46 protein-coding genes, 3 tRNA genes and 1 pseudogene (1 of these 50 running past the window's edge) are annotated in these 57,671 nt (G+C 58.7%); 34 read left to right on the top strand and 16 right to left on the bottom strand.

What is annotated here, in order from left to right; all coding sequences use genetic code 11:
* The 3 genes in view from E8K88_RS08415 to E8K88_RS08405 are tightly spaced (at most 21 nt apart) and all read left to right on the top strand, a layout consistent with a single transcriptional unit that may run on beyond the window.
* A protein-coding gene (locus E8K88_RS08415; RefSeq protein ID WP_136406217.1) for a hypothetical protein crosses the window boundary here: on the top strand, nt 1-56 show its 3' end. The gene continues 199 nt to the left of window position 1, outside the view; only the last 56 of its 255 coding nucleotides appear in the window; its start codon lies beyond the left edge, outside the window; it ends in the stop codon at nt 54-56.
* A gap of 21 nt (nt 57-77) precedes the next feature.
* Nucleotides 78-1,322, top strand: a complete 1,245-nt coding sequence (gene ribD / locus E8K88_RS08410) for a bifunctional diaminohydroxyphosphoribosylaminopyrimidine deaminase/5-amino-6-(5-phosphoribosylamino)uracil reductase RibD (protein WP_240754424.1) — start codon at nt 78-80, stop codon at nt 1,320-1,322.
* Nucleotides 1,319-2,092, top strand: a complete 774-nt coding sequence (locus E8K88_RS08405; RefSeq protein ID WP_136406216.1) for a sulfite exporter TauE/SafE family protein — start codon at nt 1,319-1,321, stop codon at nt 2,090-2,092. The genes ribD and E8K88_RS08405 overlap by 4 nt, the downstream gene beginning before the upstream one ends.
* 324 nt (nt 2,093-2,416) lie before the next feature.
* Here the strand turns inward: E8K88_RS08405 and E8K88_RS08400 are convergent, their stop codons facing one another.
* The 5 genes from E8K88_RS08400 to E8K88_RS08380 form a co-directional block, all read right to left on the bottom strand.
* Nucleotides 2,417-3,118: an SPOR domain-containing protein gene (locus E8K88_RS08400; protein ID WP_136406215.1), complete on the bottom strand. Its 702-nt coding sequence runs from the start codon at nt 3,116-3,118 to the stop codon at nt 2,417-2,419.
* Between the two features lie 25 nt (nt 3,119-3,143).
* Complete coding sequence (gene argS / locus E8K88_RS08395) at nt 3,144-4,817, bottom strand: arginine--tRNA ligase (RefSeq protein WP_136406214.1); 1,674 nt, start codon at nt 4,815-4,817, stop codon at nt 3,144-3,146.
* 200 nt (nt 4,818-5,017) lie between these two features.
* A complete protein-coding gene (locus E8K88_RS08390) occupies nt 5,018-5,323 on the bottom strand; it encodes an NIPSNAP family protein (protein ID WP_136406213.1) in 306 nt (101 codons plus the stop codon).
* A gap of 95 nt (nt 5,324-5,418) precedes the next feature.
* Nucleotides 5,419-6,699 carry a glutamate-5-semialdehyde dehydrogenase gene (locus E8K88_RS08385; RefSeq protein ID WP_136406212.1) on the bottom strand — a complete coding sequence of 427 codons (1,281 nt, stop codon included), beginning with the start codon at nt 6,697-6,699 and terminating at the stop codon, nt 5,419-5,421.
* A gap of 60 nt (nt 6,700-6,759) precedes the next feature.
* Nucleotides 6,760-7,341 carry a DJ-1/PfpI family protein gene (locus tag E8K88_RS08380; RefSeq protein WP_136406211.1) on the bottom strand — a complete coding sequence of 194 codons (582 nt, stop codon included), beginning with the start codon at nt 7,339-7,341 and terminating at the stop codon, nt 6,760-6,762.
* A gap of 366 nt (nt 7,342-7,707) precedes the next feature.
* Here E8K88_RS08380 and E8K88_RS08375 point away from each other — a divergent pair, with 366 nt between their 5' ends.
* Both E8K88_RS08375 and E8K88_RS08370 read left to right on the top strand, forming a co-directional pair.
* On the top strand, nt 7,708-8,688 hold the full coding sequence (locus tag E8K88_RS08375) for a tripartite tricarboxylate transporter substrate-binding protein (RefSeq protein ID WP_136406210.1): 981 nt from the start codon (nt 7,708-7,710) through the stop codon (nt 8,686-8,688).
* A gap of 236 nt (nt 8,689-8,924) precedes the next feature.
* Nucleotides 8,925-10,256 carry a sulfatase family protein gene (locus E8K88_RS08370; RefSeq protein WP_136406209.1) on the top strand — a complete coding sequence of 444 codons (1,332 nt, stop codon included), beginning with the start codon at nt 8,925-8,927 and terminating at the stop codon, nt 10,254-10,256.
* Nucleotides 10,257-10,387: 131 nt separating this feature from the next.
* On the opposite strand, the gene E8K88_RS08365 is transcribed toward E8K88_RS08370, so the two are convergent.
* Nucleotides 10,388-11,572 carry a glycosyltransferase family protein gene (locus tag E8K88_RS08365; protein WP_240754413.1) on the bottom strand — a complete coding sequence of 395 codons (1,185 nt, stop codon included), beginning with the start codon at nt 11,570-11,572 and terminating at the stop codon, nt 10,388-10,390.
* Between the two features lie 202 nt (nt 11,573-11,774).
* Complete coding sequence (locus E8K88_RS08360; RefSeq protein ID WP_136406208.1) at nt 11,775-12,008, bottom strand: hypothetical protein; 234 nt, start codon at nt 12,006-12,008, stop codon at nt 11,775-11,777.
* 266 nt (nt 12,009-12,274) lie between these two features.
* Here E8K88_RS08360 and E8K88_RS08355 point away from each other — a divergent pair, with 266 nt between their 5' ends.
* From E8K88_RS08355 to rsfS, 7 genes are all read left to right on the top strand, one after another.
* Nucleotides 12,275-13,270: an ABC transporter substrate-binding protein gene (locus E8K88_RS08355; RefSeq protein ID WP_136406207.1), complete on the top strand. Its 996-nt coding sequence runs from the start codon at nt 12,275-12,277 to the stop codon at nt 13,268-13,270.
* 26 nt (nt 13,271-13,296) lie between these two features.
* A complete protein-coding gene (locus E8K88_RS08350; protein ID WP_240754412.1) occupies nt 13,297-15,087 on the top strand; it encodes an ABC transporter permease in 1,791 nt (596 codons plus the stop codon).
* Entirely contained in the window at nt 15,075-16,220 is a 1,146-nt protein-coding gene (locus E8K88_RS08345; RefSeq protein WP_136406206.1) for an ABC transporter ATP-binding protein, read from the top strand. The genes E8K88_RS08350 and E8K88_RS08345 overlap by 13 nt, the downstream gene beginning before the upstream one ends.
* A gap of 240 nt (nt 16,221-16,460) precedes the next feature.
* Nucleotides 16,461-17,180 carry a YebC/PmpR family DNA-binding transcriptional regulator gene (locus E8K88_RS08340; RefSeq protein ID WP_136406205.1) on the top strand — a complete coding sequence of 240 codons (720 nt, stop codon included), beginning with the start codon at nt 16,461-16,463 and terminating at the stop codon, nt 17,178-17,180.
* Nucleotides 17,181-17,400: 220 nt separating this feature from the next.
* On the top strand, nt 17,401-18,684 hold the full coding sequence (purD, locus tag E8K88_RS08335; RefSeq protein WP_136406204.1) for a phosphoribosylamine--glycine ligase: 1,284 nt from the start codon (nt 17,401-17,403) through the stop codon (nt 18,682-18,684).
* 354 nt (nt 18,685-19,038) lie between these two features.
* Nucleotides 19,039-19,983 (top strand): oxygen-dependent coproporphyrinogen oxidase, encoded by a 945-nt coding sequence (gene hemF, locus E8K88_RS08330; RefSeq protein WP_136406203.1) that lies wholly within the window; start codon nt 19,039-19,041, stop codon nt 19,981-19,983.
* A gap of 195 nt (nt 19,984-20,178) precedes the next feature.
* Nucleotides 20,179-20,952 (top strand): ribosome silencing factor, encoded by a 774-nt coding sequence (rsfS, locus tag E8K88_RS08325; protein ID WP_136406202.1) that lies wholly within the window; start codon nt 20,179-20,181, stop codon nt 20,950-20,952.
* Between the two features lie 145 nt (nt 20,953-21,097).
* Here rsfS and E8K88_RS08320 read toward each other — a convergent pair whose 3' ends face one another.
* Complete coding sequence (locus tag E8K88_RS08320; RefSeq protein ID WP_136406201.1) at nt 21,098-21,910, bottom strand: IclR family transcriptional regulator; 813 nt, start codon at nt 21,908-21,910, stop codon at nt 21,098-21,100.
* Between the two features lie 164 nt (nt 21,911-22,074).
* Between E8K88_RS08320 and E8K88_RS08315 the strand changes: the two genes are divergently transcribed.
* The 8 genes from E8K88_RS08315 to E8K88_RS08280 are packed head-to-tail and all read left to right on the top strand — an operon-like array spanning nt 22,075 to nt 29,459.
* Nucleotides 22,075-23,349: a 3-isopropylmalate dehydratase large subunit gene (locus tag E8K88_RS08315; RefSeq protein ID WP_136406200.1), complete on the top strand. Its 1,275-nt coding sequence runs from the start codon at nt 22,075-22,077 to the stop codon at nt 23,347-23,349.
* A complete protein-coding gene (locus E8K88_RS08310; RefSeq protein ID WP_136406199.1) occupies nt 23,346-23,876 on the top strand; it encodes a 3-isopropylmalate dehydratase small subunit in 531 nt (176 codons plus the stop codon). Before E8K88_RS08315 ends, E8K88_RS08310 begins: the two co-directional genes overlap by 4 nt.
* An 11-nt stretch (nt 23,877-23,887) precedes the next feature.
* Nucleotides 23,888-24,751 carry a branched-chain amino acid ABC transporter permease gene (locus tag E8K88_RS08305; RefSeq protein WP_136406198.1) on the top strand — a complete coding sequence of 288 codons (864 nt, stop codon included), beginning with the start codon at nt 23,888-23,890 and terminating at the stop codon, nt 24,749-24,751.
* 10 nt (nt 24,752-24,761) lie between these two features.
* Nucleotides 24,762-25,727, top strand: coding sequence for a branched-chain amino acid ABC transporter permease (locus E8K88_RS08300; protein WP_136406197.1), 966 nt, complete (start codon nt 24,762-24,764; stop codon nt 25,725-25,727).
* A complete protein-coding gene (locus E8K88_RS08295; RefSeq protein ID WP_136406196.1) occupies nt 25,727-26,572 on the top strand; it encodes an ABC transporter ATP-binding protein in 846 nt (281 codons plus the stop codon). The genes E8K88_RS08300 and E8K88_RS08295 overlap by 1 nt, the downstream gene beginning before the upstream one ends.
* Nucleotides 26,556-27,305 carry an ABC transporter ATP-binding protein gene (locus E8K88_RS08290; protein ID WP_136406195.1) on the top strand — a complete coding sequence of 250 codons (750 nt, stop codon included), beginning with the start codon at nt 26,556-26,558 and terminating at the stop codon, nt 27,303-27,305. Before E8K88_RS08295 ends, E8K88_RS08290 begins: the two co-directional genes overlap by 17 nt.
* A 53-nt stretch (nt 27,306-27,358) precedes the next feature.
* A complete protein-coding gene (locus E8K88_RS08285; protein WP_136406194.1) occupies nt 27,359-28,567 on the top strand; it encodes an ABC transporter substrate-binding protein in 1,209 nt (402 codons plus the stop codon).
* A gap of 16 nt (nt 28,568-28,583) precedes the next feature.
* Entirely contained in the window at nt 28,584-29,459 is an 876-nt protein-coding gene (locus tag E8K88_RS08280) for an isocitrate lyase/PEP mutase family protein (protein WP_136406193.1), read from the top strand.
* 112 nt (nt 29,460-29,571) lie between these two features.
* Here E8K88_RS08280 and E8K88_RS08275 read toward each other — a convergent pair whose 3' ends face one another.
* The 3 genes from E8K88_RS08275 to rfbA form a co-directional block, all read right to left on the bottom strand.
* Nucleotides 29,572-30,282: an rRNA pseudouridine synthase gene (locus E8K88_RS08275; RefSeq protein WP_136406192.1), complete on the bottom strand. Its 711-nt coding sequence runs from the start codon at nt 30,280-30,282 to the stop codon at nt 29,572-29,574.
* A 102-nt stretch (nt 30,283-30,384) separates the two neighbouring features.
* Nucleotides 30,385-30,933 (bottom strand): dTDP-4-dehydrorhamnose 3,5-epimerase, encoded by a 549-nt coding sequence (rfbC, locus tag E8K88_RS08270; protein ID WP_136406191.1) that lies wholly within the window; start codon nt 30,931-30,933, stop codon nt 30,385-30,387.
* 14 nt (nt 30,934-30,947) lie between these two features.
* A complete protein-coding gene (gene rfbA, locus E8K88_RS08265) occupies nt 30,948-31,835 on the bottom strand; it encodes a glucose-1-phosphate thymidylyltransferase RfbA (protein ID WP_136406190.1) in 888 nt (295 codons plus the stop codon).
* A 226-nt stretch (nt 31,836-32,061) separates the two neighbouring features.
* Between rfbA and E8K88_RS08260 the strand changes: the two genes are divergently transcribed.
* The gene (locus tag E8K88_RS08260) at nt 32,062-32,691 is read left to right on the top strand and encodes a BON domain-containing protein (protein ID WP_240754410.1); all 630 of its coding nucleotides are present in this window, start codon (nt 32,062-32,064) and stop codon (nt 32,689-32,691) included.
* A gap of 82 nt (nt 32,692-32,773) precedes the next feature.
* On the opposite strand, the gene E8K88_RS08255 is transcribed toward E8K88_RS08260, so the two are convergent.
* A complete protein-coding gene (locus E8K88_RS08255) occupies nt 32,774-34,897 on the bottom strand; it encodes a sigma-54-dependent Fis family transcriptional regulator (RefSeq protein ID WP_136406188.1) in 2,124 nt (707 codons plus the stop codon).
* Between the two features lie 360 nt (nt 34,898-35,257).
* Here E8K88_RS08255 and E8K88_RS08250 point away from each other — a divergent pair, with 360 nt between their 5' ends.
* The gene (locus E8K88_RS08250) at nt 35,258-37,102 is read left to right on the top strand and encodes an NAD(P)/FAD-dependent oxidoreductase (RefSeq protein WP_136406187.1); all 1,845 of its coding nucleotides are present in this window, start codon (nt 35,258-35,260) and stop codon (nt 37,100-37,102) included.
* A 58-nt stretch (nt 37,103-37,160) separates the two neighbouring features.
* On the opposite strand, the gene E8K88_RS08245 is transcribed toward E8K88_RS08250, so the two are convergent.
* From E8K88_RS08245 to hemL, 3 genes are read right to left on the bottom strand one after another with little or no spacing between them, the layout of a single operon-like run.
* Nucleotides 37,161-38,009: an SAM-dependent methyltransferase gene (locus E8K88_RS08245; RefSeq protein WP_136406186.1), complete on the bottom strand. Its 849-nt coding sequence runs from the start codon at nt 38,007-38,009 to the stop codon at nt 37,161-37,163.
* Nucleotides 38,006-38,602 carry a Maf family protein gene (locus E8K88_RS08240; RefSeq protein ID WP_136406185.1) on the bottom strand — a complete coding sequence of 199 codons (597 nt, stop codon included), beginning with the start codon at nt 38,600-38,602 and terminating at the stop codon, nt 38,006-38,008. The genes E8K88_RS08245 and E8K88_RS08240 overlap by 4 nt, the downstream gene beginning before the upstream one ends.
* A gap of 32 nt (nt 38,603-38,634) precedes the next feature.
* Nucleotides 38,635-39,939 carry a glutamate-1-semialdehyde 2,1-aminomutase gene (gene hemL / locus E8K88_RS08235; RefSeq protein WP_136406184.1) on the bottom strand — a complete coding sequence of 435 codons (1,305 nt, stop codon included), beginning with the start codon at nt 39,937-39,939 and terminating at the stop codon, nt 38,635-38,637.
* Nucleotides 39,940-40,711: 772 nt separating this feature from the next.
* Between hemL and E8K88_RS08230 the strand changes: the two genes are divergently transcribed.
* From E8K88_RS08230 to ssb, 8 genes are all read left to right on the top strand, one after another.
* Complete coding sequence (locus E8K88_RS08230; RefSeq protein ID WP_136406183.1) at nt 40,712-41,098, top strand: response regulator; 387 nt, start codon at nt 40,712-40,714, stop codon at nt 41,096-41,098.
* A gap of 27 nt (nt 41,099-41,125) precedes the next feature.
* On the top strand, nt 41,126-41,503 hold the full coding sequence (locus E8K88_RS08225) for a response regulator transcription factor (RefSeq protein ID WP_136406182.1): 378 nt from the start codon (nt 41,126-41,128) through the stop codon (nt 41,501-41,503).
* On the top strand, nt 41,500-42,066 hold the full coding sequence (locus E8K88_RS08220; protein ID WP_136406181.1) for a chemotaxis protein CheW: 567 nt from the start codon (nt 41,500-41,502) through the stop codon (nt 42,064-42,066). The genes E8K88_RS08225 and E8K88_RS08220 overlap by 4 nt, the downstream gene beginning before the upstream one ends.
* Before the next feature lie 20 nt (nt 42,067-42,086).
* Nucleotides 42,087-44,309 carry a methyl-accepting chemotaxis protein gene (locus E8K88_RS08215; protein WP_136406180.1) on the top strand — a complete coding sequence of 741 codons (2,223 nt, stop codon included), beginning with the start codon at nt 42,087-42,089 and terminating at the stop codon, nt 44,307-44,309.
* 142 nt (nt 44,310-44,451) lie between these two features.
* Nucleotides 44,452-50,949, top strand: a complete 6,498-nt coding sequence (locus tag E8K88_RS08210; protein ID WP_240754409.1) for a hybrid sensor histidine kinase/response regulator — start codon at nt 44,452-44,454, stop codon at nt 50,947-50,949.
* A 2-nt stretch (nt 50,950-50,951) separates the two neighbouring features.
* Complete coding sequence (locus E8K88_RS08205) at nt 50,952-51,392, top strand: DUF1841 family protein (protein ID WP_136406179.1); 441 nt, start codon at nt 50,952-50,954, stop codon at nt 51,390-51,392.
* Between the two features lie 268 nt (nt 51,393-51,660).
* Nucleotides 51,661-52,887, top strand: coding sequence for an MFS transporter (locus E8K88_RS08200; protein WP_136406302.1), 1,227 nt, complete (start codon nt 51,661-51,663; stop codon nt 52,885-52,887).
* Between the two features lie 297 nt (nt 52,888-53,184).
* Nucleotides 53,185-53,700, top strand: coding sequence for a single-stranded DNA-binding protein (gene ssb, locus E8K88_RS08195; protein WP_136406178.1), 516 nt, complete (start codon nt 53,185-53,187; stop codon nt 53,698-53,700).
* 31 nt (nt 53,701-53,731) lie between these two features.
* Here ssb and E8K88_RS08190 read toward each other — a convergent pair whose 3' ends face one another.
* A complete protein-coding gene (locus E8K88_RS08190) occupies nt 53,732-57,091 on the bottom strand; it encodes a hybrid sensor histidine kinase/response regulator (protein ID WP_136406177.1) in 3,360 nt (1,119 codons plus the stop codon).
* 95 nt (nt 57,092-57,186) lie between these two features.
* Here E8K88_RS08190 and E8K88_RS08185 point away from each other — a divergent pair.
* The 4 genes and pseudogenes from E8K88_RS08185 to E8K88_RS18180 form a co-directional block, all read left to right on the top strand.
* Nucleotides 57,187-57,272, top strand: a tRNA-Tyr gene (locus E8K88_RS08185).
* A gap of 38 nt (nt 57,273-57,310) precedes the next feature.
* A tRNA-Gly gene (locus E8K88_RS08180) sits at nt 57,311-57,384 on the top strand.
* A gap of 61 nt (nt 57,385-57,445) precedes the next feature.
* Nucleotides 57,446-57,520, top strand: a tRNA-Thr gene (locus E8K88_RS08175).
* Between the two features lie 69 nt (nt 57,521-57,589).
* Nucleotides 57,590-57,671 (top strand): annotated as a pseudogene (locus tag E8K88_RS18180) (GTP-binding protein); the annotation flags it as partial.

Genomic DNA, 57,671 nt, shown 5'->3' with positions numbered 1-57,671 from the left:
CGTATGCGGCTGTCCAGCCCAACAAAGGCCGGTCGATGGCGGGTGTCCGCGGTTAAGACAGGGAGTCGCGTGTGTCGATGTTTGTACAGTCCTCTTCTGCCCCATCCGATTGGATGCAACGTTCCTTGGCACTGGCTGCGCGTGCCGTGGGTTTCACTAATCCCAATCCGGCCGTGGGCTGTGTGATTGTGAGTGCAGATGGCCAGCGTGTGCTCGGTGAAGGCCATACCCAGCCCGTTGGTGGTCCACACGCGGAGGTGATGGCGCTGCGTGATGCTGCAGCACAAGGCCATAGCGTTGCCGGTGCTACGGCTTACGTCACGCTCGAGCCCTGCGCGCACTATGGCCGCACACCGCCGTGTTGTGACGCCTTGGTCGCAGCAGGCTTGGGCCGCGTCGTCGCAGCGCTGGCTGACCCGAATCCCCAGGTCGCAGGGCAAGGCTTGGCGCGCTTGCAAGCGGCAGGCATCGCAGTGGAGGTCGGCGATGGTGCAGAGCAGGCGCGGCAATTGAATCTGGGCTTTTTACAGCGCATGGAAACTGGCCGGCCTTGGCTGCGCGCCAAAGTGGCTGCCTCTATCGATGGGTATACCGCCTTGCCTGATGGCCAAAGCCAATGGATTACCAGCCCGGCTGCGCGTGCGGATGGTCAGCGTTGGCGCGCTCGCGCTGATGTGGTGCTGACTGGCATTGGCACGGTGCTGGCCGATGACCCGCAACTCAATGTGCGTGATTGGCGCTCGCCCGATTCGGCCCTGCCACAACGCCAGCCGCATTTGGCGATTGTCGACAGCCAATTGCGTACGCCGCTGCATGCCAGGCTCTGGCAAGTGCCAGGTCGCCAAGTATGGATAGTCGCGCAGGCGCTGGCCGATGGCGATGACGCTGCTTGGGCACAAGCACAGCGCAATAAGCAGCAGGCGCTCGAAGCCCAAGGCGCACGGGTGCTGCGTGTGGCGCTGACGCCCAGCACTGCAGCTTCAGCGGCGTCTGGTTTGGATCTGCACGCAGCCATTGGTGCGTTGTCGGCGGCCATGCCGCTCAATGAAATCCATGTGGAGGCTGGCGCGAGCCTGAATGCCGGTTTATTACAAGCGGGTTTGGTGGATGAGTGGCTGCTGTATGTGGCGCCTGCGATGCTGGGTCTTGGCCGTGGCATGGCCACGTTGCCACAGCCACTGGACAGCCTCGCACAAGCCCCGCGTTACCGCTGGTTAGAGCCGCGCTTGGTGGGCCCAGACCTGTGTTTAAGAGCGCTGAGACAGGACATGTCTCACAACGATCACCACAACGATTACCACAGCGACGCGGCACAGTCATGAGCGGGTTTGAATGGCTGCCGCCAGATATCAGTGCGACGTTCTTTGTTATTTTGGTGCTAACCAGTTTTTGCACTTCGGCTCTGACGGGGGCATTTGGCCTGGGGGGCGGCATGCTGATGCTGGTCGTCCTGAGCATGGGCTTGCCGATGGCCACGGTGCTGCCCTTGCATGGCATTGTGCAATTGGGCTCCAACATCAGCCGCTCGTTGATCCAGCGTCGCTACATTGAGCGCAGCCTATTTCTGTGGTTTGCACTGGGCTCTATGCTGGGCGTGCTCACAGGCGGTGCTGTGGTGTTTTCGATTCCCGATGCATTGCTGAAAATGCTGCTGGCTGTATTCATTATGTGGACGGTGTTTGGCCGCAAACACCGCTTGTCGACGTTCAGCCGCCGCTGGCTGGTGGGCGGCGGCTTTTTGACGGGGCTGGCCAGTATGTTTGTGGGCGCTACAGGGCCCTTGGTGGCGGCTGTGCTGTCTGCTGGCAAGCTGCAAAAACATGCGCTGGTGGCCACACAAGCGGCCTCTATGGTTGCGCAGCACGGCTTGAAAGTGCTGCTATTTGGTGGCCTGGGTTTTGCCTATGGTGCCTGGGCTTTTTTGCTGGTGTTGATGATTGGCGCTGGGTATGTGGGCGTGTATGCCGGCAGCCAATTACTCGAGCGTTTGCCTGAGCGCTACTTTGAGATTGGCTTTAAAACCATCATGGCGGTTGCCTGCATGCAGTTGCTGTGGTCGGCGCTGCGCGATGCGGGCTTGTTCGTGTTTTAGAACCTGTTTAGGATCTTTTCGCAGTCGCGCAAGGCACAAAAAAACAGGCAACGCAGTAATGCGCTTTTTTGCGCCTTGCCCTTCGGGTTGAAGCCCAAAAGGCGCACTGCTTTGTTAAAAATCCTCGCCGGGCTGAGAGCCCGACTGCGGTTTTTGCCGCGCATTGCATTCTTTTGGGCTTCAACGCGGTCTGCGAAAAGATCCTAAACAGGTTCTTAGAACCTGCTCAAGTTGTTGCCCAATCAAAAAAGCGCCATGCTGTGTACAACATGGCGCTTTGGGAGAGACGGCACGGCAAGCTGACGGCCGGCTGTGGAGAGCTGCTTAACGCGCTTGGCGCACCACTGCAGAGTCAAAGCCTTGTTGGTCAAACTGGCGTTTGATATTGGCTGCATCCTCGCTCTTATTGAATGGGCCTACCCGCACGCGGTACACCGTTTGGCCTTGGGCGTCACGGCTGGTGATGCTGGCATCCCAGCCGTTCATTGCCAGACGGGCGCGTTGCGCGTCGGCGTCGCTGCGGGCGCGGTAGGCGCCGGCCTGGACAAAGTACTGGTAGGGATCGGCAGAGGTCGGCGGCGTGCTGGCCGTGGGCTCAGCAGCACCAGGGCGGTTGCCAACGCGCGCGGCCAATTCACCCAGCGGATCGGTGCTGCCAGGGGTCACAGGCGCGACCGCGACGACTTCCGACGGCGGCTCAGGAATCACCGGCGGCGACTGGTCTTGTGAGGCCGTGTCTGGCCCTAATGGGCGCTGTTGCGTTTGCGTGGTGGTTTGCGTGCCCGAGCGGTTGCCCGACAGTGCAGCATTGGGGTTCCACGCGTTATTGCGCTCTTGCTCTGTGGCATCAAGCGCCGATGGCCGCAGATTCGATGAGGTATTCAGAAAGGGCACCGGCATTTTCGAGACATACAAGGCCACGCCAATGGCCAGGATGCCGCCAATGGTCAGGCCAATCAGAATGCCGGCGAGCGTGCCGCCGCGCTGTTCGGATCCGGACTTGCGTCGGGTGGTTTTTTTTGCCATAGCTAGTGGGAGCTTGCGTTCAGGATTACATGCGCTCAGGGGCAGAGACGCCCAGCATTGCCAGACCGTTGCGCAACACTTGCGCGGTCGCAGCAATCAGCGCCAGACGGGCCAGTTTAACCGCTTCATTGTCGACCAGAATGCGTTCGGCATCGTAGTAACTGTGGTAACTGGCAGCTAAGTCGCGCAGGTAGAAGCTCACGTCGTGTGGGGCAAAGTCGCGCGCTGCGCCAGTCAGCATGTCCGGGTATTTGGCCAGGTTCACCAGCAGGGCCTGTGCTGCCGGGGTATCCAGTGCCGACAAATCCACGGTGCTCAGTGATTCCAGCGAGCCGCCCCAATCGCGCAAAATCTTGTTGATGCGCGCATGGGCGTATTGCACGTAATAGACCGGATTGTCGTTATTTTGCGACACAGCCAGGTCAACGTCGAAGGTGTATTCGGTATCAGGTTTGCGCGAGAGCAGGAAGAAACGCACCGCATCCTTGCTGGTCCACTCGATCAGGTCGCGCAAGGTCACATAGCTGCCAGCGCGCTTGCTGATTTTGACTTCTTCGCCGCCACGCACGACGCGCACCATGGTGTGCAGCACGTAGTCGGGGTAGCCGGTCGGAATGCCGACATCGGCCGCTTGCAAGCCAGCGCGCACGCGGGCGATGGTGCCGTGGTGGTCGGTGCCCTGGATATTGATGGCCTTGTGGTAGCCGCGCTCCCATTTGGCGATGTGGTAGGCCACATCGGGCACAAAATAGGTGAAGCCGCCTTCGGACTTGCGCATCACGCGGTCTTTGTCGTCGCCGTAGTCGGTGGATTTGAGCCACAGCGCGCCGTCCTGCTCATAGGTATGGCCCTGGTCGATCAGGCGCTGCACGGTTTGCTCAACGCGGCCGCTCTCATACAGGCTGGACTCCAGGTAGTACTGGTCAAACTTCAGATTGAAGGCTTGCAGGTCTTTGTCTTGCTCGTTGCGCAGGTAGGCGACGGCAAACTGGCGGATGTTGTCGTAGTCATTCACATCGCCATTGGCGGTGAACTCGCGGTCATCGGCTTTGACGGTTTTCTTCGCCAGAAAATCGTCGGCAATGTCCTGGATGTAGTCGCCGTTGTAGGCGGCTTCTGGCCAGCCGGCATCGCCCGGTTTGACGCCTTGCGCACGCAGCTGCGTGCTTTTGGTCAGGGTGTCGATTTGCACACCAGCGTCGTTGTAGTAGAACTCGCGGTGCACTTGCCAGCCTTGCGAGCCCAGCAAGTGGCAAATGGCATCGCCCAGCGCGGCTTGGCGGCCATGGCCAACGTGCAGCGGGCCGGTTGGGTTGGCCGAGACAAACTCGACCACCACGCGCTCATCGCGCTGGGGCTGCAGGCCGAACTCTTTGCCAGCGCCCAGCACTTCGCGCACCAGCTCTTGCTTGGCAGCGGGGGTCAAACGCAGGTTCAAAAAGCCGGGGCCAGCAATTTCAACGGCTTGCACCCATTGTTGGTAGACGGGCTGCGCTTGCAGCGCGGCCTTGATCTGCTCGCCCAGGGCGCGCGGATTTTGTTTCAGGGGCTTGGCCAATTGCATGGCGGCCGTGATGGCATAGTCGCCATGTTCTGGCTGGCGGGGCAGCTCAAATGCCGCTTTGTCGCCAGCGCCAGGGGAGATCTGGTCCAGCACAGCGGCCAGACCGTTCAGCAAGTCTTGTTTGATTTTCAGCATGGCGCCATTTTATGCCTTGCCATGGTGAAATGGCGCATTGCCTGATGCGGGCTGCTGATTCATTCCTGCCGCAGCAAATGGCGCCAGCCTGCAAGGAGATCGTAAACAGGCTCTAAAGGCTGTTGAAGCTGGGCTTTAGGACTCTGTCAAGTTCGTCACAAGCCCGCTGTGATGCTGTGGCCATGGCAGGCCAACGGCGTTTACGCAAACACCGGTCGTAAGAAACTGCGCTCGTAGCTGATGATGCAGCGTGTGCTTTTTGCATAGGCAAAAGCTGCCAGGCATTCGGCGTCTTGCATGGAGTCGATGCGGTATTGCTCATACAGCGCCAGGCTTGGGAAGCTGAACAACGCGTAGGCGACGTTGTTGGCGCCTTCGGAGGGCAGGAAATAGCCGTGGTGCTGGCCACCAAAGCGATTGACCAGCGGAATCCATAATTGGGCGTAATGCTCAAATTCGCCCAGTTTGTCGGCATCAATGATGTAGCGCAAATAGCAGGTGATCATGGGCGTTGGTAGTGGCTTCAATGGGGTGAAAAAAAGCACGCCTTGCAGTGTGAACCGCGCCAGGCGTGCTGATGGGCTGCGCGTTGGCAGTGCGTTTATTGGCGAATTTCGCCCTCGCCCAGCACGATGAATTTGAGCGAAGTCAGGCCTTCAACGCCAACAGGCCCACGCGCATGGAATTTGTCGGTGCTGATGCCGATCTCGGCGCCCAGACCAAACTCAAAGCCATCGGCGAAGCGCGTGCTGGCATTGACCATCACGCTGGCCGAATCGACCTCGCGCAAAAAGCGCTGCGCATGCTGGTGGTTGTTGGTGACGATCGCATCTGTGTGGTGGCTGCCGTATTGGTTGATGTGGGCAATGGCCTCGTCCAGTCCGGCAACGATTTTGATGCTGATGATCGGCGCCAGGTACTCGGTGCTCCAGTCGGCTTCGGTGGCAGACACGACATGGGCTTGCGGCGCTTGGCTGACCCAGGCGCGCGCCTCATCGGTGACGCGCATCTCCACCCCTTTGGCCGCGTAGATGGCGGCAATCTTGGGCAGGAACTGCTCGGCCACGCCGCGTGCGACCAGCAAGGTCTCGGTGGCGTTGCAAGGGCTGTACTTGTGCGTTTTGGCGTTGTCGGCAATCACCACCGCCTGTTCAATATTGCTTGGATCGTCGACATAGGTGTGGCAAATGCCATCCAAGTGCTTGATCACCGGCACTTTGGCCTCGGCGCTGATGCGCTCGATCAGGCCACGGCCGCCGCGTGGAATGATTACATCCACATACTCGGGCATGGTGATCAGCGCGCCTACAGCGGCGCGGTCGGTGGTCGGCACCAGTTGCACGCCGTCTTCAGGCAGCTGCGCATGCACCAGCGCCTGGCGCACTAAAGCTGCCAGCGCTTTGTTGGAGTCAATCGCTTCGGAGCCACCGCGCAAAATGCAGGCATTGCCGCTTTTAATGGCCAAACTCGCCGCTTCAATCGTGACGTTGGGGCGGCTTTCGTAAATCATGCCGAACACACCCAGTGGCACACGCATTTGGCCCACGCGAATACCCGATGGCTGCTGGCGCAGACCGATCACATCGCCAATGATGTCGGGCATGGCGGCCAGTTGTTCACAGCCCTGGGCTGCGGTTTCCAGAATGGTGTCTGTCAGTTTCAGGCGGTCGACCATCGGTTCGGTCAGGCCATTGGCGCGCGCGCGCTCCAAGTCCTTGGCGTTTTCAACCTGCAATGCCGGCGCTTGCTGGCGCAGCAAATCGGCCAAAAAGCGCAGTGCTAGGGCTTTTTCCTTGGCGCTGGCAATCGCCATGCGGGCGCTGGCACGGCGTGCTTGCACGCCCATGGCGTGCATGATCTCTTCAGTGGTGCGGGTGTTCATCCCAATATTGTGCCAAAGACTGGGCATTTGTGCCGCACCACGGCCAGCTTCAGCGCGTCTTTAATGGGTGATGCGTGTGCCCAGCAAGGCTAAGAACTGCGCCAACCACGCTGGGTGGGCAGGCCAGGCAGGGGCGCTGACCAGATTGCCATCGGTGTGGGCCTGGTCAACGGCAATATCGGCATAGGTGCCGCCAGCCAACTCCACTTCGACCTTGCAAGCCGGGTAGGCCGAGCAGGTGCGGCCCTTGAGCACGCCTGCGCCAGCGAGCAATTGCGCACCGTGGCATACCGCTGCGACTGGTTTATTGGCATCAAAGAAGTGGCGCACGGCAGCAATCACGGCGGGCTCGTTGCGCAAATACTCGGGGCCGCGGCCACCGGGAATCACCAGTGCGTCGTATTGCTCGGCCTTGACATCGGCAAAGCTGGCGTTGAGTGTGAAATTGTGGCCCGGCTTTTCGCTGTAAGTTTGCGCACCTTCGAAATCATGGATCGCGGTTTTGATGTGGTCGCCGGCTTTTTTGTTGGGACATACCGCATGCACGGTGTGGCCAACGGCCAGCAGCGCTTGAAACGGCACCATGGTTTCGTAGTCTTCACAGTAGTCGCCGCAGATCATCAGAATTTTTTTGCCTGTCATGGTCTCTCTCCTATGGTTGAAAACAAGGCCGCTTGCCTATGAACGAGAACGCAATAGGTACAGCATGGCTGTAGTGTGCGTCACCTGTGTGACGCAGTCTCGCAGACTAACCCGCTGCACACCGCTGCGCATCCCTGCTATAAGATCGTAAACACGTTCTAAGGATATAAATAAAAGTGCAAAGCGTGCTTGGATAATGGCCCGCATTGCGGCCGGGCCGTTGCGCGGTGCGCCAGGAGGGGCCGCAAACGGTGTCTGCTGGGCTTTTTGGGGAGCTGGTTGCGCATGTTGCGCGCTGGTAGATTGCATTCGCATCGGAGAAGACAGTTGATGTTCACATTGGGTAATACAAGATTTGGTGCAGCCATGCGTTGCCGCAGCCTCACTTGGAGTTTGACGGCGGCAGTGGCGTTGCTTGCAGCGCCCCTGTTGCAGGCGGCCGAGAGTGGCAAGGCCGGTATTGATTCGCCTGTCAGCATCATCGTGGGCTATCCGGCTGGCGGCGCGTCTGACCGGGCTGCGCGTTTGCTGGCCGATGCACTGAACGCCAAACTGGGCGTGCCGGTGATTGTGGAGAACAAGCCTGGTGCCGGCGGTCGCGTGGCGGCGCAGCAGTTCAAGTCCACGCCGGTAGATAAAAATGCCTTGATCCTGGCCAACCCGGCGGTGATGGTGGTGGCGCCGCTGGTGTTCAAGGACGTGGGCTACGACGTCGACAAGGATTTCATTCCGGTCTCCCATTTGACCAATTACGATTTTGCCGTGGCGGTCGCCCCGACACTGCCTGTGACCGACCTCCAAGGTTTGATGACTTGGCTCAAAGACAATCCTCAGCAAGCCAATGTCGGCGTACCAGCTACTGGCAGCCTGCCGCACTTTTTTGCACTGATGTTGGGCGACAAGGCCGGTGTGCAGTCCGAGGTGATTGGCTACAACGGCTCTGCGCCGTTGACCAGCGATTTGCTGGGCGGACAGATTCCGGTTGCTGTTGATACCGAAGATGCTTTATTGCCGCAATTTCTGGGCGGCAAACTGCGCATTCTGGCGACCTCCGGCAATGCACGCTCGGTCTGGGCCGAGCAGGTGCCGAGTTTCAAAGAGGCGGGGCTGGAGCTTGAAGCCTCAGGCTGGAACACCTTATACGCTCCGGCCAGCACGCCTACTGCGCGCATTGAGGCCTTGGCGCAAGCCGTCCACGAGGTGATGCAAGAGCCAGCATTGCGCCAGCGTTTTATCGATTCCAAAATCACGCCAGTGGGCAGCACGCAAGCCCAAACCCGCGAAACCTTGGCGGCGTTTGAGCAGCAGTGGGCGCCGGTAGTGAAAAACTCGGGCTACCAACCTTAGAGCCTGTTTACAAAAAAGCGCATTGTGGCGTTGCCCGTTTTGCTCATACGGGCGTATGCGCAAAACGAGCGCCTTGCACTGCCTCTTTTTTGTGCCTTGCGCGGCTGCGAAAAAATCGTAAACAGGTTCTTAAAAGCAGCCCATCTACCCAATTGCGGCCGGTATGCGCCAGCTTGCAGAAGTGGTTGGATTTGTTTGTACACTCGCGTTTTTAGTTGGAAGTGTGTCTCCTCAGTATGCAACAACCCAATATTATTTTTATCGTAGCTGACGACTTGGGCTTCGCAGATTTGGGCTGCTATGGCGGTCGCGAAGCCAGTTTTGGGGCTGTTTCACCGGTGCTTGATGGTTTGGCGAGCAATGGCCTGTTGTTCACGCAGGGCTACTCCAACTCCCCCGTGTGCTCACCCACGCGCTTTGCGCTGATGACCGGGCGCTACCAATACCGTTTGCGCGGTGCTGCTGAAGAGCCGATTCGCAGCGATGCGCGCGGCAGCGACAAGCTGGGCTTGCCGCCCAGCATCCCAACGCTGCCATCGCTGCTGCGCGGTGCTGGCTACCGTACGGCCCTGGTGGGCAAATGGCACTTGGGTTATCCACCACACTTCGGTCCCTTGCAGTCGGGCTATGACGAGTTTTATGGCGCGCTCTCGGGTGGTCTGGATTATTTCACGCATGCGGACTCACGCGGCAATCATGACTGGTGGGAGGGCGAGGAGGCCAAGCACGAGGACGGTTATTTGACCGATTTGCTATCGCGCCGCGCGGTGGACTACGTGCACCGCCAGGCACAGGCCAATGCGGCAGAAGGCCACAAGCCGTTTTTCCTCAGTTTGCACTACACCGCGCCGCACTGGCCTTGGGAGACACGTGACGATGCCAATCGCGCGCCGACCTTGAAGAACGATTTGTACGACCTATCGGGCGGTAGCGTGGATATTTACCGCAAGATGATCCACCACATGGACGAGGGCATTGGCCAATTGATGCAAGCCTTGGCTGAGCACGGTATGGTTGACAACACCTTGGTCGTGTTCACCAGTGACAACGGCGGCGAGCGCTATTCTGACAACTGGCCGCTGGTGGGCGGCAAGATGGATCTGACAGAGGGCGGCATCCGTGTGCCATGGATTGTGCATTGGCCTGCCATCGTGCCTGCTGGTGGCGTCAGCCGCCAGTTGTGCATGACGATGGACTGGTCGGCGACGATGCTCGATGTTGCCGGTGCAGTGCCTGCGGCGGACTTCCCGCTGGATGGTGCATCGATGGCGGCGGTGCTGCGCGATGCCGCGGTGGAGTTTGAGCGGCCCTTGTTTTGGCGCATGAACCACCGCGACCAACGTGCGTATCGCGTGGGCGAGTGGAAGTACCTCAAGGTCGACCAGCACGAGTACTTGTTCAACGTCGCGGTCGATGCGCGTGAGCGCGCCAACCATGCGCGCCATGAGCCCGAGCGTTTGGCGGCGATGCGCAGCAGCTGGGAGGCGTGGAATGCCAGCATGCCGGCGATTCCCGCCGATGCGACGGTTTCGCCCGTTTATTCGACCAAGGACATGCCGCAGCGTTAAATGCTGGGGCATTGGGAGCCTGCACACCCTCTTCAAGCTGAAGGGGAGGGGACATTAAAGCGCATTGCGGTACCGTCTTTTTTTGTCCCTGGCGCGACTGCGAAAGGATCGCCAACAGGCTCTGCGATCGTTCAGACGGCAGGGCTGGAGAGGAACTGGTCCCAGTCCATACCAAAGGCTTGTGTGGCCGTGTCTTGCTGCAGGACGCGAGCCAAAATCTCAGGCACTTCAAACAGGGCCTGGTTGTTGATCGCACGGGCTCGCGCTTGAAAGTGCGTGAGTTGCTGCTGCATGCTTGCGACTGCCTGGTGCAAGCCTTTGAAGGTCGTGCAGGTCAGGCCAACGCCTTGCTCTTGCACCCAGTGCACGTTGTAGCGCTCTTGCGGCATGGTGGCGCCGCTGTGCAGCAGGATCACCGGCAGGCCGCAGCACAGGGCTTCGCTGATGCTGCCTGGGCCGGGCTTGCCAATCATGAAGTCGCCCATGCGCATGAAGTGGGCGATATCGGCAGTAAAGCCTTGCACCCAACGCGGCGCTTGCAGCGGCAATGCATTCAGTTGTTCGGCCAATTGGGTGTTGTGGCCGCACAGAAAAATGGTTTGCAAATCGGGCATGCGCCTGGCAATTTTCAGCATCGTGCGGCCGCCATGGCCACCAAACAAAACCACGGCAGTGGGTCGCGTGGTGTCCAGACCCAGGCGCTGCATGGCTTGGGCGCGCGGTTCTTTGGGGGCTTCATAAAACTCCGGGCGAATCAGCATGCCCGAGGTCGGGTGCAAATGCTCGGCATCAATGCCTAGGCGTTGTGCTTGCTGCACCGCATGGGCCGTGCCGCAGACGGTGTGGATGCCCAGGCCTGGTTCAATCCAAAAACGGCCGTGGTCTAAGTCGGCCAAATCGGTTAACACCGTCACATAAGGGGCATGGCTGGCGCTGGCTCGCAAACCGTTGACCATGACGCGGTTGAAGTTGGGCACCAGTGAAACCACCATGTCGGGCGGATTGCCGCGCCAATGCGTGGTCAAACGCTGTGTCAGCCGGGTTTGACTCAGGCGAATGACTTGCTGCAGCAGCCGCAATTCGTGCGCCATGCCGCGTGTCCAGCCGCGCTCCAGGCGCTTGTTATAGAGGTCCTCGGGGTTCAGGCCGGTCAAGGCATGAAAACGCCCTTCAGGATCAAGCACCTCAAACAGGTTCATCAGGCGGATGGTCCAATTGCGCCGCTGCGCCAGCGCAATGGCTTCGAGTGCGAGTGCGCTGGCGCGGTGTCCGCCGCCTGCATTGCAGTAAACAAGATCAATGATGGGACTGACCACGGTGACTCCCCCAATTGGGCCGGTGAGCGGCCTTGATCGCGCAGACACAGAAACCTGTGCACAGGCAGTGCATGCTGTGTATCGGGCTGGTGAGCTGGCAAAGGCAGCGCAGCGCTGTGTTCAGCGCTGCGCAGAGATGATGTAGCAGGCTCTTAGATCGTGAATACGTTCTTAAAGCGTAAACACGTTCTAAGGGCGAGGGTCAGGCTTCGTCGCAGTCGTCGTCCTCATCCTCATCCTGTGCATGCGGCTGTGCGGCCAGCTCCTCGATCAACGCCAAACGGAAGATCGCCAGTCGTTTGGCAACGTCGCGTACTTCCTCTTCATCGAGCTCATCCAGATTGCTGACCAGCAGCTCTGGGTCGCCCTCCAAAATAACGGAAACAAAATGGTCTGCCAACGCCGCAGCGTGCTGTGTCGCGTGTGGGTGAGTCATACAAGTGTCCTCGTGGTAGATGGAACTCCATGCTAGGGTTTGAATATGACAGCACTGTGATGCACTCCGCCCGTGCCGGGCACGGAGATTCTGCAGAGCACCCCTATACCCAAAATGGCAATGTCATGAAAGTGTCACCGCTGCGTCTTAGGCTACGCGGCGCGCGGCCAGCCAGCTTGCCTGTCAGCGAATGCGACGGTCACAAGCGGTCGGCCTGCGTGGCCCGGATTCACGGTTTCTCAGCCTTTTTGTGTCCATTTTCCATCATGAAATTGCCCCCATTTTTGCGTGTGCCTGTGGCGCTGTGCGTCAGCACGCTGGTTTTTGGTGCTGGTGTTGCGAGCGCCCAGACGATCACCTTGTACACCAGCCAACCCAATAGCGATGCCCAGGCCACGGTCGATGCCTTCATGGCGCAAAACCCAGGCATCAAGGTCGAGTGGGTGCGCGATGGCACGACGCAATTGATGACTCGCCTGGAGGCTGAGCTGGCTGCCAAAGCCGTCAAGGCCGATGTGCTGCTGATTGCAGACACGGTGACTTTGGAGTCACTCAAACAGCGCGATTTGCTCCAGCCCCATTTGAGTGCTGAGCGACAGCACTACAGCGCCGATTTGTACGATCCAGCCGGTTACTACTACAGCACCAAACTGATCACCACCGGCATTGCCCACCACAGCGCCGCGCCCAGCAAGCCGCAAAGCTGGCAGGACCTCGTCACGCCTGCCTATAAAAATCTGGTTGCCGCACCCAGTCCTTTGTATTCCGGTGCGGCCATGTTGCACATGCAAACCTTGGTGAATATGCCAGAGTTTGGCTGGGGCTATTACGAGGCACTCAAAGCCAACCAGGCCCAGGTCCAGGGTGGCAATGGCGGCGTGCTCAAAGCCGTGGCCACGGGCACCAAGCCTTATGGCGTATTGGCCGACTACCTGGCGATTCGTGAGAAGGCCAAAGGCGCACCCGTGGAATTTGTTTTTCCGCAAGAAGGTGTGACCGTAGTGACCGAGCCGGTGGCGATTCTCAAAAGCAGCCAGCAGCCTGCCGCAGCGGCACGACTGGTCGATTTTCTGCTGTCTGAAGCGGGCCAACAATTGGTGTTGCAGCAAGGCTATATCCCGGCGCGCAATGGCAGTGCGATGCCCGAAGGCTTTCCTGCGCGTGACAGCATCAACATCTTGCCACTCAATGCCGCCCATGCATTGGCGCAGACCGAGGCCGACAAAGCCCGTTTCAGTCAAATTTTTGATGCCGCGCAATAAGCCATGGCGGTGTGAGGTAGCGCTCTTTGCCTGAACGTTTTTCTGCTGCGGCGAGCACCGGCGTACAGGCCGGTGCCGCCGCTTCTGCGCTTGCCGGCAAGCGCCGCCTGCCTGCCAGCCATGCCAAAGCTCTGCGCGCCGATCGCTCTGGCTGGCTCAGTGCTGCCTTGTTGGCATTGGCTGCGGTCGTCTGTTTGTGGCCCATGCTGCAACTGCTGTGGCTGGTGGTCACTGACGGCCTCAGTGCCCAGCCTTCAGCGATGGCGCAGGTCTTGACACAACGCGCCACCTGGTTGGCGGTTTGGCACAGCCTGGTCACCAGCGGCGGCGGCATGCTGATTTCGGTGCTGCTGGGCGGTGGCTTTGCGCTGGCCGTGACACTGACCAATGTGCGCGCCAAAGCCCTGTGGGTATTTGGTTTGATGCTGCCGATGATGATCCCTCCGCAGGTCACCGCCCTGGCCTGGTTGCAAATGACCGGACCATCGAGTGCTTTGTTGAACGCGCTGGGCCTCGCTCCACCACTGGGTAGCCCGCAGCCTTTGTACTCGGGCGCAGGCATTGCTTTGCTACTGGGGGTGCAGCATGCGGCACTGGTTTATTTGGCCGTGCGCAGCAGCTTGCTGGCGATTCCGTCGGACTTGGTCGAAGCCGCGCAGCAGGCAGGTGCTGGGCGCTGGCGCATGCTGTCTGATGTCGTCTGGCCCTTGGCCAAGCGAGGCCTGGCCGCAGGCGCGATGCTCGCATTTGTCTCTGGGCTTGGCAATTTCGGCATTCCGGCCTTGCTGGGCATCCCGGCCAGCTACTATGTGCTGCCGACCTTGATCTACCAAAAAATGGCCAGCCTTGGCGCCAGCATGCTGCCGCAAGTGGCCAGCCTGTCGGTGCTGACCGCGATGCTGGCCTTGTTGGGCGTGGGATTGCAGCGCGTGCTGCAGCAGCCCAATGGCTACCGCTTATTAGGCCATGCAGGCAAACCCCTGCAGTGGCGCCTGGGGGCATGGCGGCCGTGGTGTGAAGCCTTGCTGTTGGCCGTCTTGTTAGTGGTCCTGGTCGCACCACTGCTGGCTTTGCTGGCCGCGTCTTTGGTGCCTGCATTGGGCGTGCCACTGAGCTGGCACACGATGGGCTTGCAGGCCTATGCGCACATGCTGTTTGAGCAGCGCGTGACCTGGCGCGCTGGCGGCAATAGCCTGCTGTTGTCGAGCTTGGCGGCGCTGGTCTTGGTGGCCGTGTGTCTGCCATTGGCCTGGTTGATGGCGCGTCGCTCTTCGCGCGCCTTGCGCTGGCTGGAAAACCTGTTGGAGCTGCCCTATGCCGTGCCCGGCGTCGTGCTGGCAGTCGCCTGTATTTTGGCGTTTGCCCGGCCCTTTCCTTGGTGGGACTGGGGCTTGTATGGCAGTTTGTGGCTGATTTTTGTGGCGTATCTGGCGCGCTTTTGGATTGTCGCCTTGCGGCCCTTGCTCAGTGCGATGCAGGAGACAGATCCTGCGCTGGAAGAGGCCGCGCAACTGGCAGGCGCCAACCAGCGCCAGCGTTTGCTGCATGTTCTGGCGCCTTTGCTGGCACCGGCCTGTTGGGCTGCGGGCTTGCTGGTCTTTTTAACCGCGCTCAATGAGCTGACGGTGTCTGCCTTGCTGTGGAGTGCGGGTCATGAAACTTTGGGTGTGTTGATTTTTAACTTCAATGAAAGTGGCGAAACCGTGCTGGCTTCGGCCGTGTCTGTGTTGATTGTGGTGTTTGTGGTTGCGGCGATGCTGGCTTTGGCATGGCTGGGGCGCAAGCTGCCACGTGGAGCGATTCCATGGCGCAACTAAACCCCTATAAACCGCCAGTGCTTGGCGACAAGCCGCTGCTGCAACTCAAACAGCTGCGTCGCAGCTATGGCCACCAGGCGGTTGTCAAAGACCTGGATTTACAGGTCAGTCAGGGCCAATTTCTCGCTTTGCTCGGGCCTAGCGGCTGTGGCAAAACCACGACGCTGAGGATGGTTGCTGGCTTTGAGCAGCCCGATGCTGGCAGCATCCACCTCGACGGTGTTGTGCTGGCCAACGCCACGCACAGCGTGCCCGCGGAGCAGCGTGGCATGGGCATGGTGTTTCAGTCCTATGCGCTGTGGCCGCATATGACGGTAGGTGACAACGTGGGCTATGCGCTGAAATTGCGCGGAGTGAAGGGCCAGGATTATGGGCGTGCGATTGAGCAGGCGTTGGCGCAGGTGGAGCTGGCTGAAAAGCGCGACGCGATGCCGCACGAGTTGTCGGGCGGGCAAAAACAGCGTGTGGCCTTGGCGCGCTGTATTGCCGCCGAGCCGCGCGTGATCTTGCTTGATGAGCCGCTGGCCAATCTGGACCGCCATTTGCGCCACACGATGGAGGACGCGTTTCGCCGGTTGCACCGCCAAAGTGGCGCGACCTTGATTTATGTCACCCACGACCAGGCCGAGGCGATGGCGCTGGCCGACGAAGTCGCCGTGATGCACCAAGGACAGCTGGTGCAGCGCGGCACGCCGCAGCAGATCTACCGCCAGCCACGCACGCCTTGGCTGGCGCGTTTTATTGGCCAGGGCAGTGTGCTGAAGGCGGAGGCCTGTGGCGCACTGGCCAATATGGCGCGCACGGAAGGCCAGTGCATTGCCGATAGTGCCTTGTTGCACCAGGCGATTCGCTGGGCTTTGCCGGATTCGCGCAAAGCCCAGCGCCAGATCTTGGTGCGCCCCGAACATGTGCGCGTGCTGGAGCCGTCGCCGCACGCAGATGGACCAGCGCCCGATAGCCTGGCAGCATGCGTGGTCGATTGTGTCTTCAAGGGTGAGCGCTACCAGTTGATGCTCAGGTTGGCGCATGCGGCTGAGCCGCATTTGATGGTTTTTAGCCACAAACCGCATGCCATTGGTGCCCTTGTTGGGGTAGTGATTGAGCAGGCATGGACTTTGGTGTCTGGCGCATAATGCAGGCACTGAGAGAGTGGCGCTGCACTTGGCTTGGCGCAGTGAAAATGGCCCCAGCGGCCATGCCAGTTCAGGTGCTAACGCATAGTGCTGGTGAAAAGTAAACGAAAACAAATACTGAGACAAGCCTGAGTGGCAAGCCCTCGCACAGAGTTTGACCAAGTAAAATGTCAACTTTTGGGTTGTCATTGATGGGTGGGCTGGCGTTCGCTTTGGCCCGATCTGACAGAGAGGCATGGCATGGCAGGGCATAGCAAGTGGGCAAACATCCAGCACCGCAAAGGGCGCCAGGATGAGAAACGTGGACGCATCTGGACACGCTTGATTCGCGAAATCATCGTTGCTGCGCGTGCCGGAGGGGCTGATGCAAGTGCCAATCCACGTTTGCGTTTGGCCATTGACAAGGCCAAGGCGGCCAATATGCCGGCCGATAACATCAAGCGCAATATCGACAAAGCTACTGGCAACCTCGAAGGGGTGCAGTACGAAGAGATCCGCTACGAGGGCTATGGCATTGGTGGCGCTGCCATCATCGTCGACACCATGACCGACAACAACAAGCGCACGGTGGCGGAAGTGCGCCATGCGTTTAACAAGTACGGCGGTAATATGGGCACGGAAGGCTCCGTAGCGTTCCAGTTTCAGCGTGTGGGCCAATTCTTTTTTGCACCAGGCACTGATGAAGACCGAATAATGGAGGTCGCGCTCGAAGCCGGTGCCAACGACGTGGTGACCGACGAGGAAGGTGCGATTGAGGTCTTGTGTGACCCTGCTGATTTTGAAGCCGTCAAGCTGGCGCTGGAGGCCGCAGGTTTCAGCTCTGAGATGGCCGAGGTCACCATGCGTGCCGATGTCAGCATTGCTCTGGAGGGAGAGGATGCCGAGCGCATGCAAAAACTCTTGGACGCGCTCGAAGACCTGGATGATACGCAAGATATTTTTCATAACGCCCAACTTTAAGAACCTGTTTATGAACCTTTAGCAGACCGCGTTGGAAGTCCCAAGGCCAGACCATAAGGCGCATGACTGCGCCGCCTGTTGCCGCGCATACCCGCGTATGAGCGACAACAGACGCCTTGCACTGCCCTTTGATGCCTTGCGCAACTGCTAAAAGCCAGTCAACGGGTTCTAGCCAGATCCGACAACCAAACGCGCGTGAGCGCTCAATTGAATCCTACGTATGAGAGTCCTTGTGATTGGTGGCGGCGGCCGAGAACACGCACTGGCTTGGAAATTGGCCCAATCGCCGCGCGTGACAGAGTTGTTTGTTGCGCCCGGCAATGGTGGCACGGCCTTGAACCCCAAGTTCAAAAACGTCAACATCAGCGATGTGGTGGCATTGCGCGAGTGGGCGCAGCAAGAAAAAATCACCTTGACAGTAGTGGGTCCAGAAGCGCCTTTGGCCGCAGGTGTGGTCGATGAGTTCCGTGCCCATGGTTTGAAGATTTTTGGCCCAACGCAAAAAGCCGCGCAATTGGAGAGCTCCAAAGCCTTCTCTAAAAACTTCATGAAGCGCCACGGCATTCCGACTGCGGCCTTTGACACCTTCACCGACGTGGCTGCGGCCAAAGCGTACATCGACCAATTGGGCGCGCCGATTGTGGTGAAGGCTGATGGTCTGGCGGCTGGTAAAGGCGTGGTCGTGGCTGAAACCGTCGAGCAAGCGTACGAAGCGGTCGAAGACATGTTGCTGGACAACCGCTATGGCGCAGTCCATAACGCAGGCGAAGCGCGGGTTGTGATTGAAGAGTTCTTGGTTGGCGAAGAGGCCAGCTTCATTGTCATGTCGGATGGCAAAAATGTCGTTGCCATGGCCACCAGCCAGGACCACAAACGCTTGCGCGATGGCGATCAAGGCCCGAACACTGGCGGCATGGGCGCGTATTCGCCAGCGCCGGTGGTCACCGCCGATGTGCATGCACGGGCGATGCGCGAAATCATCTTGCCCACGGTGCGTGGCATGGAGCGCGATGGCATTTTGTTTACTGGTTTTTTGTATGCGGGCTTGATGATCGACGAGAACGGCCAGCCTAAAACGCTGGAATTCAATTGCCGCATGGGCGATCCTGAAACCCAGCCGATCATGATGCGCCTCAAAAGCGATTTGTACGAAGTGTTTGTCGCTGCCGTGGATGGCAAGCTCGACAAAGTCGAGCTTGAGTGGGACAGACGCGTCGCACTGGGCGTGGTGATGGCCGCTGGCGGCTACCCAGAAGCACCGCGCAAAGGCGATGCCATTCAAGGTCTGCCAGAGACCGAGCTGGACGACGCCATGGTATTCCATGCTGGCACCGTGCTGGAAGATGGCGTGGTCAAAACCAGCGGTGGTCGCGTGCTGTGCGTCACGGCGCTTGGCGACAACGTCAAGCAAGCCCAGCAGCGCGCGTACGAGGTGGCCAGCTGGATTCATTTCGAGGGCGAGCAATACCGCAAAGACATTGGCTACCGCGCCATTAAGAACTGAGTGCCAGGGTGCGGCAGCAGCGGGCGTTAACACCCGCTAAGCCAAGCACCAATGGACTGGTCAACCGCCGTGGTGTTCTTTGCGCCACGGCGGTTTTTTCTGGCTCTTGGAGCCTGTTCATCATCTCGACGCAGCCGCGTTGAAGCCCCAAAAAGTGCATTGTGGCGTTGCCCGTTTTGCGCATACAGAGGAATGAGCTGCAACAGGCGCCTTGCACAGCCTCTTTGTTGTGCCTTGCGCGACGGCGCGCTGAATGTTGAACAGGCTCTCAGTCTCTGTGCGCATATGCCCTTGATAGGCATGGCGTGTTTACAATCATCCCCATGTCCGACACCGTCTAACTGGCCACACTGCATGACAAAGACCCCCGCTACCCAAGCCGTCAGAGATTATTTACTGGGCCTGCAACAAACCATCATCCAAGCCCTGGATACCTGCGAGCAAGCGGCCGGTGGCACGCAGACCTGCCTGCAAGAGCCGTGGCACAAAGCCGCGCATGAGCCCCTGCAAGGCAATGGCATCACCTGCATTTTGGAAGGCGGTCAAGTGTTTGAGCGTGCCGGTTGCGGCTTCTCCCATGTACAAGGCGTGGCCTTGCCGCCATCGGCGACGCAAAAGCGCCCCGAGCTGGCGGGCGCTGCATTTGAGGCGCAGGGCGTTTCCCTGGTGTTCCACCCCCGCAACCCCTATGTGCCCACGGTGCATATGAATGTGCGCATGATCACCGCATTTCCTGTCAAAGGCCCGGCTGTCAGCTGGTTTGGCGGCGGTATGGATTTGACGCCCTACTACGGCTTTGAAGAAGATGCTGTGCATTTTCACCGTGTCTGCAGAGCCAGCGTGCAGCCGTTTGGCCCAGAGCGCTATGCGCGCTACAAGCAATGGTGCGACGAGTACTTCTTTTTAAAGCACCGCAATGAGCAGCGCGGTGTAGGTGGTATTTTCTACGACGATGTCTCGGAGCTGGGCTTTGACGGTGGTTTTGCGATGATGCAATCGGTGGGCTCGCATTTCCTAGAGGCTTACTTGCCGATTGTCGAGCGCCGCAAAGACATGCCCTACGGTCAGGCGCAGCGCGACTTTCAAAGTTACCGCCGCGGGCGCTATGTGGAGTTCAATCTGGTGTTTGACCGCGGCACGCATTTTGGCCTGCAGTCGGGCGGGCGCACCGAGTCGATCTTGTTGTCGATGCCGCCTCAAGCCAACTGGGCCTACCAAAAAACCTTTGCCCCAGGCACGCCAGAGGCCGCGTTGACCGAACAGTTTTTGATTCGCCGCGATTGGCTCGCTGCCCTGTAATGTGGTGGCCGGAGTGCATGTAGAAAAGGCGTGTCGCTAGACAGCATGGATAGGCTGATGCACACTTACGGTACACTGCGCGCATAAAGATGGGCTTCTGGCCTTGCTGCCAATGAGCGTGCTTGTTGGCCCGATTGCCCAACGCGAGGTGAGCCCGTCTGCTTTTAGCACCACTTTGCATTTATACAGCACCGCATGAAAACCATTAGCGAGTCCGGCGCCAAGCGCCAAGTCAGCACACTGCAAGCCGCCATTGTCGATGGCTTGGAGGACGTTAAAGGACAAAACATCCAGGTCTTTGACACGACCCATCTGTCTCCTTTGTTTGAGCGCGTGATCGTGGCTTCTGCCACTTCTTCGCGCCAAACCAAAGCGCTGGCAGCCAGCGTGCGCGACAAGGTCAGGGAAGCTGGTTTTGACAAACCGCGTACCGAAGGTGAAGAGAACGGTGAGTGGGTGGTGGTCGATTGCGGCGCCATCGTTGCGCACATCATGCAGCCGGCGATCCGTGAGTACTACCGCCTGGAAGAGATTTGGGGCGACAAGCCGGTCAAGGCGGCAATCAAAGCCGCCAAGATTCAGGCCGCCAAAGCCGCTAAAGCGGCCCAGGCTGAAGAGGGCGACACCCTGCCGCCAGCCAAGAAAACCGCAGCCAAAAAGACCACCGCTGCTGGCACAGCTGGCAAGCCTGTTGTGAAAAAAGCCGCAAGCAAGTCCGCTGCTGCTACAACGGCTGAGCCTAAAAAGCCTGCGGCCAAAAAAGTGGCCAGCAAAACGGCCGCTTCCAAAACCGCCGCCAGCGCAACTGCGGTGAAAAAATCTGCAGCCAAAACAGCGGCTAAAACCGCTGTGAAAAAAGTGACGGTCAATGCTGAGACGGTCAAAAAAGCCGCAGCCAAGAAGCCTGCTGCGACCAAAGCCGCGACCAAGTCCACTGCCCCTAAAGCGGCCGCGAAGAAAAAAGCCTAAAGGACTGCTTGCATGCTGCCTGAGCGCAGCGTGCATGAACAGGCGCTTAACCGCATGCCGCTCACTGAAATCCCAGTGAGCGGCATTTTTTTTACTGATGGCACCCATGGTGCGGCGAGGCAGTGCTGGGGCGCGATCGGGCGTATTAATTGTGCGGTCTGCGTGCGCTCTCTTTGCCAAACGATGCGGCATTGAGCTCATTGGTGAGCGTGGTGATTTGTTTACGCATCGCTTGGGCAATCTCTTCGCAGCGCGCCGGCTCAAGCCGGCTGGAGATGGCCGCGACGCTGATGGCCGCAACGGGGCAGTTCGCTGGAAAAGCCAGGCCGATAGCAGCCGCCCCTGGTGTAACCGCACTCTCTAGAAATGCATAGCCGCGCCGCTTGCTCTCGGCGACTGTTTGGCGCAGAAAATCGGGACTGAACGACGCGTATTTCTCGTAATGGTGGCTGTTGGCTTGAATCACTGCCTCGCATTCTGCTTCAGGCAAGGCGCAAAGAATGGCCAGCCCGCCAGCGCCTACGCCCAGCGGCCGTCTGATTCCCACATCCAAGGCCAAGGATTTAATCGGGTAGTCACCCAAGGCCCGGTTGGTGCAGACCGCTTCGAGGCCACTGCGCTCGCTTAAATACACCGTGTCTTGTGTGACGTCGGCCAGCTGGTGCAGCGCGCCATCGCACAGCTGGCTCAAGTGAAAGCGCGGCCTTGCGATCAGGCCCAGCTCGTGCAGCAAAGGCCCCAAATAATACTTTCGGGTGTGCGCATCGCGCGCCACCAGGCCCTCCAGCTCCAAGCGCTGCAGCATGCGAAAACAGGTCGATTGTGGCAGGCCGCTGATATCGGTCAACTCCTGTATACGCATGCCACTTCTGCCACGCGATGCCACGATGCGGAGCATCATCACGACCTTCTCAATGCTTTGAGTGCCCGTTCTTTTATTCTCATATTGTGGATTCATTATTTGGTCCAATCATTTTTGTTAAATGATGCCATAGTAAATCGTGTTCACATTGTGAATTAATTAAGGGATAACCAGCTGTTTGGTGGCGCGCATAGTCTTTAAATTTCTGTTGTCGACAATTTTGTATTCCCACATAGTGGATTATTGATAGAGAACTATAAATGCCTCACACCATTGCAGAAAAAATTCTGGCGCGCGCCGCCGGTTTGGACTCGGTCAGGCCAGGCGATGACATTCTGGTGCGCCCAGATTTTGTGATCGCTTACGACTTTCCAGGCTACACCGATGTCTTTTTCAAGGAAGCCAAGGAAGAGTTTGGGGTAGACAAGGTCAGCAGCCCCGAGCGCTTTGTATTGTTCATTGACCACATGGTGCCGGCGACCGCGCCCAAGGAAGAAGAGCTGCACCAGGTCACCAGAGCCTGGGGCGCAGCGCAAGGCGTGCCGGTGCACGAGCGCGAAGGCATTGGCCACCAAGTCTCTGCGGAGCTCGGCTATGCGACGCCGGGCGCGTTTGCCGTGCATTTTGATGGCCATGTCAGCCAATTGGGTGCCTTTGGCACACTGGCTTTTGGCGCGCGCAAAAGCGTGCTGGAGACCTTTGTCTCTGAGACCATGGCGCTGACCGTGCCGGCCACGGTGAAAATCGAGCTGACCGGCACCTTGCAGCCCGGCGTGATGGCGCGCGATGTGTTCCACCATATGGTGCGGGTGCTGGGGCCAGCCTCATGCCGATTCAAGGTGGTCGAGCTGTGCGGGCCGGTTATCGATGCGATGAGCATTGAGGGCCGCCAGACGATCTGCGGCCAGGCGATGTTTTTGGGCGCGACCACGATGGTGATTGCCCCGGATGCGAAAACGCTGCAATACACGCAAGGCCGCGCCAAGATTGCGCTGGAGCCGGTCTATGCCGATGCCGATGCGGTCTATGAGCGCGAGGTCCGCATTGATGTCAGCGATCTGACACCGGTTGTCGTGGTGCCGCCCAGCCCGGCCAATACGCGTGATCTGACGGACTACGTTGGCTTGCCAGTGCACACCGGCTATTTGGGCTCGTGCGCCAGCGGTCGGCTGGAGGATTTGCGTGCGGCCGCGCAAGTGCTGCGCGGCAAGCGCATCAAGCCAGGCTTTCAGCTGCATGTGGTGCCGACTTCGCAGGCCATCATGTCGCAAGCGGCCAAAGAGGGGCTGATCAGCACCTTGGTCGATGCTGGCGCTTTTATCAGCTCGTCCAGCTGCGATTACTGCTATGGGCGCATTGCGACGATGAGCGATGGCCAGCGCGCAGTCTCTACCGGCACGCTCAATACGCCAGGCCGCATGGGCAGCTCCGATTCCGAAATTTTTATCTGCAATGCCGCCGTGGTGGCCGCTTCTGCGCTGGAAGGCTGCATCGCCGATCCAAGACCGTATTTGCTCGAAGGGAGTGCCTTGTGAGTTTGCCCCATTTGCATGGCCGGGTGGCCTGGATTTTTGAAGAAGACAACTACGACATCGATTTGATTGTCGGCATCAAGAACATCAAACTCACCAACATAGATGAGTTGGCAGCTGTGACCATGTCCAGCTATGACAAGGACTTTGGCAGCGCCGTACAAAAGGGCGATCTCTTGGTGGGTGGCCATAACTTTGGCTATGGCCACCCGCATTACCCGGCGATGCGCGCGATGCGGCATCTGGGCATAGCTGGCGTGATTGCCGAGTCGTTCTCGCCGGGGTTTTTTCGCGGTGAAATCAGCATGGGTTTTCCGCTGGTGACCTGCCCTGGCATTCGCGCGGCAGTCTCGCGTTGGGACACGCTGAGCGTGGACTGGGAGCTGGGCCAGGTACGCAATGCAGCGAATGGCCAGGCCCTGCCGATGGAGGCGCTGTCTTCGGTCGAGCGTGCCACGCTGGCCGCTGGCGGCTTTATTCCCTACCTCAAAGCCCGTCTGGCCAAACAAGCGCCAGCGGGCCATGCCTGAGGGGAACACCGATGCTTCAAATGATTGTCAGCGGTATCGCGCTGGGGGCCATTTACGGCCTGATTGCCTTGGGCATTGTGATGGTGTTCAAGGCCACGGGGATTCTCAATTTTGCGCATGGTGAGGCGGCCATGTTGTCGGCTTTCATGGCCTATACGCTGATGGTGTCGGGTCTGCCGATCTGGGCGGTCGTGCTGCTGACCTTGCTGTTTGGTGCCGCCTTGGGCATGGTGATTGAGCGTTTTATCATTCGGCGCTTTATTGGCAAGGCGCTGCTGTCCTCGGCCATTTGCACGCTGGGCCTGTTTCTGGTCTTTGGCGACCTGGCGATCTGGATCTGGGGCAAGGACACGCAAGAGCTGCCCAGCCTGTTTCCCAACGCACCGATTGATATCGGCGGCGTCATTGTGTCGGGGCAAGACCTTGGGGTGGTGCTGGTCTGCGCGATTCTGGCGGCCGTGTTGTTTGGTTTTTTCCGCTTTACCCGGCTGGGCATTGCGATGCAGGCGACGATGGAAAATCCGGTCGCAGCCCGTCTGATGGGCATTCCCATCAAGCGCATTTATGCGCTGGCCTGGGGCATCTCGCATGTGATTGCGGCCATTGCAGGGCTGCTGATTGCGCCAATGACCTTTGTGCATTTCTCCATGATGCAGCATGCACTGCATTTTGCCTTCGCCGCGGCTGTGCTCGGCGGCATTGGCAGCATGCCTGGCGCATTGTTGGGCGGGGTCATCATTGGTGTGTCCTCGAATTTGACCGGTGCTTATGTGTCATCGGCCTGGAAGGATGCCGTGCCATTCATTGTGATGCTGGCCATCCTCATTTTGCGGCCACAAGGTTTGCTGGCGCGCAAACACATCAAGAAAGTGTGAGGGGCATGCGATGAAACGTATTTTCGACTCTAAACCCTGGCTGGCACCGCTGGTCTTTGTCTTGCTGCTGGTGCTGGCGCCGTTGTTCTCTGGTGGCTATGTGCTCTACATCGTCACGCTGGTGTTGATTTACACGCTGGCTTCGTTTGGCACGAATATTCTGACCGGTTATACCAACCTGATCTCGATGGCGGGGGCGGTGTTTTTTGGTGTGGGCGCGTATGGCTCTGCTATTTTGACCAGCCACGGCATGCCATTGGTGTTGGCGATCTTGATCGCGGCCTCGATCGCAACGGTGGTGGGCTTGCTGCTGGCCTTGCCGGTGCTGCGCTTGGAGGAGGTGTTTCTGGCCATTGCCACGCTGGGCTTTGTCATGGTGTCGATGGAGCTGGTCAAGTCCGGCGGTGACTTCACCGGTGGCGAAAACGGCATGGGGGTGAATGGGCCTACTTTGCTGGGCTTTGAGCTGGGTGAGCATGCCTTTCATTTGTTTGTCGCCGCCGTTTTGGGCGTGGCGCTGTGGTTTGCGCGCAATCTGTCGCAAAGCCGCTTTGGCAGAGGGTTTTTGGCCATCAAAGGCAGCGAGACTGCGGCGCGGGCCTTGGGCTTGAACACCACGTCGCTCAAGCTGGTGGCATTCGGTGTCTGTGCGTTCTACACCGGCTTGTCAGGCGCTTTGTATGCGCCGCTGGTGCGCTTTATTGACCCTTCGCTGTTCAACATCATGGTCTCGATCAGCTTTGTCTCGATGGTGATCGTTGGCGGCCTGGGCTCGATCATGGGCTCGGTATTGGGGGCGATTTTTGTGATCGGCGCGCCGCAGTTGCTGACCTATTTTGGCTTTGACCAGTTCCAGCGTGCGCTGTATGGCGTGGCGATGATTTTGGCGCTGATGTTCCTGCCCGATGGCTTGGCCAGTTTGCTCAAGCGCAAAACCGTCGCCGGTGCGGATGTGCCACACAAGGAGGGCCTCTGATGTCGGTAATCGAACAACACCAGTCTCCAGCGCTGTCGGCTGCTGCAGGCGCGGCGCCGCTGCTGTCGCTGTCAGGCGTGCGCATGGAGTTTGGCGGTATCGTCGCGGTCAATGATGTCAGCTTTGATGTGATGCCCGGCACCGTGCATGCGTTGATTGGCCCCAATGGCGCTGGCAAAACCACGACGCTCAATTGCATCAGCCGCTTTTATACGCCCCAGCAGGGCCGCATGTTGCTGCGCACGGCCAGCGGCGTGCACGATTTGCTCGCGCACAAGGCGCACCAGATTGCCCGCTTGGGCGTGGCCAGAACCTTCCAGAATTTGGAGCTGTTTTCTGACTTGACGGTGTTTGACAACGTGCTGATTGCGCGCTCGCAAGCGATGCAGGCGACGCTGGCCGAAGTGTTGTTGCGGCTGCCACGCCAGCGGCGTGAAGAGCGCCAAGAGCATGCGCGTACCGAGCAGATTTTGCAGACGCTGGGCCTGTCTGCCCATGCCCACAGCGTGGTGCGTGATTTGCCCTACGGCACGCAAAAACTGGTCGAGTTGGCACGGGCGATGGCTTTGGAGCCGACGCTGATGCTGCTCGACGAGCCAGCTGCGGGCATGAACAACCGTGAGATTGAGCAACTGGGCCAGACCCTCAAGCAATTGCAGCAAGCCACAGGTGCCACCTTGCTCTTGATCGAGCACAGCATGCCCTTGGTGATGACGATCTCCGACATGATTACCGTGATGCATAACGGCGCTTTTTTGGCGCAAGGCACGCCGCGCGAGATTGAGTCGCACCCGGCGGTGATTGAAGCTTATCTGGGCGGAGGCAAGAGTGGCAAACGGATTTGAACCTACAGCAACCGCGCCAGGCACGGCCTTGCTGACGGTGGACCAACTCAGTGCCGGCTACGGCAAGATCCGTGCCTTGCATGGCATCAGTCTGACCGTGCAGGCCGCGCAGATTGTCTGCGTGCTGGGGGCCAATGGCGCAGGTAAAACCACGCTGATGCGGGCGCTCTCGGGCTTGCTGCCAGTCAGTGAAGGCACCGCCTGCTTCGATGGCCAAAGCATTGCCAATGTGCCCACCGAAACCCTGGTGCGCCGTGGCATTGTGCATGTACCGCAAGGGCGCATGGTGTTTGCGCAGCTGAGCGTGCGCGAGAACCTGGTGCTGGGCGGTTTTACCCGGCCGGCCCGTGAAGTGCGCGAGCACATCGACCATGTGCTGGATTATTTTCCACGCCTCAAGGAACGCATCGGTTCGCGCGCTGGCACCCTCTCTGGCGGCGAGCAGCAAATGCTGGCGATTGCACGTGGCCTGCTGGCCAAGCCGCGCTTGCTGATGCTGGACGAGCCCTCGATGGGCGTGGCACCGATCATGAAGGACAGCATTTTTGCCGCCTTGCGCGAGATTCGTGACCGCGAACGCCTGACCTTGCTGATTGTCGAGCAGGACGCCGACATCGCCCTGGACATTGCCGATGAGGGCTATGTGATTGAGACCGGGCGCGTGGTCATGCAGGGCTTGGCCAGTGCATTGGCTGGCAATGAGGACATTCGCCGCGCGTATCTGGGCGGCTAAACCAGGCCGCAAGGTATTTTTTCGACCGACTATTGATCAACAGGAGACTCCCCATGAAACACCTTCACCGCCGCACGGTCTTGGCCAGTGCCTTGTGCGCCTTGGCGCTGACTACCATGCCCAGCTGGGCGTTTGAGAACAAGGCCCAAGGCATATCGGCCAATGAGATTGTGCTGGGCTCGTCCCAGCCGATGACAGGGACCTTGGCGTACATGGGCAAAGCGGTTGATGAAGGCATTCGCACCTACTTTGACATCGTTAATCAGCAAGGCGGTGTGCATGGCCGCACCATCAAGCTGATCACCTATGACGATGAGCTCAAACCTGCCAAATCGGTGGCCAACGCCAAGCTGCTGGTTGAGCGCGACAAGGTGCTGGGCATGATTGGCAATATTGGCCATGCGACCAATATCAGCGCGTATTCATACAGCTCAACCAAAGGCGTGCCGACGATTGGCGCGCTGAGCATTTCTGATCTGACCTCTTCGCCCCCGCGTGAGATGCTGTATGTGCTGCCTTCGCCGCAGTCGACTGAAACAGCGGCCTATATTGACTATGCGGTGCAGGAGCTGAAGGCGAAAAAAATCGCCATGCTCTACCAAAATGATGGCTGGGGCAAGCCGGCCTATGACATTGCGGTCAAGCAACTTGATAGCCATGGCATGCAATTGGTAGAGGCGCAAAGCTTTGAGCGCTTCGCCACCGATTTGACCTCACAGGTCTTCAAACTCAAAGAGTCCCAGCCCGATGTGGTGGTGGTCTACGCGCTGGGCCAGGAGGCGGTGCAGTTTTTCCGCGCTGCAGAAAAACTGGGCTGGACCCCGACGGTGTTTGGTGCCGGGGGCTTGAATGATCCCAAGTTTGTCGAGTTGCTGGGCAATACGCCATCGCAGTTGTATGTGGCCTCTTACTACGACGCGGTCGAAGGCGACAACCCGGCGATCCAGTCGTTTTTTGAACACTACAAAAAGCTCTACCCGAACTCTGCGCCTTCGTCGACTGCACTGATGGGCTACTCCGCTGCGGCGGTGGCGGTGGAAGCCTTGGAGCGTGCTGGCCCTGAGCCTTCGCGCGAAAAAGTCATTGCCGCTTTGAACGGCATGACAGAGTTTGACCAAAAAATTGGCCCAGCCATCACCTTCCAGGCGCTGGATGCAGGGCCATACTCACGCCGAGGCCAGACCGGCATTGCGCTGATGCAATTGAAAGACCAGAAGTTCACGCCCCTGGGCAGTGGCTACATCGATCCGGTGCAACGTTAAGACAAGGAGATTGGAGATGAATCCCATGCGCGAAGCTTTGCGCCAAAGAATCACCAGCGGCCAGACATTCTGGATGGCTGGCGCCCAAGATGCGCTGTCGGCGTTGCTGGTGGACCAGTCGGATTTTGATGGCATTTTTACGACCGGTTTCGGGATCTCGGCCTCCTTGTTAGGCCAGCCCGATATGGAGGTCTACACGCTCACTGAGAATGTGGCGGCCGTCAACCGAATTGCCAACGTGGTGCACAAACCGATTTTTGCCGATGCCGATACCGGCTATGGCAATGCCATCAATGTGGCGCGTACGGTGCGCGAGTTTGAAAAAGCAGGAGTGGCGGCGATTTCCATCGAAGACCAACTCAGCCCCAAACGCTGCCCTGCGGCTGCTGCGGTGATGCCCGTGGTGTCTTTGCAAGAGGGCGTGGCGCGCATCAAGGCCGCCGTCGATGCGCGGGTGGATCCAAACTTCCTGATTGTGGCGCGCACCGATGTGCTCGATCCGAATGAGGCGATTGACCGCGCAGGCCACTACGCCCAGGCTGGTGCCGATTTGATTCAGCCGATCTCGCGCACCTTCAAGGATTACGCGGGCTTGCTGCAATTGCGCGAAGCCTCAGGGCGGCGCCTGTCCTTGCAATTGATGCAAGGTTTGTGGATGTCCCAGCTCAGCCGCTCGCAAATCGAAGCCGTGGCTGCGTTTGCCACCTATCCGATTGTGACCTTGATGTCTACCGTCCATGCTTTGCAAGCCAACCTCCATGCCTTGGCGCAGCGCCGCAATGGCAGCGTCGACGAGTTGCCCAGTGCCCAGGCGACGATGGCGCAATTCAAAGACATCATTGGCTGGCAAGCCCTGGAAGAGCGACAGGCCTATTACGAAAACCTGGCTTGACGCTGGCCGCTGTACTTGATCACCATCTCCACGCCGTCGCGCAAGGCGTAGTTGCCACGCAGCGATTCCCTTTGGGCTTCAACGCGGCTGCGTCGAGATTTTGAACAGGTTATTAAAACTTTTCCTGGCTGGACAGGTAGCGCCATTGGCCTGCTGGCACTTTGCCGATCGAGACTCCACCAATGCGGATGCGTCGAAGGGCTTGGGCTTTCAGGCCCACGGCTTCGCACAACAGCGCAAACACGCCCGGCGGTGGGTTTTTCAACGCAAAGCGCAGGCGATTTTCACTCTGCCAGCTGGCTTTGACCGCTGGCAATTCCCAGCCTTGGTAGAGCATGCCGCGGCTGAGCGCGTTGAGGCCTTCATCGATCATCTCACCGCTGACGTCGACCAGGTATTCCTGCTCGATCCTGTCGGCGTCGCTCGTCAGCTTGCGCAAGATCCTCCAATCCTGCGTAAACACCATGAGGCCACTGGCTCCGGCTTGGAGGTCGCAGCCGGTGCTCTGGCGCAAGAAGTGGCCTTTGAGCGGGCGTTTGCTGAAACGGTGTTCTTGCGACAGGGTTTCTGCCTTGAGCGACGCCATGGCCATCTGGACCTGCATGCCAGCGGGCGCGTTGAACAAGAGGGTCACCGGTTCTGGCGCGGTGGCCTGCGCCAGAGGGTCCAGCGCGACCTGCTCGGTTGTGACCTTGAACTGCGGCGTATCGACCACTTCACCGTCCACGGTGACCCAGCCGCCTTCGATGAAAAGCTCAGCTTCCCGGCGGGAGCAGCCAACCAGCTCGACGAGGCGTTTGGACAAGCGTAAGGGTTCAGTCATGACAAGTGCGCCGAAGCAAAGGAGGGGGCCATTCTACCTGTGTGCCACCGGCTTATCTCGATGCCATTGCCGTGGCTCCAAAGGCGGCGTAGTCGCCTCGGCTTATTCAAAACACTCCGCAGTAGCAAACGCCTGGGCCTGGGCATCTTTGCCAGAAATGGTTGGCGCGCCGCTCAGCTCTGGCCATTCAATGGCCAATTGCGGATCGTTCCAGGCAATCGAGCGTTCATGCTCTGGCGCGTAGTAGTCGGTGGTTTTGTAGAGAAAATCCACGGTCTCGGACAGCGCTAAAAAACCATGCGCGAAGCCCGGTGGCACCCAGAACTGTTCAGCGCCCGTATCGGTCAGCAATGCGCCCACCCATTGGCCAAAGGTCGGCGAGCTGCGGCGCACATCGACGGCGACGTCAAATGCGCGCCCGCGTGCAACGCGCACCAGCTTGCCTTGTGGCTGCTGGATTTGGTAGTGCAGGCCGCGCAGCACGCCATAGCTGCTGCGGCTGTGGTTGTCTTGCACAAAATGCGTTCTATAGCCGAGTGCTTCGTCAAACACGCGCTGGTTGAAGCTTTCGCTGAAAAAACCGCGCTCATCGCCAAACACACGGGGTTTGAGCAGCAGCACTTCGGGGATGGTGGTGGCAATCACTTCCATGGGAATAGGTCCTTTTAGCGGGGGCTCAGCAGCAGTTTTTCGAGGTAGGCACCGTAGCCGCTTTTGCGCAGTGGCTCGGCCAGGCGCAGCAGCTGGGCGTCGTCGATCAGGCCACGGCGCCAGGCGATTTCTTCTGGACAGGCGATTTTCAGGCCCTGGCGCAGCTCCAAGGTGGCAATGAATTGTGAGGCTTGCAGCAGGCTTTCATGCGTGCCGGTATCCAGCCACGCATAACCCCGGCCCATCAGCTCCACACTCAACTCGCCTTGCTCCAGATACAGGCGGTTCAGGTCGGTGATTTCCAGCTCGCCACGCGGCGATGGTTGCAGCGTTTTGGCCAGCTCGACGACCTGGTCGTCGTAAAAATACAGGCCGGTGACCGCGTAATTGGATTTGGGCTTGGCGGGTTTTTCTTCCAAAGACAAGACCTTGCCCTGGGCATCGAACTCCGCCACGCCATAGCGCTCAGGGTCGTGCACGTGGTAGGCAAACACCGAGGCACCGCGCGTGCGGGCGTGGGCATCAGCGAGCTGGTGGGGCAGGTCGTGGCCGTAGAAGATGTTGTCGCCCAACACCAAGGCACTGGGCGCGCCGGCCAGGAAGGACTCACCAATCAGAAACGCTTGCGCCAGGCCGTCCGGAGAGGGCTGCTCGGCGTAGTGCAGGTTCAGGCCCCATTGGCTGCCGTCTCCCAGCAGGCTTTGAAAGCGCGGCAAATCCAGCGGTGTGCTGATGATCAAGATGTCCTCAATGCCCGCCAGCATCAAGGTCGTCAATGGGTAGTAAATCATCGGCTTGTCGTACACCGGCAGCAGTTGCTTGCTCAGTGCCAGGGTGGCTGGATGCAGGCGGGTGCCGGATCCGCCAGCCAAAATAATGCCCTTGCGCTTCATGGGAGTCATGGCGTCTATTGATAAGTTGAGATAAAGGGAACCCCATCGGGCGCCAGGACTCAGTTGTGCTAAATGCCGAGTTGGCCTCGCCTTTTGGATGGAATTGAGTATGGTATGTTATGGCAAATGCACTGCAGTTGGCATCAAAGTACCAAGATCGCTCTGACTGTAAGCCTGATGTAGATAGGGTAAAACAATGTTTTCAAAAAGACTCACAACGCTTATTTGTATCGCTGTGCTGAGCTCAGCGGGTCTGACGGCCTGTGTGCCTTTGGTGATGGGCGGCACTGCGGTGATGACCACCAACGTGGCTTTGGATCGGCGCACCGCTGGCGCGCAGGTCGATGACCAAGCCATTCAACTCAAAGCCCGCAACTCCCTCAATCAGGCTTTGAGTGAGCAAGCCCATGTCAGCATCAACAGCTACAACCGCCGCGTTTTGCTCACCGGCGAGGTGCCCAATGAGGCTGAGCGTCAAAAAGCAGCACAACTGACCAAGGAAGTTGAGAATGTGCGTGAAGTGTTCAACGAGCTGGTGATTGCGCCTGCGTCGACCTACTCAGAGCGCACGCAGGACACCTGGGTGACCAGCAAAGTGCGCACCGAGATTTTGCGCACCAGTGATTTGCCCTCCAAATCCATGCAAGTGACGACCGAGCGCGGCGTGGTGTATTTGCAGGGGCTGGTGACGCCGCGTGAGGCCCAGTTGGCCACTGACAGCGTGCGCTCCATTGGTGGCGTCGACAAAGTCGTGCGGATTTTTGAAATCATCTCCGAAGAAGAGCTGCAAAAAAGCCTGCAAGAGCGCGAGGCCCGCACGGCCGAAGGCCCGATTGGTGGCAATTTAGGTGGCCCGAATCTGTAAGATCGTAAATACGTTCAAGAGCCTGCTCTACAACCCGTTCCGAGCCGTGTATGTGCAGCCATCTGCCGCGTCCGTGGTTCGGCTAAGGCGGTGGTTGCCGCCCTTGCCAATGCACTTGGCGCGCACCCAGCAAGCGTTGAATGCGCCGGTGCACGGTCGAGCGATTGACCCCTAGCAGCCGCGCCACTTCCGATACATTGCCATCGCACTGGGCCAGCAAGCGCTCTAGGTCGTGTGCCGCTTGGTTTGCACTGCTTGCGGCGGTGGGCCATGGCATGTGCTGCGGCCCGCTGCTGCATGGCAGCGGTGGCCGCGCTGCATCAGTGGTCTCTTTCGCTGCGGGGTGGTTGCGAGGGGGCGCTTGGGCTTGCAGCGCATCAGGCAGATGCCACAACTCAATGCGCGCCAGTGCAGGGGTGGCGTAGCCGAGCTGCTGCGGCACTTCGCACAAGGCCACTGCATAGCGCAAGGCATTGTCCAGCTCGCGCAGGTTGCCCGGCCAATCATAGGCCAGCAGCGCGCTCAAGGCGCTTTCGCTGAGCTGGTAACAGGCCGGTGCGTGCTGCGCTGCGCCTGTGACAGGCGGCTTGCACAGATTGTCCAAGAGCCGCTCAAGCATTGCGGCCAGGTCGCTGCGCTCGCGCAGCGGCGGCAGACACAGCGTTGCGGCATTGAGGCGGTAGAGCAGGTCTTGGCGAAACTGGCCGGTTTGTACGCAGTCATGCAAGCTGCGGTGAGACGCCGAGATGATGCGCAGATTGAGCGGTTTGGGCGCGCGTGCGCCCAACGGGGTGATTTGCGATTCCGCCAGTACACGCAGCAATTTGGCTTGCAGGCCCAGCGGCATATCGCCAATTTCATCCAAAAACAAGCTGCCGCCGTCAGCGGCTTCAATCAAACCTTGGCGGCCTTTGCTGGCTCCACCCGTCCAGGTGCCTGGCAGGTAGCCAAACAGCTCGCTCTCTAGCAAGGCTTCGGGAATGGCTGCGCAGTTGATGGCGACAAAGGCGCCAGATCGGCCGCTGCAGTCGTGCAACGCGCGTGCCAAGTACTCTTTGCCCGCCCCGGTTTCGCCCTGGATCAGAACCGGCAGGTTGTGGTGTGCCAGTTTGGCGGCTTTGTGCAGTAAGGTGTGCATCGTGGCATCACCTGCGTGCAGTGGCTGCAAGGCGGCAGGCAAGGGCGCTTGGGCAGCTGTCGCAGCAGACGGCGACAGCTGTGCCGCTTTCAATGCGCTGCTGCGCGCTATGCTGCGCTGCGGCTCCATCGCATGGGCAAACACGATGCTGCCATCGCGGGCGCGCAGGATGCGTTCTTGCGCGGCACGGTTGCGGCGCAGCTCGGGCAGGTGGCGTGTATCGCAGTCAAAAAAATGCTCTAGTGGCTGCCCAATCAGGCTGTGGCGCTGGCGCCAATCGAGGCCGGCCATCGTGCTCAGGCTGCGCGCGCCGGCGTGCGTCATTGCACGGATACGCCCGCGTGCATCGATGCTGATGGCGGCATCGGGGTCGACATCAAGAAAATCCGGCGATTGGGCAAAGCGCAATACCCAGTCACTGCGCGATTGCGCCATTAAATTGGCCAGTTCGATTCGGCGTGCTGCTGCAATCACCAAATTCAAGGCCAGATTCTGGCTGGCGCGCTCTTTGGGCGCTTGCAGCAAGGACAAATCGAGCACCGCTGCCAGCTCGCCATGCAAGTCGTAAATGGGCGCGGCGGTGCAGGAGAGCTGCGAGTGGGTGTAGTCAAAATGGTCGCTCTGGTGCACGATCAGCGCATTGCCGCTGGCCAGGCAGGCGCCCACAGCCGAGGTGCCTGCGCGGTCTTCGCGCCATTCTGCACCCAGGTACAGGCCGGCTTGCCTTAAATCTTGCGCATCTATGTCATGGCCTAGAAAGTCCACCGCAATGCCGTGGCGATCGGCCAGCAGCAGCACGTAGTCCAGGCCTTTGAGCTGTTGGTAGAGGCGCTCCAGCCCGCTGCGGGCAATGCGAATGAGCGGCTCAGACTCTTCGCGGTGCACGCGCAACTGGCCTTCGGGGACGATATACGCCTCGCAGGTGTGCGCCGGATCGAGTTGGTAGTGGTCAATGCAGCGGCGCCAACTGCTGAGCACCGCCCGGTCGCGTCCATGCGCATGCGTTCGATAGCCTTGGCCAAAGGCTTCAATCTCCTGGATGTGGGCGGCATGGGACTGGGTGGGCATGGGCTGATCGTGGCGGTTGCGGATGCTGGATCAAGCGCCTTGTGGTGGTCACAGGGCGTGCTCAGCCCCATTGTGTTGGCAAAGTCCAGCAGGGGGAATAAGGATTACCCAAACGGCATGTTGCAGTGCGGCAGTGGGTGGTGCAACAGGTGTTGCACGGTGCGCAGCTGTGGCGTTAACTGCAATAGTTGTGGCGCCTTGCAGCGCCGTCATACGTTCGGCTGAACTGCTGGATAGTCCGTAGTGTGTTTTTATAAGTCATTGATAAATCATTGTTTATTTGGCTGGCCTTAGCTGTTTTTTTGTTGGCACAGGGTTTGCAAACAGCCATGGCCATGATGACCACTACAGGAGACAAGCATGAATCAACCGACTGTTGACCAAGCCGTGCGCCGCTTTGCACAAACGCCAGAGCCTGCCCGAGCGCAAGTGCAAGCGCTGCTTGAGCAGTTGAACGACGCGCTGGCGCGCCGTGACAGCCAGGCCGCCGCCGACTTGTTCGCAACCGAATGCTATTGGCGCGATTTGGTGCTGTTTACATGGAACTTGAAAACCATGGAGGGGCAAGCGGCCATTAAGCACATGCTGGATGCGCAACTGCAAGCCATCGAGTCGGCCGTGTTTGGCCTGGATCCCAATGAGCTCACCGAGGAGGCCGATGGCGTGTGCTCGGCCTGGATCACGGTCGATACCAAGGCGATGCGCGGCTACGGCCACATCCGCATCAAAGAAGGCCGAATCTGGACCTTGTTGACCACGGCTCAGGAGCTCAAAGGCCATGAAGAGCCAATAGGCACGCGCCGCCCTATGGGCGCTGAGCATGGCATTCGCCGTGGGCGCCAGACCTGGCAAGACCGCAAGCTGGCAGAAGCGGCTAATTTGGGCGTGACAGAACAACCGTTTGTGTTGGTGATTGGCGGCGGCCAAGGCGGTATTGCGCTGGGGGCGCGCCTGCGGCAATTGGGCGTCTCGCACATCGTCGTCGACCGCTATGCGCGTCCTGGTGACCAATGGCGTAGCCGCTACAAGTCGCTGTGCCTGCACGACCCGGTCTGGTATGACCACCTGCCGTATATGCCGTTTCCTGACAACTGGCCGGTGTTTGCGCCCAAGGACAAGATTGGTGACTGGCTGGAGATGTACACCAAGGTGATGGAGGTCAATTACTGGTCATCCACCAATTGCCTCAAAGCCCATTACAACGAAGCGGCCAAAGAGTGGGAAGTGACGGTGCAGCGGGATGGCCAGGAGCTGGTGATCCGGCCCAAACACCTGGTGTTTGCCACCGGCATGTCGGGCAAGGCGTTTGTGCCCAGCATTCCCGGGCAGGATGTGTTTAAGGGCGCGCAGCAGCATTCGTCCCAGCACTCAGGCCCAGATGCATATGCCGGCAAGAAGGTGGTGGTGATTGGCGCGAATAACTCCGCCCACGATATTTGCGCTGCGCTGTGGGAGCATGGCGCTGACGTGACCATGGTGCAGCGCTCATCCACGCACATTGTGCGCTCGGATTCGCTGATGGATATTGGCTTGGGCGACTTGTACTCGGAGCGAGCCGTGGCCAGTGGCGTGACGACCAAGAAAGCCGATTTGATTTTTGCCTCGCTGCCCTACCGCATCATGGCCGATTTTCAAGTGCCCTTGTACGACCGCATTCGTGAGCGCGATGCCGAGTTCTACCAGAAGCTTGAGAACGCCGGTTTCATGCTGGACTTTGGCGATGACGACTCCGGCCTGTTCATGAAGTATTTGCGCCGCGCTTCAGGCTATTACATCGATGTCGGGGCTTGCGATCTGGTGATCGATGGCAGCATCAAACTGCAGTCGGGCAAAGGCATCAGCCATTTGAGCGAGAACGCCGTGGTGCTCGATGATGGCACGGAGTTGCCTGCGGATCTGGTGGTTTATGCAACCGGTTATGGCTCGATGAATGGCTGGGTCGCGGATTTGATCAGCCCTGAGGTCGCCAACAAGGTCGGCAAGGTCTGGGGCCTGGGTTCAGACACGACCAAAGACCCTGGCCCTTGGGAGGGCGAGCAGCGCAATATGTGGAAGCCGACGCAACAAGAGGCGATGTGGTTCCACGGTGGTAATTTGCACCAGTCACGCCACTACTCGCTGTATTTGGCCTTGCAATTGAAGGCCCGCGAAGCCCAGCTGCCAGTGCAGGTCTACGGTTTGCAGGAAGTGCACCACACGCGCTGAGGGCGGGGTGATGCGGGGGGCGCGCCATCCATGGAGGGCGCCGCTCCCTTACCTAGTCTTAACAGCCAAAAATAAACACAGCCGGAGTTTTGCCATCCATTGGGCATTCCTCGCCTTGTTTGCGCCAACTTTTCACTGACATGCTTTGGCTGCGCGCAGTCGGCAGACTGATGCCGCTGTGGACCGACAGCCAGGTATCGGCTTGCAAATGCTGCAAACACGCTTGCCAGAGCTTGGCATTGCGGTAGGGCGTCTCAATCGCGATTTGCGCCTGGCCGGTTTTGCGTGCGTGGGCTTCGTACATGCGCAAGGCGTTGGCGCGGGCGCTGTCGTCTTGTGGCAGGTAGCCAATAAAGGCAAAGCTTTGGCCGTTCAGGCCCGAGGCGGCCAAGGCCAGCAGCAAGGAGATAGGCCCCGTCAGTGGCACCACCCGCAGGCCCAATTGGTGGGCGGCGCGCACGATCGACGAGCCTGGGTCTGCCACACCGGGCATGCCGGCTTCGCTGACCAGGCCCATATCGTGCCCATCCAGCGCAGGTCTGAGCAGGCTGCGTGGATCGAATGCCGGTGGGTCTGTGCGCTTTGGCGTGGCATTTTTAGCGCCTTTGGTGGCACTGGTTTTTTGCCCTGCATGGTCGCCGACCTTGTGTACTTCGCGTGGCAGCTCGACCATTTGCATGGCTTGCAAGGGCTGGCACAGTGGCACGTGCTCTTCAATGCGTTTGAGGTAGGCGCGCGCAGTTTTGGCGTTTTCGACAATCCAGTGCTGCAACTGGGCCGCTTGCTGCAAGGTGCCCGCTGGTAAAACATCGGTGAGCGGCGCTTGTTCGCTGCAACCAAAATCCAATGGTGCAGGCACCAGATACAAAGTGCCGCGTGGGCGTGGTGAGGGTGTTGGGGTGGTCATGGAATTTGCAGTCCGGCTTGGCGCAGCATGTGGCAGGTGCGAATCAAGGGCAGACCGATCAAAGCAGTCGGGTCGTCATTGTCAATCGATTGCAGCAGGCTGATGCCCAAACCTTCGCTTTTGGCACTGCCAGCGCAGTCGTAGGGCTGCTCGGCCAGCAGGTAGCGTTCAATCTCGGCCAGCGACAAGGCGCGAAAGTGGGTGCGGATCACGGCCACTTCCAGCGCTTCAAAGCCGCTGGCCTGGCAGACCACGGCGACGGCGGTATGGAACAGCACAGTCTGACCGCTCATCTGGCTGAGCTGGCTGATGGCGCGTTCATGCGTATGCGGTTTACCCAAGGGCGTGCCGTGCAAGTCGGCGACCTGGTCTGAGCCAATCACGATCGCATCTGGAAAGCGCTGGGCGACTTCGCGCGCCTTGGCAAGCGCCAGGCGCTTGGCCAGCGCTTGGGGCGCTTCGCCCGCCTCGGGTGTTTCGTCGACATCGGGCGCCTGGGCATCGAATGTCAGGCCCAGACGTGCAAGCAGCTCGCGGCGGTAGCGCGAGGTCGAACCCAAAATCAACGGGCGAGTGGGAGGAGTAAGTGTCATGGCAATACAGCAAGCAATTTTGAAATACGTTCTTACAAGCCAGCAACCATTTCGGCAAAGACTTCGGTGGCTGCGGCAATCGTGTGTTCAATGTCCTCTTGCGTGTGTGCAGCGCTGACAAAGCCGGCTTCGTACAAGGCGGGAGCCAGGTAGACACCGCGTTGGAGCAGGCCATGGAACAGCTGGTTGAACAGCGCGCCTTTGGTTTGCATGACCTGGCTGTAGTTGCTGGGCAGCTCAGGCAGCAGGAAAAAGCCGAACAGGCCGCCTTCGCTGTCGACGCTGAAGGGCAGACCTGCCTGTGTGGCAGCCTGGTGCAGGCCGCGCATCAGGGACTGGGTGCGTTGGCCCAAGGCGGCGTGAAAGCCGGGCTCCTGGATCAGGCGCAAGGTGGTCAGGCCGCAGGCCGTTGCCACTGGGTTGCCAGACAAGGTACCGGCCTGGTAGACCGGCCCTAGCGGCGCGAGTTGTTCCATGATGTGTTTGGGCCCACCAAAGGCGGCCAACGGCATGCCGCCGCCAATGACTTTGCCCAGCACGGTCAAATCTGGTGCAAAACCGGGAATTTGCTGAGCGTACAGGCTTTGCGCACCGCCCAGGGCGACGCGAAAGCCGGTCATGACCTCATCAATGATCAGCAGCGCGCCGGCTCGTTGACTGAGCTCGCGCGCAGCTTGCATGAAAGGCACACTGGCACGCACAAAGTTCATATTGCCGGCAATCGGCTCCATGATCACGCAGGCGACCTCGGTGCCAAACTGGGCAAACGCCTCTTGCAACTGGGCGACGTTGTTGAATTCCAGCACCACGGTGTCTTGCACGACCTCCTGGGGCACTCCGGCGCTGGTGGCGTGGCCAAAGGTGGCCAGGCCCGAGCCGGCTTTGACCAGCAGAGAGTCGGCGTGACCGTGGTAGCAACCTTCGAATTTGATGATTTTGTTGCGGCCAGTAAAGCCTCTGGCCAGGCGAATCGCACTCATGCTCGCTTCGGTGCCGGAATTGACCAGGCGCACCATGTCCATGGATGGCACGAGTTTGATGATTTCTTCGGCCAGCTCGATCTCGCGCTCGGTTGGAGCGCCAAACGACAGGCCTTGTTGCATGGCCTGGCTGACCGCGGCGAGCACTTCTGGGTGGCCATGGCCGAGTATCATCGGTCCCCATGAACCGATGTAGTCTACGTAGCGTTGGCCATCGGCATCCCACAGATAAGCGCCTTGGGCCTTGTGGATAAATGCAGGTGTGCCACCGACGGCTTTAAACGCCCGCACGGGTGAGTTGACCCCACCTGGAATGCTTTTTTGGGCGCGGAGAAAAAGGGTTTCGTTGTGGTTCATAGTGCTTGTCGAGCGAAGTCAAGCCGCGGGCAAAGCGCAAAGGCTTGATCCGTTTTGCTTGCAATTAAAGGGGGCGATGGTTGCCATGTGCAGTGCAGCAAGGCCATTCGCTGCGTTAAAAGTTGACGCAGACGGGAGAGAAATTCAATGAATTCAATATTTTTGTGGCATATTTTCAACCGCTTTCTTTTCTAAGAACAGGTACGATCTTGGCGTAGACCGCGTTGGGGCCTAAAAGCATGCAATGAACGGCAAAAACCGCAGCCGAGCCAATAGCCCGGCGGGGTTTTGAACACAATAGTGCGCCTTTGGGCTCCAAGTCGAAGGACAAAGCGCCAAAATTACAAAAAGCGCATTGCGACGTTGTCCGTTGTGGCCGTACTCACGTACGGGCGGCAACAGGCGCCTTGTACTGCCTTTTTGGGAGTTTTGCGCGACTGCGAAAAGATCGTAAACACGTTCTCAAGCAAAGAAGGCTTTTGATATACGCCAATCGCATCAATAATGCGGGCATGAGTTGTGATAGTTTGTCATCGTAGCGCGTTAGCATAAGGCGTGAACATGCCTCATGGCTAAAGTGTACAGATTACAGGCAATTGGTGAAATTGTGGCGCGTTCTGTGTTGTGACCACTGAATGCTGCCGGTGTGATACCGTGCTGCCAGGGCCATGTCTGGCTGTTGAAGGCCAGTGTGCTGGGGTAGTGAACGGGCTAGCAATGCAAACAAGATACATATTATTGGTAGAGAGACTCACAATGACGGTGCAAACATATGAGTGATCAAGCAGCTCCCGCTAAAGTTTTGGTGGTCGATGACAGCAACACCATTCGACGCAGTGCTGAAATCTTTCTCAAGCAAGGTGGCCATGAGGTCTTGCTGGCTGAAGATGGTTTCGATGCACTCTCCAAGGTCAATGACTATGAGCCAGACCTGATTTTTTGCGATATTTTGATGCCTAAGTTGGATGGCTACCAAACCTGCGCGATTATCAAGCGCAATCCCAAATTTGCGACCACGCCGGTCATTATGTTGTCGTCCAAGGATGGCTTTTTTGACAAGGCCAGAGGCCGTATGGTGGGCAGCGAAGAGTATCTGACCAAGCCGTTTACCAAAGACCAGTTGCTCAAGGCAGTGCAAGAGTTCAGCTCAGCCAATTGATTATCGAAAGAATAAAGGCATTCCGTCATGACGATTCAAAAAGTATTAGTGGTCGATGATTCAAGGACCGAGCAGGCGTACTTGTCAGACCTCCTACAAAAGCAAGGCATGTCGGTGTTGATCGCTGGTAATGCCGATGAGGCCATGCTCAGCATCCAAACCGAGCGCCCAGACCTGATTTTGATGGATGTGGTGATGCCGGGTAAAAACGGCTTTCAGCTCACGCGCACCATCACCAAAGACCCGGTCTACGCAGACATCCCGATCATCATTTGCACGAGCAAGGGCCAGGACACCGACAAGGTCTGGGGGATGCGCCAAGGCGCCAAAGGCTATTTGGTCAAACCCGTCAAACTTGATGAATTGGAGTCGGCGATCTCTGCATTGCGTGAGGGTGGGGCATGAGTATTGCGTCTGATGGACAGTCCGCACTCACACCCCCCTCTTCTTCCTCTGATGATTTTCAGAACCATTTTGCCAAGCGCCTGAGACAAGTTGATGCAGGTGAGCGGGCCTTGTCTGCTTGGATGGGGGTGCGCATTGGCGAGCGTGCTTTGCTGGTTCCGCTCAGCCACGCCTCAGAAATCGCACCCTGGCAGAAACCCACACCCGTGCCCTACACGAAGCCGTGGTTCATGGGCATTGTTGGCTGGCGTGGTGAGCTCTCAGGCGTGGTTGATTTGGCCACGTTTCTTGATGACAAATATCCCAAGCGTTCTGAAGCACAGAGTGCAGCTTGCCGCCTGATGACTTTTAATCCGGCCCTGGAGATCAATGTGGCCTTGCTGATTGACCAGGTCGCAGGCCTCAAAAGTGTGGCTGAGTTCAGTCAAGCGCACCGTCCGCCAAGCAACACGGCTTGGCCATTTTTAGGCAATTTGTATACCGATCAACAAGGTACGACTTGGCAAGAGTTGAATTTGCAAAGTTTGTCTGCGAATGAGAAATTCCTTTCTATCGGCATTTGATTGTTTTATCTGGTTCTAAGATGACAGCTCCACACAAAAGCTCTGCTGGCCAAGAAGAAAAATTGGGCCTACCCACACCAGAGGCCTCTGCTGCCCAAGCTTGGCCTGAAGGCGCAGGGCACCATGCAATCTCTGAGAATGATGACAGGGATGCAGGCGACCAAGGCCCCTTCACCGCTTCTGCCGCTAGCTCGCTGCAGTCGACCTTGGCGCTGGACCATCGCGTTGATAACACGCGCGTCAAAATTCCCTTGCTGGGTATGGCCACACTGGGCAGCCATGTGCGCAAGCTGGTTGCGCTATTGGTGTTTGGGGCGTTGCTGTTCGTCTTGGGCATTGGTTTGGGGGTTTGGCAGTCGAACGACGCGCAAAAACTCTACACCGCCAGCTCAGATGCGACAACTTATACGCAGCGCCTCAACATCACGTCGGCTTTGGCGTTGGATGGCAACTCCCAGGCCTCTCAGGAAGTTTTGACCGAGGCTGCTGCGCTGGCCAATCAGATTGATGTGCTTGAGCAAGGCAACGCAGGCGATGGCTACGATTATTTTCCTGGGATGCTGCAGCGGCGCACGCAAATTCGTGACACGGCAGAGACCCTGCGCAGCACGCGCAGTGCCTTGCTGGCGCGTAATGCCGCGTTTGCTAGCCTGACGAGTTTGGTGGTTAGCGCGCAGGATGTGTTGCTGCCGCTGGAGCGACAACAGCTGCGCGGCAGCGAAGTCAGCCGCGCGGTGTTGCAGTTATCACTGTATCTGCAAGCGGCCTCTGGTATTGCGTATGACTTGTCTGCCAAGAACATTTTGCAGAGCGAGGACTTTGAGCCGTTGCTGAACAACCTGGATTTGGCACAGGCCACGTCCACACAGATTCAACGCTACGGCATCAGCGCTCAGGCCCAGAGCGCGCTGGCTTCGCTCAAAAGCAAAATTGAAGACAGCATCCAGGCGCTGGAGTCGATGAATGCCAACCTGGGTGAAATCAATAGCGCACGTGATGCGGTGCAAAAGCTCTACCGCCAGTCTGAGTACTTGTTGCAGCCGATTGATGCGATTAAAAATGGTTTGGCCGCGCGCGTGGGTTGGCAATGGTGGCAGTTGGTGATGATTATCGCGGGCGTGGTCTTGATGGCCGTATCCGGTTGGTTGATGGCGCTGTCTTACATCCGAAGCGGACAGGCCCGTTTTGTCGAGGCCGAACAAGTGCACATGGCCACCTCGACGCGTGAGAAAGACGCCAAGCGACTCAACGATGCCAACCAGGCGGCTATTTTGCGCCTGATGAACGAGCTGCTGCTGATCGCCGAAGGTGATTTGACGCAAGAGGCAACCGTGACCGAAGACATTACTGGGGCGATTGCCGACTCGGTGAACTACACGATTGAAGAGCTGCGCCAGTTGATCAGTAACGTGCACGATTCGGTGAATAAGGTGACCAAAACCACGGTGGCCGTGGATATGAACTCCACTGAGCTGCTGGCCGCATCGACTGAGCAGTTGCACGAGATCAAGGACACCGGTAACGCGATTTTGGACATGGCCTCGCGCATCAACTCGATTTCACGCAGCGCGCAGGAGTCTGCGCAGGTTGCGCGCCAGTCGCGCGATACCGCCGAATCCGGTTTGCAGGCGGTGCAGAACTCGATTGGTGGTATGAATGCGATTCGCGCGCAGATTCAAGAGTCCTCCAAACGGATTAAACGCCTGGGTGAGTCCTCGCAAGAGATTGGCGAGATTACCGAGCTGATCTCTGACATTACCGAACAGACCAACGTGCTGGCGCTGAATGCGGCGATTCAGGCCGCCTCTGCCGGTGAAGCGGGGCGAGGCTTCTCTGTGGTGGCTGAAGAGGTGCAGCGTTTGGCGGAGCGTTCAGCTGACGCGACCCGCAAGATTGCCGAGTTGGTGCGCGCCATTCAAAGCGACACACACGACGCGGTGGTGGCGATGGAGCGCTCAACCCAGGGCGTGGTTGAAGGGGCTACACTGGCTGACCGTGCGGGTGCACAGTTGGCTGAAATCGACAAGGTTTCGCGCCAATTGACGCAGCGTGTGGAGCAAATTTCGGATGTGGCCTCGCAAGAGGCGGCATTGGCCAACAAGGTGGCGCAGAACATTCAGCACATTTTTGCGGTGACCGAGCAAACCAGTGATGGCACCAGGGCCACGGCGCACCAGGTGCGTGAGTTGGCGCAAACCGCGCAAGAGTTGTTGCAATCGATTTCTCGATTCAAGATTCAGTAAGACGATTTGATTTCATCAAAGACGGTTTGACAATGCAGACCGCGGCAGTCACACACCCGCGCCTGGCCTGTTTCGCATCGGGCGGTGGTGTGAGGACTGCTTCAGCCATGGAGCAAGGCAAGGGCGAGCAATGATGGAAACTATGACAAATTCAATGCACAGCAAAGACGTCGCCAAAGGCCAGGATTTGGGCCCGCTAGCATGGGTTTTGGGGGAGATGCGTCAAACCTATGACCAAGCGATGGAGCGCTTGCAAGCCTTTGCCAGTGGCGTTGCTGACAAGAGCTTGAGGCCAGAAGAGTTGAGCGAGCAGGCCGCCGATTTGGTGCAGGCCAAAAGTCTGGTGCACCAGGCCTGTGGTGCTTTGGAGATGGTGGGCGCTTTTATTCCTGCATTCGTGCTGCGCCAGTCAGAGCATGCGGTCGCACGGATGGTGCAGCGTCCCCATTTGTGCACACCAGAAGCTGTGCAGGCGCTGTCGCAATCGGGCCTGGCGCTAGGCGAGTATCTTGAGAACTTGCTGGTCAATCCCCGTCTCTCGCCAGTATTGCTGTTCCCTACCTACCGCAAAGTGCATGCCTTGCTTGGGGTCTCGCCGCCGGCCAGTCCGGCTGATTTGTGGCATCTCGAAGGCGACTTGCACGAGCCCGAGTTGGACATGCCGCTCAAGGCCATTGCGCCCGGAGAGCGCGCCCGCCAAGTGCTGGACCGGTCTATTTTGAATGTCATGAAAGGCCACAACCAGGCGCGCAGCGCGCGCGATCTGGTCAAGCTGTGTCTGGGCTTGTCGCTGGCTAACCAGGCTTTTCGTGAACGCACGTTCTGGAAGGTTGCAGCGGGATTTTTTGAGGCCTTGTCCCTGCAAAAGCTGCCCAATGATGTGTATGTGAAGCGGGCTGCAACACGTGTGCTGGTGCAATACGCGACCTTGACAGAGGGCGATGCCCTGGTGACGGCCCGGTGGATGCAGGATTTGCTGTTTTTCTGCGGCCAGGCGCGCGATGTCGACCAGAGCACAGCGCCAGTCTTGTATGCGGTGCGTGAAGCATTTGGCCTTCAAGAGATGGAGCCTGTGGACTACAACCACACCGTCTTTAGCTTGATTGCGCCGGCGCAAAAACAAGCAATGCGGCAGGCCTTGAAAGAGACCACCGATGGCTGGAACGCGGTGATGGAAGGCCATATTGAGCAGATCGACCAGGTGGCGCGCCAGCTGGGCGAATTTGCCGCCTTGATCGGCACGCACATGGCCGCTGCCAAGCCGCTGATGGAGACCATGGAGGGTCTGGTCGAGCGGGTCAAGCAGACCCAGCAAGTGCCCACAGCCGAGCTGGCGATGGAGCTGGCAACGACGATTTTGTATTTCCAGGCCTTGCTTGAAGATGTACGCATCCGCTCTGACAAAATGCCAGAGCGCATGCAGGAGCTGACTCAGCGTTTGAGAGATGTGGCCGAGAAGGGCCATGCCCAGCCGCTGCCGGTGTGGGTCGAGGAGTTATACACCCGCGTCAGCGATGGCGAAACCATTGGCAGTGTGGTCAGCGAGCTCAAGGCCAACCTGAGTGAGGCCGAAAGCCATCTGGACCGCTTTTTTCGCTACCCGACCGATACCGCTGCGCTCGAGGATGTGCCCGGCATTTTGGGCCGCGCGCGCGGTGTGCTTGCGGTGTTAGGTTTGGTGCCTGCGACCAAGGCCATCCAACAAATCAACTCGGATATCCGTGAGCTGATTGACCAGAGCCAGCAGGAAAATGGGGAGGCCTTGGCGCTGTCGGATGCGCGTTTTGAGAAAATTGGCAGCAATATTGGCGCACTGAGCCTGCAGGTTGATATGCTGGCCTCACAGCCAAGCTTGTCCAAAGAGTTGTTCGTATTCGACGCCAATACAGGCCGACTGCAGCCTTTGATGGGGCGCTTGAAGGTCTACGAAATTGGCGGCCGGGATATTTTTGAGCACGTGCAGGAATCTTCGCGAGTCACTGGCCCGGTCGAACTGGATGAGAGCTTCCTGCCAGGTGCTGCGTCAGAGCGATCTGCTGCTGCCCAGCAAGCTCCCACGCAGCAGTCAGGCGCATTGCCAAGTGCCGAGGCTTCAAGCAATCCGGTGTCAGCTGATCAGGCATCGGATGCGGCGATGCAGCCTAGTCCTGCCCAGGCTGCAAGCCAACCCACCGCGGCCAGCGCCGATGACGAATCAGACGACGAGTTGCTGGAAATTTTCCTGGAAGAGGCCAGCCAAGTCATCGCCGATGGCCGCCAGTCCTTGGCGCTGCTTGAGGGCGATCCTGTCAGCGTGCCACAACAGACGATTTTGCGCCGCGCCTTTCACACGCTCAAGGGCAGCTCGCGCATGGTCGGGCTAGAGGAGTTTGGCGCAGCTGCCTGGGCCATGGAACAGTTGATGAACGGCTGGCTGGCCGAGCAGAAGTCGTTTTCATCGTCGATGCACCAGCTGTGCGCTGAGTCCTTAGGGCAGTTGGAGCAATGGGTGCATGATATTGAGGCACGCCAAAGCACCGCGCATTGGAGCGCTGAGCCATTTGAGCATGCGGCTTTGCTGATGCGCACCGAGTCACGTTACGTACCGCTGGCGCCCGCTGCGATGCAGCAAGAGATCGATGCTGCTGCGGTTGACACAAGTGTGCCTGAGGTCGAGGCGGCTGCGTCAGCGTTTGGCGATGAGGCCGAGTGGGATCTGGATACGCGCGCGATTGATCTCAGTATGGATTGGCCTGAGCCATTGGCTGAGCAGCGTGGTGCAGGAGTCGCTGCGACAAACGCTGCTCAAGCGCAGACACAATCGACGTCGGAGAAATTGTCAGAGGCCATCCGCTCTTTGGATGGCCTGGACTTGCCCGATTTAGACCTGGACTTCCAGACCATGCAAGAGCGCAGCGCCTTGCCAAGCACGCCGGTGCCCTTGGACGCTGCCGATTCGGTTGAGGAATTAGAGGCCGAGGCGCCTGCGATTGCGGCCTTGCTCGATGTGGATGCGCCAGAGGTCGATGCAGGCGATGCTGAGGACCCAGCGGAAGAATGGATTTTAGAGACCGTGCCCGCGCAGTTGCCAGGCATGGGAGCCCTTGAGCAGGAGGCGACTCCCACTGCGGCGCGTTTGCTAGTTGATGCCCAGTCTCTGGATGACATTGCCAGTTTGTCTGCACCCGCCGCGACAAGTTTTTTTGGCGACCTCAGCGCGCCAGCCGCTTTGCCAGAGACGCCTGCCACGGCATCAGACCCTGCGCTTGATGGGCAGGAACCAGAGGGCTCTGAGGCGATGTCGGCCCTGCTGACTTCATTGGAAAACAGCTTGTCGCGCACCGAAGAGGACGCTGTGCGTTGGGGTGTCAGCTTCAAAGAGACCGAGCTGGCTAATGGTATGGAGGCTGTGCAAGAGCGTGTTGCACCACCGCCTTCGATTGCTTTGAGCAGCCATGCGCAGTTGCTGGCGGATTTGGAGGCCTTGTCCGCTCCAACCGGAGAGCCCAGCGCAGCAGCGCCGCTGAACGAGGAATTGGCTGTACCTGTCGATCCTATTGGGGCCGCTGAGCCGGCGGATGAGCCCGCCTTGCCCGTTGAGGAAGCCGCAGCAGTAGCAGCCACGGTCGAGTCTGATGGCACGTTGGAGCCAGCCAGTGAAGACGGATTGAGTGGCGAGCTTGCAGCCACAGCGCCGCAGCAGGATGAGGCTGCGCAACAAGCGGCCGCGCAAATTGCCCAAGACCTGATTGGGGTTGGGCAAAAAGACGAGACCTACTGGTTGCTGCAAATTTTGCAGGCCACTCAGGATTTGGAAGAGCTGCTGGCCAACTGGCATACACCTGGGCAAGCAGAGTTGCTATCGCAAGACATCGTGGCACAAGCGCGCGGTCTGGTTACCGCAGGTGGCAATCTGGCAGTGGCCCCGAGTTTTGTCCAATACCTGGAGCAAATCGCCGCAGTGGTGGACTTTTTTGCGAGTCACCAGGCCAGCGATGTGCCCCAGGTGTTTGCCGCGCTCACGCACGGCTTGCAGACAGTGCAAACAGCCATGGACGCGATTGTGGCTGGTATTGGCAATGGCACGGTGGACTCTGCTGAGTTCAGTGCATTGCGCCAGTTGTTGGCGCAGGCACTGCGCAGCGACTCAGACGCGGCCACTGTGGATTTTGGGCAGCCGTTGCAGGCGCCTGCACCTCAATCGCACGAACCAGAGCCCTTTGCGGCGATGCAAGATTTGGTCGATCGCGATCTCTTTCCCATTTTTGAGGAGGAGGCGCTGGACTTGATGCCGCAATTGGTGGGCGCCCTGCGCCGCTGGCTCAGTGAGCCGAGCTCGTTTGAAGCGCGCAGTGAGTCGTTGCGGGTATTGCATACCTTGAAAGGCAGCTCGCGCCTAGCGGGTGCGCGCCAGATTGGTGAGATGGCGCACCGCTTTGAGTCAGAAATTGAGGCCATTGAAGCCAAAGACGACAGCGTGGCCGCGGTCGGTCAATTGCTGACCCGTTACGACGAGTTGCAGGCCGTGTTTGATGGGTTGCGCGGTGCTGTCAACGCCCAGGAATTGCACCAGCGGGCCAAAGAGAGCGCTGAGGTGGCGTTGGTGACGCGCTCGCAAGAGCGTGTGCGTGGCGACGCACAGGCCACAGCAGCGCAGGCCCTGCGCAGCAATGCCTTGTCGCTAGAAGCGGTGCAGACTTCGGCCGCTGCCGGCTATGTGCCCGAGCTGGGCGAACCGTTCGGTTCGGAGTTGCCGGGCCCGACGCCGCTGCTGATCCAGGCATCGAGCAAACGGCAGCAAACGGTGCGGGTGCGCAGCGTGCACATCAACCGCTTGATCAACCAGGCGGGTGAAATCCAGATTTCGCGCAGCCGCGCCGAATCACGTTTGCGCCAGCTCAATACCGCCTTGGATGGCATGACCGTGGACTTGGACCGTCTGCGTCAACAGCTGCGCGAGCTGGAAGTGCAGTCTGAGTCGCAAATGCAGTCGCGTATGGCGCTGGGCAAGGACAGTGCCAACTTTGATCCGCTGGAGCTGGACCGGTTTACCCGCGTGCAGGAATTGACGCGGATGATGGCTGAGACCGTCAACGACGTGGCTACGGTGCAGCGGACCTTGCAAGCGGCAATGGCTGGCACTGAAGACGATTTGATTGCGCAAGAGCGCAAAGGCCGTGAGTTGCAGCGCGATCTGCTGCATACCCGGATGGTGGAATTTGACAGCATTGCTGAGCGTTTGCACTCGGTTGTGCGCCAGGCCAGCACCGAGACTGGCAAGCGGGTCAATCTGGTCATTGAGAACGGCCGCATTGAAATGGACCGGGTGCTGCTCGACCGCATGCTGGGTGGATTCGAGCATATTTTGCGCAATTGCGTCAGCCATGGCATTGAGCCCAGCGCCACGCGTGAGAGTCGCGGCAAACCAGCCGCGGGTACCATTACGCTGACCGTGAACCACGAAGGCAACGACGTCTCGATCTCGTTCAAGGACGATGGCGCAGGTTTGGATTTAGAGGCAATTCGGCGCAAAGGCATAGAGCGTGGACTGCTTGTCCCTGGCCAGGTCTTGTCTGATAAAGAGCTGTCCAATCTGATTTTTATGCCTGGTTTTACCACCGCACATGAGCTGACCGGCATTTCCGGACGTGGCATCGGCATGGATGTGGTCCGTGTCGATGTGAGTGCCTTGGGCGGGCGGATAGAAACCCAGACGGAGCAGGGCAAAGGCACGACTTTCCGCCTGATCATGCCTTTGACGACGGCTGTGACGCAGGTCATGCTGGTGCGCTCTGGGCGGTTGATTGTCGGCATTCCAGCCAACCTGGTTGATGGCATTGAGCGGGTCAGTCAGGACGGTTTGAAGCTCGGCTACCAAAACGGCCAACTGGATGTGGGTTCATTGCGTGTGCCGCTGTACTGGTCGGGTGCCTTGCTGCAACACAGCCCGCGTTCAGGCGAAGACAGCGGCAAAGCTGCCCCTGTGGTGTTGGTGCGCAGCGCCGCGCAAGTGGTGGCGATCCACGTTGACGAAGTGCTGGGCAACCAGGAAGTCGTGGTGAAAAACCTGGGAGCGCAGCTATCGGCTCTGCCTGGCCTGGCCGGCATGTCGGTGCTGGCTTCGGGCGCGGTGCTGTTGGTCTACAACTTCATTGCCTTGTCCAGCGTTTATGGCGAGCAGGCACAAGCCCTGCAGCGCCAAGACAAATCGGACCACTCGGCGCTGGTGGATGCGGGCTTGCTGACCGAGCCCTCGGCAGAGCAGGCGATTCCGCTGATACTGGTGGTCGATGACTCGATCACCGTGCGCCGTGTGACGCAGCGCTTGCTCAAACGCGAAGGTTATCGCGTGGCGCTGGCTGCCCATGGCGCGCAAGCGCTAGAGATGCTGGAGCAAGAAACCCCTGCGGTGATGTTGTCCGATATTGAAATGCCACAAATGGATGGGTTTGAGCTGCTCAGACAAGTGCGCGATGACCGTCGCTATGCCCAATTGCCAGTGATCATGATCACTTCGCGCACCGCACAAAAGCACCGCGACCATGCGATGCAGCTGGGCGCCAACCATTATTTGGGCAAACCCTACTCAGATGCGGAGTTGCTGGAGCTGGTGCATGAATATGCCCACGCCCCCCAGTCCCAAGAGGCGAAAGTTCACTAGTTATGTTTGCACCTACCCAGGAGGATGTCCGCCGGTTTTTCTGCGGCGTCTACCAAAAATCGCTGGCCGGCCAACCCATGGAGGCACTGGAGACATTGGCCAGCCTATGGATTGATGAGCACCCCGAGTACCACAGCGACCTGGCAGACACCGAAGCGGCCGTTGAGCGCGACTACGATGCCTCTGTCAATGGGCGTAGTAATCCGTTTTTGCATCTCTCAATGCACTTGTCCATCAGCGAGCAGTGCAGCATCGATCAGCCGGCCGGCATTCGCCAGGCGGTGGAGTTGCTGACCAAGCGGCTGGACTCCTTGCATGCAGCCCACCATGAGGTCATGGAATGCCTGCAAGACATGCTGTGGCAGGGTCAAGTGCACCAACGTGCGCCTGATGGCGCCGCTTATGTGGAGGCGGTGCAGCGCAGGGCGACGCAGCGCAATTAAGAGCGAGCCCAAAGGCAAGGGCGCTTGCGTTGTTGTGCACTGTATTGCGTACATGGTGGCTGGCATGTTGTCACTGCCAGTATGGGCTGCTTACAACCCGCCAAGATGGGCCTGTTTGACGGCAACTGGTTGGTTATCTTCCTGTGCCAAGTGTGCGATGCGTCGGTTGTGCGCGGTTATGCCCGCACGGTGGACTGACATTCCCTAGAATGGCGGCACGATAGTGTTGCGCGGTAATTTTCTTTTGAAAACCTCTTCCCCTTATTCGATGACGGCTGGCGAATTGCGCGCTAGCCTGGCCCTGGCAGCCGTGTTTGCGCTGCGCATGCTGGGGCTGTTTCTGGTGCTGCCGGTGTTCTCGTTGGCTGCTGCAGACTACCAAGGCGGGCAAGACCCTGCGCTGGTGGGCTTTGCCATGGGCGTTTATGGCCTGACACAGGCGGTGTTGCAATGGCCGTTTGGCAAAGCCTCTGACCGTTTTGGGCGACGCAAGGTCATTGTGTTTGGCTTGTTCATCTTCATGCTGGGCAGCGTCGTGGCGGCATTGGCCGACACTGTTTGGGGATTGGTGGCAGGGCGCGCCTTGCAAGGCGCTGGGGCGATCTCGGCAGCCGTGACCGCCTTGCTGGCCGACCAAACCAGGGTTCAGGTCAGAACCAAGGCGATGGCGTTGGTTGGTATCAGCGTAGGTGCGAGCTTTTCTTTGGCGCTGATCTTGGGCCCCCATTTGGGCGCGCTATGGGGCCTGGATGGTCTGTTCTGGTTCGTGGCTTTTTTGGCGTTGCTAGCACTGGCGGCCGTGTATGGCTTGGTGCCCCGCCAAGCCGCTGCAGCCGACCTTGCTGGCCAGGTGCACGCGGACAGTTCCGAGCCGCATGCGGGGCGCCACAACCAAGCTGCGCCTGGTGCGCGCCAACGCTTTTCGCTGCCGATACTGCTGGTTGGGGTGTTTATTTTGCACGCTGTACAAATGGCATTGTGGAGTGGCGTGCCGCAATTGATTGCCCAGGCAGGTTTGGAGTCGGGCGCGCATTGGAAGCTGTATTTGCCCGCTGTGCTCGCGTCGGTGGTGTTTTTGGGGCTGGTGTTTGCTTGGGAGCGCAAAGGCAAAACACATAGCGCAATGCTGCTGGGGATCGGCTTGATGTTGTTGTCGCAGCTGGGGTTTTTTGTGCTGCTGCATGAGGCTCAGTTTGCGGCGCTGCTTTGGGCCTTGGGGCTGGCGTTGTTTGCCTTCTTTTGTGGCTTTAATGCATTGGAGGCCTTGCAGCCCAGTCTGGTATCTGCACTGGCCGATCCTGGTCGGCGCGGCTCCGTGATGGGCATGTACAGCACACTGCAGTCATTGGGGCTGTTTTGTGGTGGTGTGATGGGGGGCTTGCTGGTGCGCTGGAGCGGCTTGGGGGGGCTGTTCATGGCTACGGCGGCATTGACTTTGGTGTGGATCGTGTTAATGCTGGCCTCATCTCGGCGGGCGCACGCAGGTGCGCAATGAGCATGGCGGCGCAAGCGATTGATTGGCACATCAGTGCAGTGTTCAGCACCATCGAGCTACCCGCGCACGCGCAGCCATGGCTTGTCGTTTGCAGTACTTGATGCGCTGATTGATCCGTGCAATTGGGCAGTGCAATGCAGTCTGAAGCACATGGTTTCATGGCATTGATGTGTTGCAAGCTGCGGCCTTCATGCACAATACGATCCCAAATGTGTTTATACCAGCGGGCCATTGCCGATCTCTCGCCGAGCGAGAGGGGGCAGGGCGCCATCGCTGCTAAGAGAAGGAATTCAAACCATGGCTTCAGTCAACAAAGTCATTCTTGTCGGCAATTTAGGGCGTGACCCAGAGCTGCGCACTTTCCCCAGTGGTGGGCAAGTGGCCAATATCAGCATTGCGACCACCGAGCAGTGGAAAGACCGCCAGTCTGGTGAGCGCCGTGAGCTGACCGAGTGGCACAACGTGGTATTTAATGACCGTTTGGCCGAGATTGCCAGCCAATATTTGCGCAAAGGCTCATCGGTGTATGTTGAAGGCCGACTGCGCACGCGCAAATGGCAGGACCAAAACGGACAAGACCGCTACACCACAGAAATTCGCGCCGATGTCCTGCAGATGCTGGGTGGGCGAGGTGAGGGCGGAGCTGGTGGTGGCGGTGGTAATTATGGCGGCGGCTATGAAGCACCAGCTCCTGCGATGCAGGCGCCCGCGCGCCAAGCACCTGCGCCCGCACCGATGGCGCGCAACAATCCTCCTGCGCCGCCTGCAGCCAATTATGGCGACAGCTTTGAAGACGACGATATTCCGTTCTGATCATGCGTTGACCAGCCGACTAAGTGCTCTTCTAGGGGAGCTGCGGCTTAGAGCCTGTTGCTTGCAGCAACGCGCGCAAGGCTTGTTGGCCGGCCGTGGCGCAGTCTTGCAGCTGGGTCAGTTGCATTTCTAAGTTCGCGCTGGCGGTTTTGTTTCTCAGTTCATCGCTGAGCGCTCCGGCTGTTGCGCCAAGCCCTGTGAGTCCGAAAGTACCAGCTGTGCCACTGAGCTGGTGCAGCAGCCCGCTGGCAGTTGGCCAATCTTGCTTGGCAATCGCGGCTTGGGCTGCTAGTAATTGTTCTGCCGATTGTTGTAGGAAATGCTCGGCCAATGCCTGTGCCCGCGGCAGTGGGATGCTGTTGGCCAGCTCATGCCAAGCTTGCGGATCAAAGTCCGTGCCCGCTTGTGCTGGTGCGTCTGCAGTTGCTGTGGGTTCTGTGGGCATGGTGTGCGTTGGTTGTGTGGGAAGAATGCCGGCCTGCTCCAGCGTGCTCCAGAGTTCTTGCTCGACGATCGGTTTGTGGATAAAGCCATTGACACCGCTGTCCAGCGCGGCTTGTTGCTCGGTTTGGCCGTGGTGTGCTGACATGGCAAAAATCGGACTGGCGTTGCCCATAGAAGCTGCGCGAATCGCACGGGTGGCTGAGAAGCCATCGAGCCGTGGCATTTGCAAATCCATCAGCACGGCGTCGTAGCGTGGCGCATCCTCGGAGGTCACCGCAACGACTGCGGCGTGCCCATCTTCTACGCAATCGACTTGTATGTCCAAGTCTGTGCGGCTGGCCAGCAACTCTGCAGCAATCGTGCGATTGAGCGGATTGTCATCGACCACCAGGATACGCACACGAGTACGTTGGCCTTGTTGGCTGTGCGACTGCAATGGGGCATGTGCCGCGGCCGCTGCCGGTTGTGCCACTGGTGGTGTGTTGGTGGCTTGTGGGAGCTGCGCATCGTTTTTGAGGGCCAGTGGGCTGTTGTCTAAGGCGGCCTTGCGCAGAGTGATGGCGTTGATGGGTTTGGGCAACAAGCGGCTCACGCCCAAAGGCTGCAAGGCCCACTCGTCTTCAATACTCTCGGGAGGGGCACTGAGCCACCAGTGGGGGATGTGGTGGCCATGCTGGCGCAAGGTGTTGATGCATTGCGCCGCTTGCCCATCAATGAGTCGGTAGGCCACCAGACCCAGCTCAAATGGCGCTTGAGGCCCGGCCGCTTGTACAGCCAATAAGGCGTTGTGGCCTGAGTTGACCGCCACCACGTCACAGTCAAAGACCCGTGTCAGCAGCGTATACAGCGCATTTCTGGTGGGGGTATGGCTCTCTACCAGCAGGACTTTGGTGTGTTGTAGCCAGCAGGCGGTTTCTGGCTGTGCTTGCTGGGTGCGCTGGACCTGTGCAGAAAACCAGAAAAGACTACCTTGGCCGAGTTGGCTTTGGACTCCGGTCTGCCCACCAAGCAGCGAGGCGAAGTGGCTGGAGATCGCCAGACCCAAGCCGGTGCCCCCGTATTTGCGCGTGGTGGAGACATCGGCTTGGTGAAACGCTTGGAAGAGTTTTTTCTGCTCTTCGCTGGCAATCCCAATGCCGGTGTCGCGCACATCAAATTGCAAGCTCAGCGTGTGTTCTGTTTGTGCTGTCAGGCGCACTTGCAGGCTCACGTCGCCAGAAGGGGTGAATTTGATCGCATTGGCCAGATAATTGATCAGGATTTGTTTGATTTTGTAGGGGTCGCCTAGGAGTTGGTCCTCAATGTCGGCGTCAATGTCGCTCCAGAATTCCAGGCCTTTTTCTGCAGCCCGGGGTGCCAGTAAATCGCAGGCATCGGCGATGATTTGCTGCAACGAAAAGCGCGTGCGCTCTAGCGTGACGTGCCCGCTTTCAATTTTGGAGAACTCTAGGATGTCGTTGATGATGCTCATCAAATGGTGACTTGAGGAGAGTATGCTCTCCACGCGCGTCGTTTGGCGAGCAGACAGATCGCCTTTGAGGGCCAGTTGGGTCATGCCCAAAATGCCGTTGAGCGGGGTGCGGATTTCATGGCTCATTACGGCCAATAGGCGGGCCTTTTCCTCTGCGATTTGCTCTGCTGCTTGGCGCGCTTTGGCCAAGGCGCTGGCTTGCTCGATGCTGTCAGTGACATCGAGCCACACACCATTGATGATGGTTGAGCCATTGCTGTGCCTGGCTACCGTTGCCAAGGTGCGCACCCATTGTGTGGTTTCGCCAAATTGCAATGCCGTGTCATACGCCAGCGCCTCCGGCTGAGCGTGTCCAGCTGAGAATACCTGCTCAAACAGGCTGCGGGTCAAGCCCAGCGGGACGGCATGGTCCTGCGATGGCAGGTTATCGGCGGGAAAGACCATGTCCGCAGACGCATCTTCACAAGCATGGGCATTGTTTGCTGCGGCGCTGACAGGGAAGAAGTCGTTGAGTTTGGGACTGACAAAATGGCAGGTGCGTGTGCCCTCGCTGGAGTATTCGTATTGAAACACCACCCCGGGAATTGTTTTGGCCAACTCAAATAGCTGTTGCGAGACGCGCGATCCAATCGCTTGCTGGGCTGCTTGAAGCGCTAAGCGGTTGCCGTCTGCAATGAGGTGCGCCAAGACATGCAGCTCGCTGGCCAACGCATCGGGAATATCGGTTGAGGCAGTAGCCTCAATCAGTGATTGCTCCGTGGCCTTACTGGTGAGCTGATGCAGGGCCTGTGCGGTCGCAGAGAATGGCCGCTGCCACCACCGCCAGACAAACCAGGTAAGGGCGGCACATAAACAGACGATGACGCAGACAAAGAACCATGCCCAATTATTGAGTTGTTGTGATACGCCGGAAGCGCGCTGCAAGATGCCGGTGGCCAGTTGCCTTTGCAAAATAATGCGCGTTGCTGAGAGTTGCCGGTTGATTTCGCGTGTGAGGTTGTCTATGGCTTGGTTGGCCTCAGCAGCAGCAGGGCTGTCGCCAACCAGCTGGTTTTGCGCTTGTATGGCGGCACTGAGTGAGCTGGCGTGGCTTTGTGCTTGACTGAGTGCTGCGTGGGGCGTTTCACTGGCTTCGAGCACGATGGCCAGTTCATCTAATGTCCAGCTCAGCTGGTGGCTGCGGTTGAGCCATTCAACGCCAAACCTTTGAGAGGTATGTTTGGGGTCCAGTGCGGCAGAAGACAATATGGAGAAGCTGTCGGCCACGTCTTGCGCGCGCTCGGTCAGATCAATGGCGCGCAAGGTTTGCTGGTCTCTGGCAGCACGATTGTGTAGTTGTTGCTTGGCCGCCGAAGCCAAGCTTAGAATACCGGCGCAAAGAATCAATGCAATGCTGATGCCAAGTACGATCAGTTTTTGTGCTGCATTGGCTGTGCGCCGCGGCTGCAAAGCATGGTTGTCAGAGGCGGCGAGCATTAATTAATAAAAAAATATGTGATTTGGCCAAAGTAGGCGATATTTTGAGATAGAATTCGTTCCATCGCAAACTATGTGATATAGTTTACGGTTTCGGAGGGATGGCCGAGTGGTTAATGGCAGCAGACTGTAAATCTGCCCTCTTGCGAGTACGCTGGTTCGAATCCAGCTCCCTCCACCAATTTGGTTGAATTGGTGCACCGAAACACTAGTAACTGCGCGGGAGTAGTTCAATGGTAGAACCCCAGCCTTCCAAGCTGATGACGCGGGTTCGATTCCCGTCTCCCGCTCCAAAGAATGTAGTGAAAAGATTGTAGTGAGTATTCGCTGAGTCTTGTGAAGCGTCTAAATAGTGCCCATGTGGCTCAGTGGTAGAGCACTCCCTTGGTAAGGGAGAGGTCGCGGGTCCGATTCCCGCCATGGGCACCAGTGATATGCCGTGTGGTAGTCTCTGGTATTTTCCTCTGTTGTAATTTCATTTCTTTCGAGGTTTGAGAAATGGCAAAAGCTAAGTTCGAACGTACGAAACCGCACGTGAACGTCGGTACGATTGGTCACGTTGACCACGGTAAAACCACTC

This window comes from Lampropedia aestuarii, assembly GCF_004803635.1.
Taxonomy (GTDB): domain Bacteria; phylum Pseudomonadota; class Gammaproteobacteria; order Burkholderiales; family Burkholderiaceae_C; genus Lampropedia; species Lampropedia aestuarii.
The sequence above is the reverse complement of the archived record's forward strand: the minus strand, read 5'-3'. Positions and strand labels throughout refer to the sequence as shown.

Coding starts and splice junctions, on each gene's coding strand:
- purD (WP_136406204.1), top strand. CDS start 17,401: ATGAGAGTCCTTGTGATTGGTGGCGGCGGCCGAGAACACGCACTGGCT.
- E8K88_RS08255 (WP_136406188.1), bottom strand. CDS start 34,897: ATGCCCACCCAGTCCCATGCCGCCCACATCCAGGAGATTGAAGCCTTT.
- hemL (WP_136406184.1), bottom strand. CDS start 39,939: ATGAACCACAACGAAACCCTTTTTCTCCGCGCCCAAAAAAGCATTCCA.
- E8K88_RS08305 (WP_136406198.1), top strand. CDS start 23,888: ATGCTTCAAATGATTGTCAGCGGTATCGCGCTGGGGGCCATTTACGGC.
- E8K88_RS08355 (WP_136406207.1), top strand. CDS start 12,275: ATGAAATTGCCCCCATTTTTGCGTGTGCCTGTGGCGCTGTGCGTCAGC.
- rsfS (WP_136406202.1), top strand. CDS start 20,179: ATGAAAACCATTAGCGAGTCCGGCGCCAAGCGCCAAGTCAGCACACTG.
- ribD (WP_240754424.1), top strand. CDS start 78: ATGTTTGTACAGTCCTCTTCTGCCCCATCCGATTGGATGCAACGTTCC.
- E8K88_RS08390 (WP_136406213.1), bottom strand. CDS start 5,323: ATGATCACCTGCTATTTGCGCTACATCATTGATGCCGACAAACTGGGC.
- E8K88_RS08360 (WP_136406208.1), bottom strand. CDS start 12,008: ATGACTCACCCACACGCGACACAGCACGCTGCGGCGTTGGCAGACCAT.
- E8K88_RS08215 (WP_136406180.1), top strand. CDS start 42,087: ATGACAGCTCCACACAAAAGCTCTGCTGGCCAAGAAGAAAAATTGGGC.
- E8K88_RS08400 (WP_136406215.1), bottom strand. CDS start 3,118: ATGGCAAAAAAAACCACCCGACGCAAGTCCGGATCCGAACAGCGCGGC.
- E8K88_RS08380 (WP_136406211.1), bottom strand. CDS start 7,341: ATGACAGGCAAAAAAATTCTGATGATCTGCGGCGACTACTGTGAAGAC.
- E8K88_RS08230 (WP_136406183.1), top strand. CDS start 40,712: ATGAGTGATCAAGCAGCTCCCGCTAAAGTTTTGGTGGTCGATGACAGC.
- E8K88_RS08250 (WP_136406187.1), top strand. CDS start 35,258: ATGAATCAACCGACTGTTGACCAAGCCGTGCGCCGCTTTGCACAAACG.
- E8K88_RS08320 (WP_136406201.1), bottom strand. CDS start 21,910: ATGAATCCACAATATGAGAATAAAAGAACGGGCACTCAAAGCATTGAG.
- E8K88_RS08285 (WP_136406194.1), top strand. CDS start 27,359: ATGAAACACCTTCACCGCCGCACGGTCTTGGCCAGTGCCTTGTGCGCC.
- E8K88_RS08340 (WP_136406205.1), top strand. CDS start 16,461: ATGGCAGGGCATAGCAAGTGGGCAAACATCCAGCACCGCAAAGGGCGC.
- E8K88_RS08345 (WP_136406206.1), top strand. CDS start 15,075: ATGGCGCAACTAAACCCCTATAAACCGCCAGTGCTTGGCGACAAGCCG.
- E8K88_RS08200 (WP_136406302.1), top strand. CDS start 51,661: ATGACGGCTGGCGAATTGCGCGCTAGCCTGGCCCTGGCAGCCGTGTTT.
- E8K88_RS08315 (WP_136406200.1), top strand. CDS start 22,075: ATGCCTCACACCATTGCAGAAAAAATTCTGGCGCGCGCCGCCGGTTTG.
- E8K88_RS08280 (WP_136406193.1), top strand. CDS start 28,584: ATGAATCCCATGCGCGAAGCTTTGCGCCAAAGAATCACCAGCGGCCAG.
- E8K88_RS08245 (WP_136406186.1), bottom strand. CDS start 38,009: ATGACCACCCCAACACCCTCACCACGCCCACGCGGCACTTTGTATCTG.
- rfbA (WP_136406190.1), bottom strand. CDS start 31,835: ATGACTCCCATGAAGCGCAAGGGCATTATTTTGGCTGGCGGATCCGGC.
- E8K88_RS08190 (WP_136406177.1), bottom strand. CDS start 57,091: ATGCTCGCCGCCTCTGACAACCATGCTTTGCAGCCGCGGCGCACAGCC.
- E8K88_RS08405 (WP_136406216.1), top strand. CDS start 1,319: ATGAGCGGGTTTGAATGGCTGCCGCCAGATATCAGTGCGACGTTCTTT.
- E8K88_RS08225 (WP_136406182.1), top strand. CDS start 41,126: ATGACGATTCAAAAAGTATTAGTGGTCGATGATTCAAGGACCGAGCAG.
- E8K88_RS08385 (WP_136406212.1), bottom strand. CDS start 6,699: ATGAACACCCGCACCACTGAAGAGATCATGCACGCCATGGGCGTGCAA.
- hemF (WP_136406203.1), top strand. CDS start 19,039: ATGACAAAGACCCCCGCTACCCAAGCCGTCAGAGATTATTTACTGGGC.
- argS (WP_136406214.1), bottom strand. CDS start 4,817: ATGCTGAAAATCAAACAAGACTTGCTGAACGGTCTGGCCGCTGTGCTG.
- E8K88_RS08295 (WP_136406196.1), top strand. CDS start 25,727: ATGTCGGTAATCGAACAACACCAGTCTCCAGCGCTGTCGGCTGCTGCA.
- E8K88_RS08275 (WP_136406192.1), bottom strand. CDS start 30,282: ATGACTGAACCCTTACGCTTGTCCAAACGCCTCGTCGAGCTGGTTGGC.
- E8K88_RS08300 (WP_136406197.1), top strand. CDS start 24,762: ATGAAACGTATTTTCGACTCTAAACCCTGGCTGGCACCGCTGGTCTTT.
- E8K88_RS08375 (WP_136406210.1), top strand. CDS start 7,708: ATGCGTTGCCGCAGCCTCACTTGGAGTTTGACGGCGGCAGTGGCGTTG.
- rfbC (WP_136406191.1), bottom strand. CDS start 30,933: ATGGAAGTGATTGCCACCACCATCCCCGAAGTGCTGCTGCTCAAACCC.
- E8K88_RS08370 (WP_136406209.1), top strand. CDS start 8,925: ATGCAACAACCCAATATTATTTTTATCGTAGCTGACGACTTGGGCTTC.
- E8K88_RS08240 (WP_136406185.1), bottom strand. CDS start 38,602: ATGACACTTACTCCTCCCACTCGCCCGTTGATTTTGGGTTCGACCTCG.
- ssb (WP_136406178.1), top strand. CDS start 53,185: ATGGCTTCAGTCAACAAAGTCATTCTTGTCGGCAATTTAGGGCGTGAC.
- E8K88_RS08220 (WP_136406181.1), top strand. CDS start 41,500: ATGAGTATTGCGTCTGATGGACAGTCCGCACTCACACCCCCCTCTTCT.
- E8K88_RS08205 (WP_136406179.1), top strand. CDS start 50,952: ATGTTTGCACCTACCCAGGAGGATGTCCGCCGGTTTTTCTGCGGCGTC.
- E8K88_RS08210 (WP_240754409.1), top strand. CDS start 44,452: ATGACAAATTCAATGCACAGCAAAGACGTCGCCAAAGGCCAGGATTTG.